The following is a 57535-nucleotide window of genomic DNA, read 5'->3' as shown; positions in this document are numbered from 1 at the left end:
CCATGAAACCCCTGATTGGGCGCTTGGCTCATTATTCACTGGTCCGGGCCTGTTGCTTTCCCACTTTCCACCGTATAGGCTCAGGGCTATCAGCGCGTAGGCATCGCCGTCGAAGGTCATGGATTCCCCGGGGCTCGCGAGTTCGAGAAATTCTATGGCCTCTTTGGTGCCATCGCCCCTGTCTGCCATGTGGAGCCATATAAGTGCCATTGCCGTCGAATAAACATCGTGGTTCCAGGAGCCGTCCATTTTGGGGGCATAAATCACCGCATAGTTCTCTCCGCCCCTGAACTGGAAAACAGTCCTTTCTCTATACCCGCTCCCAATGAAGGTTATATAGTCCTCCGGAAGCTTCGGGTAGAGCTTCATCCCTCCTTTGAAGAAGCCAGACTCGTTTTCTAGGAGAGATTTCCCCGAGCGTATCAGGAAGAGACTTCCTTGGTCGGCGGTTCCCAGGCTGACGTTTATCTCGGCCCTTCTTCCGGTTCCGTTCCATGTTCTGACAGTTTCCCAGCCGTTTGCGGTGTAAATCCTCTCCTCAACCGTGTAGTTGGTAATCCCTCTAAAGCCCAGCCTCAGCGTTGCGTTTCCGAGGTACTGAGTCCTTTCGAGAAGGGAGGAGATGAAATCGAGCGTCTCCTTCGGTGGACTCATGTTCTCCTCCTTCAGAAAGAGCAACGGCAGGACTACGCTTTCGTAGGGTGCCCTCATATCGCGGTAGGGCATCGGAAAGATGAATCTTGTGAAGAAATTGTCCAAGTAAGGATTCGCGAGCCTCTCCGGTGTTAGCCTCTCCTCCAGCCATTTCCACTCCTTTGAGACGTTGTGGCCGAGCCTTGAGAGGGCGGTGACTGCGTAGGCCGTGGCGACGATGCTCGGCGACTCGTTGAGTTTGTGAAGGCCGGTTCGCTCCCAGAAAATGTAAACCTCGCTCCCCCAGTGGTTCCCGCTCTCGTTCTTCAGCAGGAACTGGGCCGCCTTCTCTATCTCTTTGGAACTGGGACTTTCGCCCGCCTCAAGGAGGGCTAAAATAGCCAGTCCGGTTCCGGCTGGTCTGGAGAGCTCCCAGTAGAACCACTCCGAATCCGGCTTCGGATAATCGTCGGTTATTATCGCTGGAAAGGAACCGTCCCCGCTCTGCCTAGACTTTATCCATTCAACCAGTCCCCTGAACTCCGTAGAGTTCTTTGGATAGCCGCTCCGCGCGAGGGCTATGACCTTGAGGCATGCAAGATAAAACGTCTCATTCTCCCTGAAGGCATCCCACCCGGAGACGCTTTCGGTGTTCCATGCACGGTTAAGGGTTCGGAGCTGATATTCGTTTATGTAGTGCTCCGCCCCCCTACCCCTTAATGAACCGGCTCCTGCGGGCGGCAACATGGAACCTATGATGAAAACCAGAAGGAGAATTATTGGGAGCTTCTTTCTCATGTCGCACACCATGTTAAGATGGGGGAAGAGACTTTAACTTTTTGGTTGGGAGTCATTCAAGTGGTTCCCCATCCACGCCACAGGTTCAACCTCTATCGCCGCCACCCCGTACTTCTTTTCCTTCTCCTCGGAATAAAAGCGCCTGTAGACCTTAACGCCCTCCTCGATGCTCTCCACGCCGGGCAGGACGTTCTCAATGCCTTCCTTCTCCAGCATCTCCCTGAAGGAGGAGTAGACCCTCACGTCCTTCACCACGCACATCAGCCTGTTCTCGAAGATTATCGTGTCCCCTGGCCTTATCCCCTGCCGCTTCTCGTCGTACAGACGCCCCTCGATCTTTTTCCTGCCCTCGGCTATCGCCCTGAGGTACTCCTCCTGAAGCCCCATTCTCCACGTTGCCATGAAATCACCTCACAGGAGGGTTCTGACTATGGCGGGGCTTATCTTTATCAGCCTTGCGAGGAGCTTCGGCCTCTTAAAGATTGCCTTCGCGGTCTTCACGTGGTCGTCGAAGTCAGCTTGGCCCTCTATTACCTCCCTTGCCTCCGGACTTCCGAGAACCTCAAAGACTTTTTCTATGTCGTCCTGACTCATGCCGAGGAAGAGCTTCCTAAACCTGAGCCCGAAGCTCACCTGCTTCCTGACGAAGGAGCAGCCCTTCTCGTAGTCCCCAAGCCTTCCATCTAGGAGTGCCCTCCTGAGGACGTGGGCGCAGTACATCCCGTATACTATTCCTCCCGCGGTGGTGGGCTTAATCTGGAGCGCGGCATCGCCGACGAGGGCCACGTTGCCCCTGACCCAGGGCTTCCTCACGCCGAAGCCGACGCTTCCGGCTTTGAACTCGACTACCGAAGTTGGCTTCAGCATCCTTACCTTCAGGAACCTGTGAAAGGCATCGGGGCTCCCGAACGTCCCGACCCTGGCTACATCCTCGCTCACGGGGGCCACCCAGAAGAAAAACTCCGGGTTTATATCCTTGTTCACCCAGACTTCGACGGAGTCCGGGTCGAATTCTCCCACCACCTCCGCCTCGTAGCCGCTCAGAAACTCCGCCTTCGTCCGGACACCTATCGCCTTGGCTACGGTGCTGTTCACGCCGTCGGCTCCGATGTAGAAGTCTGCCTCTACCTCGATCCTCTCGCCGAGCCTCTGGAGGACGGCCTTTCCGTCCCTGAAGGCAAGGAACGTGGTGGCCATGTAGTAATCCACACCCTTTCCAACCGCCCTCTCGGCCAGCCACCTCTCAAGAGCTTTTCTGTCCACGAGATACGCTTGAGGCGATTTTCTCTCTATCTCGAAGCTCTGTATTCGCGAGTAGAAAACCGCTCCGCGGAGCCTGTTCAAAACCGCGCCCTCCGGAAGGCCGAGCCTCTCATAGTTCTCGGCACCTATTATGCCGGTGCAGGCCTTTCCCCCGAAGGCCCCCTTTCTCTCCACAACGGCCACACTGAAGTCCCTCGCGAGCAGGTTTGCGAGGTAGTTGCCAACCGGCCCGCCGCCGATGATAAGAACGTCGTACCTCATTCTCACCCACCGGGGGGAGTGCGTTTTAAAACCTAAAAACCTAACCTTTCCGGTGGTACCATGAAAGTGCTCGTGACGGGATTTGAACCCTTCGGCGGTGAGGAGATAAACCCGTCCTGGGAGGCCGTTTCGGGGCTTCCTGGGGAGGTGGATGGCGCAGCGATAATCAAACGCAGGCTTCCTGTGACCTTCAACGGCGTCAGGAAGGTTCTCCCGAGGATTATCATTGATGAGAAACCTGACCTTGTAATCCTGACCGGTCAGGCCGGCGGGAGGCCGAACGTAACCGTCGAGCGCGTTGCAATAAACGTCATGGACTCAACGATGCCCGACAACGAGGGATTTGCTCCGGAGGACGAGCCGGTCTTTGAGGGTGCTCCGGCGGCATACTTCGCAACACTTCCGATAAAGGCCATCGTGGGGGCTTTGAGGGAGGAGAAAATTCCCGCTGGAATCTCCAACACCGCGGGAACCTACGTCTGCAATACTGCAATGTTCACGGCCCTGCACACGATAGCCGTGGCAGGAATGGAAACCAAGGCCGGCTTCATCCACGTTCCCTTTAGCCACGAGCAGGCCCTGGAGAAACCGCGGCCTTCAATGGCCCTTGAAACGATAAGAAAAGCGATTTTAGTGGCGGTGAAGGCTTCCATTGCGGGTGTGATTAAAGCTCGTTGAAGTCAATCTCATGGACGACGGAGCCGTTGAAGCTCTGGGCTTCCTTGAAACGGGCTATCAGGGAGCTGAAGGATTCCACCAGGGCGCTCCTTATCTGGCTCATCGTCTTTTCCGCCTCCTCCCTTGAGGCGCCCTCGAAGGTTCTTTCAAGGAGGTCCTTGAGGGTCAGCTCCGTCCCGTTGACCTTTATGACCGGTTCTATGCCGTCAATGACGGCCTTCAGTTCGTCGTCGAGGTCGATGGAGCGCACACTGACCTTGTAGACGCCTTCTAGGATGTCATACTCCTTGTCGAAGATAATCCGCATCTTCATCGTCGTCACCTCCTTATTTATTATGTTCATGGACATAAATAATCTTTTGGTAATACTTTAAAAGTGTAGGCTGACCATAACCCTGAGGTGGGATCCATTCTAATCCTGGGAATCGACGTGGTGAGCGAGAACCCCAAGAGGTTCGCCGTCGTGAGCTGGTTCAACGGCAGGCTTGAGAGAAAGGGTGAGTTCACCCTGTATCGCTTGATCCGCTTCATCCAGTCCAAGAGACCGGATATGGTGGCCATGGACAGCGTCACCGAGCTTGGAGACGATCTCAGAAAGTTTCTCCGCGCCCTCCCGAGCGGGACGAAGCTCGTCCAGGTGACCGGCCGTCCGGGTGAACAGAGAAGCCTTCAAAGCCTCGCGAGAGAGCACGGGATACGAACAGGGGATCGCTTCGACCCCTATGAGGAGGCCAAGCTCTCCGCCCTGCTGGCCAGCAAGGGGGTTGGCTACGAGGTTCTGGCATTTGAGGACGAGGTGATAATCAAGGTAACCCGGGGCAGGAGCCACGGCAAGGGCGGCTGGAGCCAGGACAGGTACAGGAAGCGCGTTCACAACCTCGTCCGCGATAAGGTGAGGGAGATAGAGGACAGACTGAGGAGAGCTGAGATACCCTTCGATCTTGAGACCGAGGAGAAGGACTACGGCCTGGCCAAGGGGGAGTTCAAGGTCTACGCCCGAAGGGAAGAACTCGCCGGACTGATAAAGCCCACCCGCGGCGGGGACGTCGAGGTGAGGATTCAGCCGGTTGAGAGGGCCGAACTTGGCTTCGCCCCCCTGAGGGGCGAGGAGGCGATACGCGAGAGGAGGAGCATCATAGTGGGAATAGACCCGGGGATAACCGTGGGCATAGCTGCGATAGACCTGAACGGAAGGATAGTCGCCCTCCACAGCGAGAGGAACATGCCTGTCGGCGAGGTCTTCCGCTTCATAAGCGACGTCGGTCATCCCGTTGTCGTTGCCACCGATGTAAACCCCGCCCCCGGATTCGTCGAAAAAATTGCCCGTTCCTTCAAGGCCAACCTTTTCGTCCCCAGGGAGAGCCTCCGGGTTGAGGAGAAGAACGAACTCCTGCGGAACCTGGGGATAAGCGTCGACGACGACCATCAGCGAGATGCCCTGGCTGCCGCCTACAAGGCTTACCTTCGCCTGAAGCCCAAGCTTGAACATGTGGAAGCAAAGCTCCGTGAGGCTGGGCTCACGAGGAAGGCCGACGAGGTCAAAGCTTTGGTCATTCAGGGCTACAACCTCGGTGAGGCCATGCAGCGCGTTACACTGCGCGAGAGGCCGAAGGAGGAAGAGAGGCCTGAAGAGGGGCCGGGGGTGGACGTGAGGCCGTATATAAGGCGCATCCGTGAGCTGGAGAGGAGGATAGAGTTCCTTGAGAGGGAGAACGCTGAGCTGAGGGAGGTCATAAAGGAGCAGAAGAGGGTAATCGGCCGGCTTGAGAGAAAGCTGGTTGACTACGACGAGGAGATTAGGAGGAAGGTTCTCCGCGAGAGGGAGCTGGAGGCGAAGGTGAAGCGCATCGAAATCCTCGAAAAACAGCTGAAGGAGGCCAAGGCAGTCATTGAAAGGCTGAGCCGCGACCTCGTTCAGGTTAAAAGGATGAACGTGGTGGAGATACGCGGCAGCGCGGTTCCCCTCAAGGTCATGAACGTCCTCAGCTGGCGCGAACTCCAGAGGCTGGAACGTGAAATAGGAATCAAGCGGGGGGACGTTCTCTTCGTCGTAAACCCCGCCGGCGCGGGCAGGAGTATAGCCGAGGAGCTGGTTGGGAAGGGGATACGCGCCCTGATCACCGAGAAGCCCCTTCCGGGGCCTGTGAGGGAAGTCCTCCGGGAGGCCCACCTGCCATTCTTCACGAGCGAGGAGCTGGACGTCAAGAGGGTTGACGAGTTCGCCGTCGTTGAGAGGGAGACCCTTGAAAGGGCAATTGAGGAACTGCTGGCGGGGTGGGAGGAGGAAGACCGCGAGAGGGAGGCAGAGAGGCTCCTCCGCCTCGTGGAGGAGTACCGGATAGAGCGCATGAAGGAGCTGAGGAGAAAGGCCGAGGAGGAATCCAAATCGGAGCATCGAAAGGCTTAAGTAGTTTGAAAATCGCCCAGGGCTGGTGGTGGATATAAACCGGGAAGAACGGGTCGTTCTGGCATCACTGCTCGTGCTTTTCATCGGATTCTTCACGGGGATATATTATCGGCGGCTCGACCACATACTGCGGACTTCGTGGATGATGGCCTACCTTCTCGCCGTTCTGTGGCTTCCCCGGAAGTACAAACGGCCGGATGGAACCCTCGGGGCCCTTCTCAGCCCCTTCTACAGCGGGGGCATCACCGCCATAACATCGGTTTTCCTTGCCGTTCATGCGTCCCTCGTAAACGTCCCGTTCACGAATGTGGACCTCTTCAACGTCGCCTGCCGGAACGTGGACATGATAAGCCACTCTCTGGGGGGACTCGTCCTCTGGCTCTTCCTCGTGAGCATCCTCCGGAGGCTCTTCAGTGGAATGCCGTGGAGAAGGTTGCTCCTCTATTCCTTCGCGCTCCTGCTGGTACTCGGCGTGGGCTGGGAGATAGCCGAGTGGTTCGGGAGCCACTTCACGGAGGGCATACTGAAGGAGACGATGCGGAACAAGGTAAGGGACGTCCTGATGGAACAGCTGGGGGCCCTCTTCGGCCTCTGGATGGTCACGAAGAAGGGCTATCCGTTCAGTCCTTCGGGGGAATGAGTGATAGCGCCTCCTTCAGAGTCCTCAGATAACCCCCGGTTTCCTTGACTCCCCTTTCCGTTATCCTGACGGCGGTTCTCGGCCTGTCCGCGAAGACCTTGTAGATTTCAATGTACTCCGCCTTTTCGAGGGCCTTAAGGTGCGAGTCAAGGTTGCCCGGCGTTACCTCCAGAACCTTCAGGAGGTCCCGGAAGAGCACCCTTCCCCGGGGAAGCAGGTAGAGCATGATTCCTAACCTCACGGGGTTTCCGAGGACGTGGTTCTTCGTCAGCTCCCTCAGCGGTTCCATCGTATCACCGCTCTATTGCCCTGAATGCCGAGTGGAGGTAGAGCAGTACCGTCAGTGAAAAGCCAGTCGCCACCGCGAATCCCGCCCAGCTTGAGGCGCCGGCTTTCATCGTGAACGCCAGGGGCACGGCCATCAGCGGCACGAGGAACGAAGGCATCGACTCCATGTCCCTCGTCACGAGCGCCCACTGGCCTAGGAGGGATACGGCTATGAAGGAGAGAAGTCCCACCGCGAACCTGACGTCCGGGGAGGCGTCAAGGGCTGCCGGGACCGCCCACCATCCAACCACCGACCCAACGCCCCACGGGACTGCGATTTTCCACAGGGGGAAACCCCCGGTGCCCTTCCCTGATGCAGCGTAGAGATCGGCGAGCCTTTTGAAGACAGTCCCCGTCACCCAGAAGCCCGCGAGTATTGCGGCACCCCAGTACAGCGCGGCCAGGGTTCCAGGCAGCTCCACGGCACCGCTCACGACGTAGAAAAGGGACATCGCAAGGAGCCAGTAGACAAAGTTCATGGCCGCGTATATGCTGCCCGCCGCTATGAGCTTGCCCTCCACCCTCTCAAGGACGCTCTTGAGCTCTTTCATGTCCTCCATTCTCACCACCGGTATCCCCTTGGCGCTTCGTCTATTTATAACGTGAAGTTTCTCTGGAGTGCAGAGTTAGCCGCCCGCCCTCGCCAGGCGGAGCTTCTCCATGAAGCGCTCGACTTCCTCCAGGGGGCCTTCCACGAGAACCCGATTGAGGACTATCCCGTTCCTCTCAAGGGTTTCGAGGAGGGTCAGCCTGACGCTGGCCCCGCTCTTCCCCCTTATCTCCTCCAGCTCCTCAAAGGGCACCGCCGTCTCGATAATCAAGGAGGAACCTCCAGAGCGTTCAAAGGAAGATATCAGAGCATCAGTAGGAGGAGCTCCCTTGGCACAAACCATACACCGCCCTTCTTCTTCAAAGGCCCGTTATAGACCACGAGGCCGCAGGTTAATCCCGTCTTCTTCATGGTCTTGACGACCTGACGGACGCTCTTCCTTCCCCAGCCGACCTCGACCACGACTCCCCCCGCGTGCCCCTTCAAGATAAAGTCCGCACCGCCCCTTTGGGCATCATAGTGAAGCCCCAACTTCTTCTCCTTAGCAAGCAGGTGAAGATAAAGTGCTACGGCATCCTCAAGAAGCATGCCGAGCGTTTTTGAATCCCTTTCAAAGAGTCCAAACTCGTAAAGCACCGCGCTCCTGAGCATTGGTGCCAGAAACTTATACTTTGGAGTCTTTCGAGCGACTTTACCCAAAGAACCATAGGCCCTCACTGGAAAGATGACTTCAAGGTCCTCAAGCTTCTCAATCATCTTTTCCACAGTCGCCTTGGCGAGCCCCAAAGTTGAGCTCAGGTCATCGTACGCCAAGCTTTCACCGGAAGCAAGAAGGAGTAACAGGCCAAGGGCCTTTTCCCGTGTCGTCTCAGAGAGACCCTCGCGCACTAAATCAACTTCAACAACCTTTCTCAGTACTTCATAAGCATCTTCGAGTGGATTCCTGGAGGTAAGGTAAATGGGCAGCGAGCCTTGAATGAGGTAATCTTCAACGTCTTTTTCAGTGAACTTTAGCAGTACTCCCCCAAGCTTCTCCTCAATTCCTGAGAAATCACAGTTGAGAAATGCCAGCTTTAAAGCCTTACTGAGTTCTTCGGGGATTTGAATGCCCCGCTTGAGGAGCAGGTACTCGGTGAATGTAAGGGGTGGTACTCTAAGCTTCTTGGCCCTCCTCATCAAGTCGGGGTCAAGCTTGAGGGGGAGCGAAGAGGACCCAGTAACCACAATCATGAGATTACTTGCGGAGTCGTAAAGGTCCTTCACGGTAATCCCGAAGTTCTCATCATAGTGGGCTTCATCAACGAATAGGAAAGTCGGCCGGCTCAGCTCTTCAATCCTTTCACCGAGGAGACGCTCGTAGGCTTGAACAAAGTCATTCAGACTTATTCCCAACGGACGGAGCTTGTCGAGGGAGACGTAAACAAGTCTCTCCCTGGGAATTTGGGGGAGAAGCTTGAAATAGGTCTGAGCAAGCATGGTAGTTTTTCCAACACCACGAAGACCATAAAGAACCAAAAGTTTGTTCTCCCGGGTTTTGAGGAATAACTCGACTTCCTCTTCAAGCTCTATGAGGGGTTTCCTTTCAGGTCTTTTTTCTCCAGTTGGGGTAAACACGTACTTTCTAAGCCTTGCCTCGGCTGTTTCAATAGTCCTTCTCACAATGCTTTCCACAAGTTTTTCCTCCATACCCGCACCCAGTGTAGTTCATCATAGTAGGATAAAAAGCTATCGTTTTATGCTACTTAATTGATATTAAATACAAGAGAACTCGCTGTGGACGGCGAGGCTTGCAAGAGAGGTAGTAGACTCACTGAGCTTTGTCTCCTTAACCCTTGCTACCCAACCCTGAACGTCATCCCCTTCTCCCTCGCCTTCCTCTCGACCTGGAGGCGGAACTGGCAGGCCTTGCATATCTCCCCCGTCGTTGGCTGGCCGCATATCTTACAGCGGTTCAGCTCGCTCGTCCTCTTCGTGTAGGTCTTCGCTATCAGCGGGAAGAGCTTGTCGTAGCTCCTGAGAACCTGGTACTTTGTCCCAGGGTGCCTCTCCTCCATCTCGTTGAGCCAGTCGCGGATTTCCGCTCTGAAGGCCTCGACCGCGTAGGGGCACTCGCTGAAGTCCACCTCTATGCTGTTCAGAACCGCGTAGAGGACTATCTCCTTCTCCGGAATCTCGCGGAGGGGTTTTATCCTCGGGACAAGTTCCGGGTGGATTTCCTCGTAGTACGGCCCGGTTCTGCCCAGGCGTGCTACGTCTCCCCTCAGAACGTTCATTATGAACATCTGGACTTCGTCATCCAAGTTGTGGCCTACAGCCAACTTGTCGGCCCCGACGTCCTTCGCCGCGTAGTTGAGGAGCCAGCGCCTCCAGACGCCGCAGTAGGAGCAGGCACCGACGCGCTCGCCCTTTTCAAAGCTCCCCATTATCTCAACGGTCTCGTCGAGGGTGAACCCGATGTATTCCTTGAATGAATAAACGCGGTGCTCTACCCCAAGCTTCTCCGCGTTTCTCCTGGCTATCTCAACGCTTGGAGGCCTGTAGCCTGCTATGCCCTCGTCAATCGTTACCGCGACCAGCTCGAAGGGGAACTTCTCGCGGAGTTTAGCCAAAAGGTGCATGAGGACGACGCTGTCCTTTCCACCGCTGACTCCAACCGCTATCCTCTCGCCCTTCCCGATGAGGCGGTACCTCTTCACGGTCTCCTTGAACTTCTTCTCGACCATCTCGTTGAAGTGTTTGTGGCAGTAGTACCGTCCGGTGTAGCGCGCGTGGTAGACGGCTGGGCGACCGCACTTGGAACACTTCATGACCTCACCGGGGAAAGGTCGGAACACGATTTAAAAAGGTTGGTTCGGCGGGAGTGGATGCGTGCGGTGTTGCTGCATGCCGTGCACAACAACCTGCAGTGGATGGAAAACCTTCAAAAAAGAAAGGATTTGTCTCGCCGGGCTGGAATCAGCCGACCAGGTTCGCCAGCGCGGGCCACAGGTTGAGAGCCAGCAGGAACAGGCCGACGCCTATCGTGAAGTACCTCACGGGCTTTGCGACGCTCTCCGGAAGGTACGCCTTAACCACGTCGTCCAGCATCCTCCCTCCGTCGAGGGGCACCAGCGGGAAGAGGTTCATCAGCCCGATTCCGAGGTTGAGCACGTATATCCAGTAGAACGTGAAGAACAGAGGGAGTACTACGTTCTCGTGGCCGATCTTTGAGGTTACGTGCTGGGATGGATATATGCCGATGTAGCCCTTCTCCGGGTTGTCCGGGTGCGCGCCGAGCTTCAGCCGGAGGTTCAGCTCCTCCCCGTTGCGCAGGACTGTGAGCGTCACGATTTGGCCGGGTCTTGTGGTGTTCATGAATCTCATGAAGCTCCCTATGTCCATTATCCCTTCCCCGTCCATTGCGATTATAACGTCTCCCTGCTGGAGAACGCCGAAAGCTGGGCCGTCCTCAATAACCCCGGAAACGAGGATTCCCGCGGGCTGGAGAACGGGCGTTATGGCGAGGTTCACTATGAGGAGGGCTATCAGGGCGGTTACGACGTTCGCAAGGGAGCCGGCGCCGTAAACCCTCAACCTTGAGCGGAGCGGGGCCTTCTCAAGCTCCTCCTCGTCCGGCTCGACGAAAGCTCCTGGAATGACCGCGAGGAGAACCAGGCCCACCGATTTCAGCGGCAGGTTCTCGGCCCTGGCAACCACCCCGTGGCTCAGCTCATGGACTATCATGACGACGGCGAGGGCTATGAGGCCGTACCAGAGGGGGATCGTGACGCCGGGAATGACGAGCTGGACCCCCGACTGTTCGCCGCCGGTTTGGATGGTTCTCATTGCGGTCTTGAGAAGTGCGTAGAAGACGTAGGCCATTCCGGCAAATCCGAGGACTATTCCAACATCCGCGTAGACCCTCCAGAAGCGTTTGGCCTTCCCTGCGAGGCTGTCTATAAGCCCAAGCAGCCTCTTCGTTCTCCACATTGCGATGAACAGGTCAACGGTCAGGCCCTCTTCCTTCTCCTCCCTTCTACCGAAGAGGGCGTAGAGGATCACCCAGAATGCGGCGATGCCGGCGATGACTGCGATGAGTGTGCCGTTCATTTGGGTCACCTAATAGGGGCTTTCCGGCGGGGTTTAAAAATGTAGTGCGATTGGAGATAACCCTTATATTCTTGCTGGGATGATAACCTTCGGGAGGTATAATTAATGAAGGATGTGGCCCGTGGGTACGGCCTTGTCATATTTACCCAGGCTTTTCCTCCGGAGAAGGGGGGAAACGCGTCTCGTATGGGCGATTTGTACAAGTATCTAACTGCGTTTGGGGTTAATGTGACGGTTGTATCCGCGATTGAAACGTATCCTTTCGGTAGTTTTCCAAGGAAATTAATGCTGCATGAACGAAACGGGGATGTAATCAGGCTTTTTACTTATCAGCCTCTGGAAAATGCCTCGAATATTGGGAGGGCGCTGTATTACACGGTCTTTCCAATCCTGGCCAGTATATGGCTGGTTTTAAACAGGGAACTCGTGGATGTGGTTCTTGTCACCTCGCCCCCTCCCCAGATGTATCTCGTGGCTTTGATAGCGAAACTTTTGAAAAAAAAGGTTGTAGTTGATGTCAGGGATCTGTTTTTGGATGTTAGTGTTAGCCTCGGCTTCATAAAGCGGGGCGGCGTTGTTGAACGGGTTTTTAGGTTCATGGAGTCCAAGGCTTTGACTTCCGCGGATGCCGTGACAACCGTGACTCCGAGGATACGAAGGCAGCTATCGGAGACTTACGGGATGGAGGCTTCAAAATGTCATGTTGTATCCAACGGCGTTGATCTCAGCGTCTTCAAATGCGGTGCCGCCCGTCGGAATCCGCGGATGGTCTATGCCGGGTACTTCGGACATGCTCAGGACTTCGACACTTTCCTGGAAGGATACGCCATGGTTGATGAGGAGAACAGGATGCCCCTGATCCTTGCCGGCGGTGGCGAAACGCTCCGGGATGTGCTGGCAAAGGCTGAAGAACTCGGGCTGTCCGGATGGGTTGAATACGTTGGGATGCTCCCTAGGGAAGAGGTGGTTGGGCTGCTCTGTTCCTCCAGTATAGGGGTTGCCCCCATAAAGGCCGATGAAAGCTTAAAGTACGCGGTGCCCTCAAAGATATACGAGTACCTCGCGTGCGGCCTTCCGTTCGTTGGCGTTGGCTACGGGGAAATCGAAAGGGTTGCCAGAGAGAGCGGGGCGGGATGTGTTGGAAGAACGCCCCGGGAAGTGGCCCTGTGCATTAAGCGGCTCGCAAATTCCAACGGCCGGAAAATGGCCGTTAGGGGGCTGAAGTACATATCCAAATACAGTCGTGAAAACTCCGCCCGGAGGTTTTTAAAAGTTCTAAATCTGGTGAGGGGTGCTGATGGTGGAGGGACTTAACGGATACGTTCATTCGTTGCTCAACGAGGCGACGCGGCATCTCGTAGTCAATGATAGTATGGCTTACATTGAGGATCCGGTTTTTGACGTAATCAGAAACCGGGTTACTGCGGAGTACCTGAAGGCTGTTATCAGGCTGTATGGGGGCGAAAGGGCGGATTTGATAACCAAACTCGTGAACTTTCTTCTGTCGAGGCAGAATTCGAGCGGGTCATGGAACGAGATACATCCAAATTACAATCAGGAGTCGGCCCTTGTAACGTCCTTCGTGGGAGAAGCGCTCCTGATGGCGCTCCCGTACCTCCGGGAGGAGATGGGGGAGAGGGTGAGGGCATCTCTAAAGAGGGCCAGGGATTTTGTTCTTCTAAATGAGATTGAGGAGGGCTACTTTCGCAAGTCCACGCTTTACACCGCCGATTACCTCAACGTTGATGCTACCTGTGGGGCTTTTCTGGCACAGTATCACGATTCCACCGGGGACAAGGCTGCTCTGGAGGGAGCACTGCGGGCCGCGAAAAGGGTCTGCAGATTCCAGGAGGCAGATGGTTCGTTCCCGTACACGGTGAACTCGGGATCCGAGAAGTACCCCCTCAACGTGCCGTGCATTCATTATCAGGGTGTTACCCTGTACTACCTTTCGAAGATTCACGCGGTGACCCGGGAAAAATGGCTTGAGAAATGCCTCCTTCGGGGCGTTGATTGGCTTTCACGGGTTCAAAAATCCGATGGCAGATTTGACTGGTCAAGAAGCGGGCTTATGTTCGCTTATTATCTTACTGGAGCCTACGCATTTGGCATCGCCGCTTTTATCTATGCCTCGCAGTGGAGCAGGAAGTATATAGAGAACGCAGGGAGGTTGCTTCCTGTTTTGGCTGACAACACCCCCAATATCGTTCTCCGCTGGGAACGAGGGAGGTGGGGGGATTTTCCCAAGGACTTGCTTGTTTCGTTCAGGAGTGCTTGGCTCGGGAAATATCCATTTACCCATAGATTGTTCAGGCTCGGTTACGCTCTCTACCGCCAGGTGGCAAGGAGAAGGTTTTCTGAGGATGTTCGGGACGATGCGGTGTTTAACCTTCTGACCCGGCTCCTGGGAGTGAAAACCTCCACGATAGAGCCCTCCCGGAACTTCCCGGACATGTTCATGACGTCGGAGGTGCTGGACTGTTTGAGCTACACCCTGAGGCTTAGTTATTGACCAGCTCCTCAAGTTTCATCGCTGTTTTGTGAGATACCTGGCAACTTCCTCCCTCAGGTCTTCCCGGGTAAGGCTTATTTCAATGTTCGCCCGGATGAATCCCGCCTTGCTTCCAACGTCGTATCTCTTTCCCGTAATTCTCTTTGCAAACATCTCCCGCCCCTTTAAGAGGGCTCCGAGGGCGTCGGTGAGCTGTATCTCGCCCCCTTTTCCGGGGGATGTTTCTTTGAGGGCGTCGAAGACATCCGGTGTTAGAACGTATCTCCCGATTATTGCGATGTTGCTCGGTGCTTCCTCCGGCGATGGCTTCTCTACAAGGGCCCTTATCCTGTAGAGGCCGTCTTCGACTTCTTCCCCATCCACGATTCCGTATCTGCCCACGAGTTCAAAGGGAACCTCCTCCACGCCAATAACCGCCGCGTCCCTTCTTCCGGCGACTTCCATCAGTTGGCCTATCGCGGGGTTCTGGCTTATTATGATGTCATCACCAAGGAGAACTGCAAATGGCTCCCCGTTCACGTGCTTCTCGGCGTGGAGTATCGCATCCCCCAGCCCAAGGGGCTTTTTCTGACGGACGTAGTAGATGTCGACCATCTCGCCTATCTCTTCAATCTGCTTGAGCTCGTCAACCTTGCCTTTTTCTCTCAGGTAGTATTCCAGCTCAAAGCTCCTGTCGAAGTAATCCTCTATAGCACGCTTTCCCTTTCCCGTAATGATGAGGATATCGTCGATACCGGCCCTGATGGCTTCTTCGACCACGTAATGGATAACCGGACGGTCAACTATTGGAAGCATTTCCTTGGGCATTGATTTTGTTATTGGGAGCATTCTGGTGCCGAGTCCGGCCGCGGGGATAACGGCTTTTCTGACCCTCACCAGCACACCCCCTCGTAGACTTCGGCCGTTTCCTCTGCCTTTCTCACGCGCCTGCCGTCAATGACGATCTTCCCCGAATAATCGATTTCCTCGAACTCCCTCCATTCGGTGACTAGCAGTACAACATCGGTGGCTCTGAGGACGTCCTCGGCGGACTCAGCGTACGCAATTTTTTCTCCAACGTCGGGATAGAATCGCTTAAAATTCTTCATTGCCTGGGGGTCGTAAGCTATGACTTCAGCCCCTTCTTCGAGGAGCTTTTTAATGACGGCGTAGGCTCTCGTTTCCCTCACGTCATCCGTGTCCGGCTTGAATGCCAAACCGAGGACTCCGACGGTTTTCCCCCCAAGCTCCGGAACGTGCTTCATGAGGAGTTCGATGAGTTTAAGCGGCTGCCTCTCGTTCACCTCCACGGCGGCCTTCAGTATTACCGGCTCTTCCCCAATTTCTTCGGCTTTGTTGATGAGTGCCCTCACGTCCTTTGGGAAGCACGAGCCGCCCCAGCCTATTCCCGTCCTGAAGAAGTGCGGGCTGATTCGGTGGTCGAGGCCGACGCCCTCGAAGACCTTCCACGAGTCAATGCCGAGCTTTTTGCAGATGTTCCCAATCTCGTTGGCGAAGCTGATTTTTGTTGCAAGGAACGCGTTTGAAGCGTACTTAATCATTTCAGCGGTCTTGATGTCGGTGAAGAGCTTGGGAGCGTTTATGGGGGCGTAAAGCTCCTCCAGGGCCCGCTTCGTTCGCTCATCCTGAACGCCTATCACTATCCTGTCAGGGTTGAGGAAGTCCCTCAACGCAACGCCCTCGCGGAGGAATTCGGGGTTCATTGCCAAACCAAAGTCTTTGAAGGCTTTTTTGCCCGATTCATCTTCAAGTATCGGCTTGACGACGTTTTCGGTGGTTCCGGGGAGAACGGTGCTCTTGACAACGACAGTGTGATAATCGCTCTTTTCACGGAGAACCTTTCCGATTTCCCTTGATGCCTGCTCGATATAGGTTAGATCAATCGAGCCGTCTTCTCGCGAGGGTGTTCCGACGCAGATGAAAGTGACTTCAGAGTTGAGAATCGCCTCGCGGTAATCGTTAGTTGCGCGGTAGCGTCCTTTAAATTCCTTCATTAGCTCGTCTAAGCCTTCCTCGTAGATTGGTGGTTCCGCGTTGTTTATCATGCTGATTTTTCCCTCGTCAACGTCCACGAAAATAACTTCGTTTCCGAGCTTAACGAACCCCATGCCGGTAACGAGGCCCACATAGCCGGAGCCAATGACCGAAACCTTCATAATCCCACCATGAGGAGAATATTGAGGAGTTAATATAAACTTTGAGTCTTGGTGGGACTACATGAAGCGGCCTAGGGTGGTAATGACCCTCTCAAATCCATTTAAAGTTGATCCGCGAGTCTATAAGGAAGCCCTTACCCTGGTTAACGGCGGATACGATGTTACAATTCTCGCGTGGGACAGGGAGGGAGTTCATCCTTTGAGGGAGACGGTGGATGGTATTAACGTTGAGAGGATACGGGTTAGGGCGAAATATGGTTCCATTATTGGGTTTGTTGTTGCCCTCCCCCTGTTTTACCTGGCCGCGCTTATCCGTCTGCTTAAGATGGATTTCGATGTGATACACACTCACGATTTTGATACGGCCCCGCTGGGGGCGTTGATAAAGCTTCTGCGGGGCAAACCGTGGATTTTTGACATTCATGATATATACTTCACCCGCATCTCCCTCTTGAAGGAGCGACCGTCCCTGGGAATTTTTCAGCGGATTCTGATGAAACTGGAGATTCTGCACGCGAAGTTTGCCGATGTTGTTGTAGTGGTCACGAGGTCCCTTGGTGGGGAGTATGAGGGGTTTAAGGAGTTCTATGTAGAGCGCGGGGTTCCGCCCGATAGGATTAAAATTGTGTGGAACACCCCCCGCGCCTCCATGTTTCTGGACTACCCGCGTTTGGGCCTAAAGAAATCCTCCAAGTTTACAATCGGGTACATTGGATCGATTAGAACAGTTTCAAACTTTGTCCCCCTATTTGAGCTTGCAAAAAAGCGGGGATACAAGCTCCTTTTTGTGGGGAGCGGAAAGTCCAAAGAGGCCGTTGAGAGAATAGCCCGCGAGGAGTTCCCCGAAGTTGATGTCGAATTCACCGGCGGTGTCCCCTATGAGCTGATACCCAACTACTATCGTCTCTGTGACGTTTTGTACTCCTACTTTCCGCCCACTGAGAACGTGAAAAGGACGATCACGGTAAAGGTCTTTGAGAGCGCGTTCTTGGGAGTGCCGGTTATCGTCAATGCCGAGTCCCTGATGGAGGACTTTGTGAGGCTGAATAACTGTGGGGTTGCCATTAAAGAGCCCTCCAAGGGGGAACTTGAAAGGGCGATTGATATCGTTCGGGAGTTCAAATTCAGTCCTAAGAAAATACGCCAAAAGTGGGTTTGGGAGGCGCAGGAGGGACTTATTCTATCAATTTATGGGAGATTGATAAAACGGGCAACTGGATGATTCAGTTCATAAGGCTCCAGTCTATGAATCTCCCAGTGCGTTTTTTAATACGGTCCTCAGTGATGCCCTCATTCGCGAGAAGCTGTAGTTTCTCAGAAACTTTTTCCGGGCCTTTAGCCCGAGGGAAGTTATCAGCTTGGGATTATCCAGAAGGTAAACCAGTGCCTTGGAGAGTTCACTCGCCATGTGTCTTTGATCACTCGGGATTATAATGCCCGCGTTGTTGAGGATTTCCGGGATATCCGACACATTGGTGGATATGATCGCCTTGGACATTGCCATGGCGTCAAACAGTTTTGCCGGAAGCTGTCCCCTGGCGGATTTTGATTCGATTTGGGGAATCACGTAGATATCGGCGGCGGATACAACTTCGGGTATCTTGGAAAACGGAATGTATCCAATAAATTTGACCCTGTTGGCTAGGATTTTCCTTGCCAGTGTTAGGATCCTCTGCGAGTAGACATCCCGGCCAATGCCCGCTATTACCAGCATTGGGTCGTTTCTCTCGGCCAGTTTTCCCTCTCTAAATGACAGTATCAGCTCTTTTACCCCCTTGTGGGGCCGGGGGGTTCCAAAAAACATCACGACTGTCTTGTCGGTGGGCAGTCCGAGTTTCTCTTTAGCTGTCTCGGGGGGATATTTTTTTGGATTAAACTTCTCTTCGTCCCGTGTGTGCCATATAATGGTCCCACCAAACTTTCTCTTGAGAAAGGAATTTGACACGGTTTTGGGAACGTTTATGGTTTCTGCGATTTTATCCAGCACGTATGAGTCGGGGAGGGCCTTAAAATAATTGTGCGGGCCGGGGAATTGATACCACGGGAGGTATCCTTTTTTGATGGAGTCGACTACGAAAGCCAAGTCCCAATCGTCTATATCAATGACCACGGGCACATTGTTCCGGCTTTTCACTATTTCCCATATTCCGAAGCTCGTGAGCAGGGGTTTTGAAACGTAGATTACATCGCTGGACATGTTCTCCGCCAGGTATTTCACGTATGAAAAGAGTGTTCTTGTCTTTATCGGTACCAGGGTTATGTTATCGTTGGTATCCCTCAGGGGAGGCCATATATCCCCTCCCAAAACCGGGCCGACTATCTCAACCTCGTTTTCGGGGCTGAGCAGCTGTCCGAGTAGATACGCCCTCCCCAATGCGTTTGATGACATATTCGGGGTGAGTATTGAGATTTTCATGAGTGTCACCCGATTTTTAGAGATACTTCACCCTGCGATAATCCGAACGTAGCCTCCTCATTGCCTCATGGAGTCCCCAGTAAATGTTCACTGGGGGAGCCGGGTTTATTCTCAGCAGGTACTTTAGAAAGCTGCCGTCTGAAACCGTTACGACAAAAATAATTAGGAGAAATTTATCGAAAAGACGCCCATATCTAAAGATTGTTACAATCATATTCCTCCAGAATTTCTTTGAAATATTTAATCTAATGCTTTTGGATTTATTAGTTGTTGCACCTCTCTTGTGGTAAACAACGGCATCCGGTACGTAAAGGCCCGGCCAGCCAAATTTATTTGCTCTCCAGGAGTATTCCGCATCCTCATAATTGGTTCCAAATGTCTCATCAAAAAGCCCGATTTGGAGTATCATCTCTGTATTGTACAGCGCGGCTGCCGCTATTGCACCCATCACCGGTTCTTCCTTATCAAATTGACCCTCATCCAAGGTACCCTTTCCCCTGTCCACTATTCTTACTCCTCCAAGGACATGACCGGCGGAATCTATTATCCGCGGATTGTGGTATTTCACAACTTTCGGGCTGACTATGCCGATGTTGGTGTGGTGCTCGGCACGCTCTGTGAGGATGTTGAGGAAATCTCTGGCTACTACGGTGTCATTGTTCAGCAGCATTATATACTTGGGTTCCAGGATTGAGGCGGCAAATTTCATGCCTACGTTGTTGCCCCCAGTAAAGCCGTAGTTGTCTCTGTTTTTTATAATGATCAATCGTCTGTCCGGGTCATATTTGTCATAGAGGGGCCTGTTAAATTTCCCCTGGAGTGCCTCCTCCTCACTGAGCTCAAAAATTTTGATTGGTTTGTTCTCCGGGTTGTAGTCAAAGAATTTTGATTTGACTTTTAGTTTCCCCCGGGCGTATTCTTTGATTTTTTGTATTGATTCATCGTGGGATGCGTTGTCAACAACGATGACGTCGTAGTTGGGATAATCTATTCTGTACACTGATTCTAGGCATTCCACTGTGTCCCGCCAGCCGTTCCAGTTGAGGATGATGATAGAGACACGTGGAAACATTGGATCCCCTAAATTTTAAAGCCCTAAGACGCTCTTAAATCTTTAGGGTGTGCATAGGCGGTGATGCTAGGTGAGAATCTTACAAGTGGTTCATAGCTTTCCGAGTATTAGGCGTGCGGGAGTAGAACTCTATACGTACTACCTTTCCAAAGAGTTGGCAGAGAAGCATGAAGTCCATATTCTTTATCCGATATTTGAAAAAAAATCTAAAAAAGAGCTATGGGTCCGAGATAAGTATGAAGATGGGTTATACATTCATGAAATTGTTTTTCCTACTCGATTTATAGATAAACTTAAACGTCTCATTAACTCCATGTTTATTGAAAATACTTATTTAAACTCCAGAATAGATCCTCTTTTCGAGAATTTACTTGATGAAATAAATCCTGACATAGTTCATTTTCAGCATGTAATTGGATTGTCTGCTTCTTTAATCAAGATTTCAAAACAAAAAAATGTGCCGACTGTCCTAACTCTCCATGATTACTGGTTCATGTGCCCCACCACTAACCTTCTTAGATGGGACTATTCTCTGTGTAATGGACCCTATCCCAAGAGATGTCAGCTATGCTGGTCTAAAAAGCATTCTGAAGCTCTCGCGGAATCACTTGCAAAGTTCTATATTCCTATTCCAAAGTCTCTAACGTTGAGACCCCTCGAAGTGACTTTAAGGGCGTTAAATTCTCCAACAAAATTTGAACAAAGGGAGTGCTATCTGAAGTCCCTACTGTTGATGGCCGATAAAATAGTCACCCCATCACAATTCCTGATGAGCATATTTACCAAATATGGAGTTCTATCAGATAAAATAATTTACTCTGAGAACGGATATAACTTAGAAATCTTCAAAGGATTTAGAAAAAAGAAAAAGGACACAGACAAGATGATCTTTGGATTCGCTGGGAGTGTTACTCCTATAAAAGGTGTTCACATATTGATTGAAGCTTTTTTGAAAGTGCCTGAGGAGAAGGCCGAGCTGAGAATCTATGGGGGGTATAATTCGAACTCACCTTATGTTCGGGAGCTCTTCAAAAAAATACAGGGAAAGTCTAATATTCATTTTTTGGGTAAATATGAAGATCCTAAAGTGCCTTTTTCTGAGATAGACGTTTTAGTGTTTCCCTCAATTACATATGAGAACTGTCCATTAGTATTAGCTGAAGCGCGTGCAACTAGAACTCCAGTAATTGCATCGAACTTAGGTGCCATTCCAGAGTTCGTTGAAAATAATAGAGTGGGATTCCTTTTCAAGCCTAACGATCCAAGTGATCTGCATGAAAAGATTATGTACCTCATAGAGAACCCCAATCTGATAACAAAATTTAAGAAAAATATAAAACTCCCAAAGAGCATTAGTGAGCAGGCTAATGAGATTGAAAGGATATATATGTCTTTAGTTACATAACGGTTCATTCGGTGGAATCCATGTCAAAGCCCCTTGTGAGTATAATAACCCCCACATACAACCATGAGAAATATATTAGCGAGTGCATTGAGAGTGTTCTCTCTCAAACTTACCCTCACTGGGAGATGATAATAATTGATGATGGGTCAACGGATAGAACTCCCGAGATTGTTCGTAGATATGTGGAGTCTGATGACAGAATACATTATCTCAGACAGAAAAATAAGGGGATATGGAGCCTAAGAAAGACATATAATAGAGCCTTAAAGTTTGCTGATGGTGAGTTAATTGCTATTCTTGAGGGAGATGACTTTTGGCCGGATCATAAATTAGAGCTCCAGATTGGAGCTTTTAAAGATCCTGATGTAGTTTTAAGCTGGGGCAAGGCAGGAATCGTTAATGAAGACGGAAGCTTACGGGCTGTTTGGGATATCTCCGAGGATTTAATCACAAGTGACCATAATCATATTTTCCAGCAACTCATATTTAGGGATTTTATTCCCGCAGTTACTGTGATGATCAGAAAGGAAGCTTTGCTAAGTATTGGTGGATTTAAGCAGCCATTAAATCTCCCGTATGTGGATTATCCTACATGGCTTGAACTTGCTACTATTGGAAAATTCCGCCCAGTTAATCATATTTTAGGATATTGGAGAAGACATGAAAGTCAAGCAACTGTGAAATATTTTGAAACAATGACTGTCAAGGCGAGGGTTTATGCTCTGTACTTTTTTAGGAGCCTGCCTACAAATATTAAACAAGCAATAAAGATATCCGAGATGGATATCTTCAAACATGGACTATCCGTTGATTATTTAAATTTGGGGAAGTTTGAACTTAATTTAAACAAATTTGAGAATGCAAAGGATTGCTTTATGATAGCCCGGGATTTTGCATCATTCAGAATTGAATTGGTGGCTACATTATTTCTCATATATGCACAACTCCGTAAATATTATTATAGAATATTCAGCTCTCACTAACGTTACACGATGGACTTATGCAATACTTTGGCATATATCCCTAGCTTGATTTTCCTTAATATAGGCATATCCTCTACACTTACTATTCTATTTGTCCTTTTACCGAGAATTATAGAGTAGAGTTGGATATTAGATAAATCCACAGGCTTCCATCTTTTTGGTTTTCTTGCTTTTAAAAAGACTCCCGGAGCTTCTGGATCATTTTTTAGTTCTATTATTTCAAAATCTGCAAATATTCGCTTCATATCATCTATTTCGTATCTCCAGAAGTCATATGGATAAGCATGATACGGAAATCCATATGATCTTGTTGTTATATATATCACCCCATTGGGTTTCACAGCTCTTTTAATATTGTTAATTACTAATCTCCAATCCTTAACGTGTTCGAGAACTTCTGTGGAGATAACAGCATCAAATGAGTTCTCTCCAAAGTAGTTAACTATTTCCTCAGCCGGAAGGATTAAATCTACATATCTTCCTGGTTGTATATCTATCCCAATATATTCTCTTGGGGAATAACATCGCTGTATAAGCGGTCTAACACTTCCATTTTCATATCTACTTCCTACTTCGAGTATCTTTTTTCCTTCGAATTCATGAGACTGCATAGTTTCTATGATAAACTCTACGACGCTCATATGACACATTTCTAAAGCCCCCCGAATACATTTAGCCTGGGCTTATATATTTTTCTTTCTCCTGTTAGGTTTGTGTTAACCGAAATATTAATATCCCCAAACCACAATGCTTATCCCGTGAGGGTTCAGTAATGTTCAAAAATGTGATCCTAATAACAATTGATAGTCTTCGGGCTGATCATTTAAGTCCATACAATTATCCTATCGAGACCCCTAATATAGATAAACTAGCATCACAAGGAATACTCTTTAAAAATGCATATGCAAATAGTCCGGGCACTCCAAGCTCTTTCCAAGCTATCTTAACTTCAACTTATCCGACTATGTATGGTGGATATGGATATATGTCAAAATTCCGACCGTATTTACCTAATATTCTAAAATCTGCTCTTGGTGATTCTATCTATACAATTGGAATAGTCTCAAATCCCTATTTAAGTCATTACTATGGATATAATAGAGGATTTGACTTTTTCTATGATGGATTAAATGAGTCCTCCGACAATTTAATTCAAAAGGGTGTACGGTTTTTGAAGCATCTGTTACAACCTTCTCCTTATCCTGTAGGTTCTACTTTGAACAAAATTGCTAAAAAACAGATACATCACGCTAAAAATACAAATAGACGAATTTTCATGTGGATTCATTATATGGATGTCCACTTCCCATACTTCTACAAAGACAAATTGAAGAATCTTCTGCTCAGAAAGAAAATTCACCTGGCTAATTCTTATATTCTTAAGGTGGTATATGGGGAGATGAATAGTATTCCAAAAGATATATTGGACCAATTGATTATCCTTTATGATGAAGGTATCCTAAGAGTAGATAAATATATTGGAGACCTAATATCCTTCTTAGAGAAAGAAAAACTATTAGAGGACACACTGGTAATACTGACTGCAGATCATGGTGACGAGTTTATGGAACATGGTGGATTAGGACATACACCTAAATTGTATAATGAGCTTCTTCACATTCCATTAATTTTAAGCAATCCTTCTTTAACTAATAGACAGATTACAAAGCGAGTTGACCAGTTGGATATTTCTCCTACCATTTGTGAAGTTTTGGGATGTGCTAAAAATAAAAAATGGTTGGGACAATCTCTTTTGGGTATTTCTGAAGATAAACTTGTTATTAGCGAGGTGGCAAATACATCAATATCTGATAAAGTAGATCTGAATGAATGGAGAATCTCTATTATTGATGATAAATGGAAAGCTCATTATTATGCGAGAACAAGGGAGATAGAACTGTATGATTTAGAGAAGGATCCTCAGGAGAAAATAAATGTAGCTAAAAGATTCAAAAAAACCTCTCTGAGTTTTAGAGAGGTTTTTCAAGAGCACATGACTATGGTTAGAGGAACTTGGTCCCACATCTCACTTAAAAAAGCCATCAAAAATCTCAAACTCAAAGGCAAAATCTAAACGAACCTCCTTAGCACTCTTTTTATTATCCTTAGATCAATTCCTAGCCTTTTCTCTATCGCCAGCAACAGCTCCACGTCCTCCTTATCAATGCTCCTGCTTATGAGAACCAGCAGGAAGTAAACGATTAGGAACAGTACCAGAATCAAAACCGCGTACCAGATGCTCGGAACCTCCAGCTTAAGGCCGCGAATTATTCCTAGCAGGAGAAAGCTTATAATTAAGGGCTTAATGTAGTTCGGGCTAAAGGGATGGATTCTTGTTCTCTGGTACAGTCTTACTGAACTTAAGATATTACCAATGACATAAGAAACAGCCGTTGCCGTTGCAGCTCCTTCAATACCATACTTTGGAATCAGCAGAATGTTAAGCAGGACGTTTAAGCTTGTCGTGACTAGGTTACTTACCAAGATAACCCTGCTATCCCCAAGCACTACTAGGTTCAGTCCGTTCAGCCCGAGGAACGTATGGAACATAAAGCCAAGCGCCAAAATCTGCAGTGGTAACGTTGCCTCCAAATACTTGCTTCCAAAGATGAACCTAATAACGGCCTCAGGGAAAAGAAACATCACGCTGAATATTGGTAAGGTGAGCATAAAAATCCATTTTGTGAGAATTTGATAAACCCGCTTCATTTCCTCCAGTTTTCCCTTAGCGTAGAGGCTGCTTGCCATCGGCGAGTACAGAAACGCGGCCGAGTTCAGAAACAGCGGGATTAACCTTGCCAGAGGAGTGGCCGCGTTGTATATCCCAACGATCTCTGAGCCTTTGTAATAGCCTAGCATCAGCGTGTCTGTCCAGTTCATGATAAACGAGAGTATTCCAGTAAACATAAGAGGAATGGAAAACGCTATGAGATGCTTTCCCAGGCTTGGGTCAATTGAAATCTTAAGGTTGAAAAGTCCGAGTCTCTTAACTTCAAAAACGAGAAGCGCAAAGATTGAAAACTGGGCCAGCACGTACATCTGAAATATCCCTGAAAACGGGAGATTTAGGACTATGAGCGCAACGACAGCTGAGACCCAGATTATGGGATAGATTATATTTCTGAAATAGACTCTCTCTCTAACCCTCCCAAATCCTTGCGTCACTGATAATATTATGCCAGTCAGAACTGTAAACGGAAGTGCGAGGCTTATCACTTTTAGGGCATCCTTTAGAAGCAGGTAAGAGGACTCGGTTCTCGTCAAGGCATCCGCTATTTCAGGCCTTGAGAGTATTATTGCAGCGACCGTTAGAACGCTACTTATGGCAACTAGCGATAAAGCTGTTGATATGAGGGTGTCTACCCTATCCGGCTCCTTTTCCCTGTAAAAGGCCACCTCTCTAGGCAGGGAGCTAGTAATTCCTAGCGTGGCTATGGTTGAGCCAATGCCTATTACAGTTAGGGCAAGATTAAACACCCCGTATTCGAGAACCGTGTAGTGTCTTGCTATCAGCGTCCTGCTGATGAAACCGAGTAGCATCGATATAATTGTCCCAGCAAAGATTATCCCTGTCCCCCTGGCTATTCTGTGGAGTGCTTGATTTACTTCATCCATCTCGATCCCCGATTTGATGGTTTTTGACCCTATAAACTTATTTGGAACTGAGGGTTTAAGTTTTTACATTTTTCTTTCTCCAAGCCTCGCCGTTCACCGCGGGGATGCAGTAAACAGCCAGCTGGCCTTTAAGCAGAAAGCGGCACTCTTCTAAAGCCTAAAAACCAAAACCGAGCTATCTCAAGGAGGACGTGAAGAGGAAGCCTTTAATCCTCCTCAGGAACGACCAATACAAGCAGGGGAGGAGGTCAGTTCCTCAACATCCGGGGAGGCATCTTCAACCGAGCAGTTATATCTTCTGCTAAACTTATAACTACCGCCATATTTATAAGTGCTGGCGTACAACGTTGAGGCGGTGTTGGCGATGTTCGAGGACATCGATAACTTTGATGAGGCCTTTGAAAAGCTCCTCGAAGAGCTTGAATTCGACCTCTCGAATCCATTTGAGGAAGTCGAAAAGGTTCTGTGCATCGAGCCCCACCCGGACGACTGCGTCATAGGCCTTGGCGGAACGATAAAGAAGCTGACCGATGATGGAATAGAGGTCCTCTACGTCTGCATGACCGACGGCTCAATGGGAACCCTTGACGACGACCTGAGCTCCCACGAGCTTGCTCTCATCCGGAGGCGCGAGGAGGAAGAGAGCGCGGGGATGCTCGGCGTCAAAAGGATAATCTGGCTCGGTTACAGGGACACTGAGCTCCCCTACACGAGGGAGGTCAGAAAAGACCTGGTAAAGGTAATCCGCGCTGAAAAGCCCGACGCGGTTCTCGCTCCCGACCCCTGGCTCCCCTACGAGGCGCATCCAGACCACAGAAGGGCGGGCTTTCTGGCCCTCGACGCCGTGGCCTTCTCCCAGCTCCCCAACTTCGGGAGCACGGACGCGGCGGCCGGCCTGAAACCCCACCAGGTCGAGGTCTTCGGCTTCTACTACACGGCGAGGCCAAACTATTTCGTTGATATCACTGACGTCATGGAGCTGAAGCTGAGGGCGATACGGGCCCACAGAAGCCAGTTCACCGATGACGTCTGGGAGAAATGGGAGCCCTTCCTGAGAACGGTGGCGCTCTACTACGGTAAAAAGGCGGGGGTGAAGTACGCCGAGGGGCTGCGCTTCATGCCCGGCATGTTCCTGCACATAACGCCCTTCGCGGAGCTGATTTAGCCCAGCTCCATCTTTACCATTATCTCAAGTTCTCCCAGGAACTTTTCCAGGGGCATCGTGTCCAGGCCGAACTGCCTGATGCATTCGTACCTCTTGGGGTCGTCCGTGACGAGCAGACTGCCCGTGCAGATTGCCGTTGCGGCGGTGAGAATGTCCTCAAGGTCGAGCATCTTTCCCTTCTGAAGGAGCTGGGCCTCTATCTGGGCGGCTTTGACGAGTATCTCATCGCTCAGGGGGACTATCGTGTAGATGTCCCGCAGTACCTCCAGCTCCCTCTCGACGTTTTTCTTAAGGTACGCCCGAACCGAGAGGTAGCGGTAGAGCGTGATTACTGAGAGGGATACCGTGAACTTGGCCAGCGTTATCTCCAGCTGTCTCTTCCTGCCCGCGGTATGCATCCTGAGGAGCGTCCGGCTGTCGAAGGTTATCTCCGATGGGAGCGGCATGCTTCAACTCCCCTTCTTCTTTTCGAGCAGGTTGATGAGCATCTCGGCCTCTTCGTCGTCCATTATGACGTTGTCAACCTTCTTGTCGAGCTCGACGAGGTGCCAGGTCTCTATGAGCTTCTGGAGCACCTCATCGTAGGAGCGGGCCTCAAGCTTGTCCTTGAGGAGCTTTATCTTCTTCCAGGTGCTCTCATCAACTGCTATCGTTTTCATCTCCCAACCCCTCCGTGACGATTCTCCTATACGTCTCCACGCTCTTTCTGCGCGGGATTCTCTCCTTGGTTATCAGGTCGACCTCGTAGAGGCCGAAGCGTATCTTGAACCCCATCGCCCACTCGTAGTTGTCAGTCAGCGCCCAGTGGAAGTAGCCCCGGACGTCGGCGCCGTTCTCAATCGCCCTGAACAGCTCCCTCACGTGGCTGACTATGTACCGCGGCCTCAGTATGTCCTTGGAGTCCGCCACCCCGTTCTCGGTTATGTAGACCGGCTTCCCGTACTCCGCGGCTATCATCGTCGAGTCGTATATACCTTTCGGATAGACCTCCCAGCCGAAGTCGCTGGTTGGATTGTTGTCGGGCGAGACCCCCATCGGGTTTCCGGAATAGCCATAGCCCTCCGCTCCGACAAAGCTTACCATGGGCAGCTCCTTGAACTTCGGCTCGACCCACTTAACAACCTCCCTGGTGTAGTAGTTGTTCCCTATCCAGTCGTTTCTGGCCAGGTGGTTGATTTTAACCCCCTCCCAGTTCAGTTCCAGGTCCACCCTCCCCTCGTTCAGGGCATCGAGGAAGAGCCTGTTGTGGAAGTAGTCGTAGTTTTCAGCCGCTTTGACGTCCCGCTCGTCCCTCGGGTTCAGGGGATAGGCGGGGATTATGTTGAGGATTATCCCCACCGGCGCCTTCGAGAACTCCTTTATCGCATCGTATGCCCTTGCATGTGCCACCATCTGGTGAATTATAACCTTCTTCGCCGCGTTGGGGTTTAGTATCCCGGGCGGCCAGCCGACGTAGGGGGCGAGGTAGCCGAGCTCAACGGTAACCATCGGTTCGTCGAAGGTGGCCCAGAAATCCACCAAATCGGAGAACTTCCACGCAACGTACGCCGAGAACTTAACGAACTCGACTATGCTCTCCTCGTCAGCCCAGCCCCTGGCCCTCGCTCCCTCGAAGTCCCTCCTCACCTCGATGGGGTTGTGGAGCCACACGGGCAGGGTCTGATGGTTGAGCGTCACGAAGGTCGAGAAGCCGAGCTTTTTGAGGTTCTTCAGCACGGCCCGATAGTGGGCGACCTCTGAACGGTTGGCCAGTCCGTCGAGTTCCTCTAGGGCTTCCTTCTTGAGTTTAACGCGCTTTATCAGGCCGTAGGAGTCCCTCTCAACCTCGGCATCGACGCCGAAGGTCGGGCACGGGAAGATTCTGCTCCACTCTATCGTGAGCTGGTAGGCGTTCAAACCCATGTCCTTGGCGAGCCTGTGGTCGATTTCGTAAAGTTCATAATTGTTTATGCCGTCCTCGGGCAGATCGCCGCTGACGAGGTCGTTCTTGATGTTGAAGGGGTCGCGAACCCACTGCCACCAGTCGCTCCTTGCGTCTATGTTCCGCCTGAGCGGATCGCCCATCTCGAACTGAAAGGCCGACTGAACGACGCCCCAGTAAAATTCTTCCATCGGTTCCACCTGGGCATTTATAGATTTTGGTGTTTTTATAATTTTCCTACTCGCGCTGCCGTGACGCTGTGGTGCGGCAGCTGCGCTCACCGTTCCTGTTCTTCCGGACGTTTATGTGCATTGTATACCCATCCTGTTCACCAAAAAGCTTATATAGATTTCCCCCATGTTATAAAATTGACATTGTTTATAATGAGGTGGGAAACTATGAAAAAGTACCTCACCCTTGCCCTGGTGGCTCTTCTGCTTGGGAGCTTAGCCGGTTTTGCAAGCGCCGCCGAGGAGAAGGGTCCAGCCAACTTTGGCAACTATTACAACGCCAAGGCCAACGAGCTCCTTAAGGCCCTCGCAACTACCTCCGATGAGAACAAACAGGTCGAGTACCTGAAGGAGCTGACGAAGATATGGCTCCAGGACGTTCCTGCCGTTCCCGTTTACACGGGTACGGTCTTCTACGAGGCCAACACCAAGTACTGGAAGGACTGGCCCAACGAAAAGAACCCCTACGGTGTCCCGATATTCTGGGCGGGCTTTGGAACGTGGGGAACCGCACTCGCGCTCCTGGGCGTCAAGCCGACGGGCGTTCAGGACAACGGCGGCGGTGACTTCCCGAGGCACGAGACGATATACACCGCCAACAGCGCTCCCCCGACCAGCGCCAACCCCTTCCAGGGTGGCAACATAATCGGCATCGATGGCCTCGTTTTTGAGCCCCTCTTCATGCTGAACTTCATGACGACGGAGCTGAAGCCCTGGCTCGCCGAGAGCGGCACCTGGGTGAACGGCAACACCTTCGAGGTCAAGCTCAGGGACGGCCTTAAGTGGCAGGACGATCAGCCTCTGACGGCCGAGGATGTGAAGTTCTCCTTCGAGTACTACGAGAAGCTCGGCCTCAAAGACTGGGGTTCCATCGGTCTCAAGGAGGTGAAAGTCGTTGATGACAGAACGGTTGACTTTGTTTTTGAGGGTAAACCCAACGTCTGGGCCTGGAGGAGCAACCTCTACTCCGTTCTCATCATCCCGAAGCACGTCTTCGAGAGCCTTGACCCCGAGAAGGTCAAGACCATGACATTCACCGGCGATGACAAGAAGTACCTCGTCGGTTCCGGAGCTTACAGGCTCAAGGAGGTCGTCCAGCAGCAGAAGTCCATCCTTGAGAGGAACGACGACTGGTGGGGGGCGAAGTACTTCCAGAAGCCCGCCGCCAAGTACATCATCCAGCTCTACGTTTCGAGCAACGACCAGGCCGCCAACATGTTCCTCAAGGGCGACCTCGACGTCGCCACCTACTACATGGACATCGCCGAGCTCAAGAAGCAGAACCCGAACATCGTCAGCTGGCTCGACACCGAGCCCTACTTCCCGCCCGTCGTTCCGGTGGTTCTCTACTTCAACACCCAGCGCGAGCCCCTCAACAACCCCGAGGTCAGGAAGGCGATAGCCATGGCCATCAACCCGCAGCAGATCGTCCAGCAGGGCCCGATAAGCGCCGTCCCGGACCAGACCCCGCTCGGACCCATCATGCAGGGCTGGAAGGAGAAGATAGGCGCCAAGGACCTCATCAACGAGTACGGCTGGAAGTACGGGGACATAGCCGACGCGATAAAGATACTCGACAAGCTGGGCATCAAGGACACCGACGGCGACGGCATCAGGGAGTACAACGGAAAGCCCCTTGAGCTTCACTTCGTAACCTGCTCCGGCTGTTCTGACTGGATACAGGCGGGCGAGATTATAGCCAACCAGCTCAAGCCCCTCGGAATCAAGGTCGTCATAGACAAGGGCGACTGGACCAACTTCTTCATGCAGAAGCTCAACGGCGGCGACTTCGACCTCGCGCTCCACTGGGCCGGAACCTTCAAGCCCGACCCGTACAGCGTCTACTACAGCCTGATGTACAACGAGAACCCGCCGGCCACGCCGACCCCGACGACAACCACGACGACCAGTTCACCGAGCCCGACCACCACTACCACGCCCTCGACCACCTCACCGACGACCAGCAGCCCGAGCACTACCTCATCGAGCTCGCCCACCACAACCACATCCGGCGGAGGTAGCACCTGCGGTCCGGCCGCCTTGGTGCTGCTGGCGGCTGTGCCCCTCCTTCTGAGGAGGAGGCGCTGACGCTTTTTCTTCCTTTTGACAGTTTATAACGGGAGGGAAAGCAATGGGGTTCAGGAAGTATCTCGCCAGGAAAACCCTCGTTTACGCGATAACTTTCCTGTTCGCGGTTACGCTCAACTGGCTCCTGCCCAGGCTCATGCCCGGCAACCCTATAGAGGCCATGATAGAATCAAACCTCAACCTTGCCCCCGGCGAGAAGGAGATACTGATTAAATTCTACGAGGAGCTTTACGGGCTCAACGAGCCCCTCTGGAGGCAGTTCGTGAACTTCTGGGTCAGGCTCTTCCACGGGGACCTGGGCTACAGCCTCCTCTACAAGGCCCCCGTATGGGATTTAATCAAGCACGCCCTTCCCTATGATATCGCCATCCTCCTCCCTGCCATAGCGCTCAGCTGGCTGGTCGGAAACTGGCTGGGCGCGATAGCGGGTAAGAATAAGAAGTACGACCGCTACATGATGCCCGTTTTCTACTTCCTCGCGAGCATGCCCTACTTCTGGTTCGCCATGCTCCTCGTCTACTTCGTCGGGGTCAGGGCCGGATGGCTCCCCTACCAGGGCGCCTACGACCCTTCCCTGCTCCCCAGCTTCTCGTGGGAGTTCATAAAGAGCTTCATCTCCCACTGGATACTCCCCTTCCTGAGCCTGTTCATAGTCATGATAGGGAGCTGGGCCATAGGAATGCGCAACATGATAATCTACGAGCTTGAGGCCGACTACGTCCGCTACCTTGAGGCACTCGGCGCGAGCGAGAGACTGATGACCAGCCACGCCTACAGGAACGCCATACTGCCTCAGGTCACCGGTCTCGCTTTACAGCTCGGCCTGATGGTTGCCGGAGCCATAGCGACGGAAATAGTCTTCAACTACCCGGGGATAGGCATACTCCTAATGAACGCGGCGCTGAGCCAGGACTACTTCCTGCTCCAGGGCGCGTTCCTCATGGTCGTAATCTCGGTTCTCGCGGCGAACTTCATCATAGACATAGTCTACGCCTTCATCGACCCGCGCGTCAGAACGAGCTACACGGAGGGTTGAAGATGGCCAGGGAGAGCAGGCTCTACAAGTTAAAACTCGCAATGAGGAACAACAAGTTCCGCTTCGGCTTCGGGGTACTCCTGTTCTTCGTGGCGTTCGCCATAGTCGGGCCCATGTTCACCGTGTTCTCCAGCGATGGCCTCTACTACGAGACCATACCCGGAACGAACATCACGGTGGCGACGTACTCCGCCAAAACGCTCCCGCCGATGACCCACGAGAACCTTACGACATACACTGGCAACCAGGTTGAGGTCCTCCACATCCTCGGAACCGACAAGCTCGGAAAGGACCTCTACGCCCTCCTCGTCTACGGTCTGAGAACGAGCCTCTGGGTGGCGGTGCTGGCTGCGGTGATTGGAACCGCACTCGGAATTACCATAGGCTTCATCGCGGGCTACAAGGGCGGGCTGACCGACGAGCTGCTCATGATGTTCGTCAACATAATGCTGGTCATCCCGTCGATAGTGCTCCTGATACTGGTCGCGGCCTACCTCGAAGCCAGAAGCCCCGAGGTTCAGGCGCTCATCATAGGCCTAACCGGCTGGCCGTGGGTGGCCAGGGCAGTTCGCTCCCAGACCCTCTCGCTGAAGAACCGCGAGTTTGTGAACCTGGCGCGGATAGTCGGCCTCAGCGACCTCAGGATAATCTTCGAGGAGATAATGCCCAACATGATTTCCTACATCTTCATGGTCGGAATCCTGCAGTTCAGCGGCGCGATACTCGCCTCGGCGACGCTCGACTTCATAGGCCTCGGCCCAACGACGGCGGTATCGCTGGGAACGATACTCCAGAAGGCGATAGCCCACAACGCCCTCCAGTTCGGCTGGTGGTGGTGGTTCATCCCGCCCGGGCTGATAATCACCCTCATCATCACAGCGTTGTTCTTCATCAACCTGGGCATGGAAGAGGTGTTCAATCCGAGGCTGAGGAGGGAATGACATGCTCACCGTTGAGAACCTAAGAATTTACTACGCAACTCCCGTCGGCCACGTAAAGGCCGTTGACGGGGTTTCCTTTGAGGTCAAGGAGGGGGAAGTCTTCGGCATAGCCGGCGAGAGCGGCTGCGGAAAATCAACCCTCGTGCACTCCCTCATACTCAGGAAGCCGCCGATGGTTCACATGGGCGGAAAGGCGATCTTCAAAGGCAGGGATTTGATGAGGCTGAGCGAGGAAGAGGCCAGAAAAATACGCTACAGCGAACTCTCAATAATCCCCCAGTACGCGATGAACGCCCTCAACCCGACCAAGAAGATAAAGGACATAGTCTGGGACTTGGCCAGGGAGCACGGCCACTCGGACAGGGAGGAGGTCGAGAAGCTCCTCCGCGAGAGGCTGGCTATGGTGAAGCTCAGCCCCAAGGTTGCGGACATGTATCCAGTCGAGCTGAGCGGCGGAATGCGCCAGCGCGCCACCATGGTTGTCTCAACGCTCCTCAACCCCGACCTGCTCATCGCCGACGAGGTAACCTCGGCCCTCGACGTCACGACTCAGAGAGTAGTCATCGAGCTGCTCCACCACTTCATGGAGGAGGGCATAGTCAGGTCGATAATCTTCGTCACCCACGACCTGGCCATACTCGACAAGATAGCGGACAGGATAATGATCATGTACGCTGGCAAGGTCGTCGAAATCGGCCCCACGGATGAACTCATCAACGAGCCGAGCCACCCGTACACCCAGCTCCTCCTCAACTCCCTGCCGAGGATGGGGGTGCAGTACAGGAAGCAGAAGCTCAAGGGAATTCCCGGCTACCCGATAAGCCTCCTCAAACCGCCGAAGGGGTGCCGCTTCTACACCCGCTGTCCCTACGCCCTCGACAGGTGCCCGCACGTTGAGCCCAGCCTTGTGAAGATCGGTGAGAGCCACTACGCGGCATGCCATCTACTCGGGGGTGAGGAGCAATGAGCCTTCTCGAAGTCGAACACCTGACCAAGGTATTCACATCGGGCCTGATCGGCGGCTTTGAAATCCGGGCGGTTGACGGCGTCAGCTTCACCATCGGAAAGGGCGAGATAGTTTCCCTCGTCGGCGAGAGCGGGAGCGGAAAAACCACCGTCGGAAAGCTCATACTCCGGCTGATAAAGCCCACCTCCGGGAGGATACTCTTCGAGGGTCGTGACGTAACCGGGCTGAGCAAGAAGCAGCTGAGGAGGGAGTACTACAGGGACGTCCAGGCCGTTTTCCAGGATCCCTTCGCGAGCTTCAACCCGCTCCACCCGATAGACCGGGCCTTCGACCTCGTCTTCGACTCCTACCTCACGGACGTCAGCAGGGGCGAGCGCGACGACATGATCGACAAGGCGCTCATCCAGGTCGGCCTCAACCCCGACGAGGTGCGCGGCAAGTTCCCGCACCAGCTCAGCGGCGGACAGCTTCAGAGAATCCTCATTGCGAGGGCATTGCTGCTGAAGCCGAAGCTCCTAATAGCGGACGAGGCGGTTTCGATGCTCGACGCGTCGACCAGAATCGACATCCTCAACCTCCTCGGCGACTTCAGGGACAGGCACGACACCTCGGTTCTCTTCGTTACCCATGACCTGGCGCTCGGCTACTACATCAGCGACTCGACGATAATCATGTACCGCGGAACCATCGTCGAGATGGGCGACACGGAGAAGGTGTTTCACAATCCGCTCCACCCGTACACCAGGATGCTCCTGGAGAGCGTTCCCGATTTGAACGTCAAGTGGGAGTTCAGGGGAATCGAGCCCGAGAAGGAGGAGCGCGGCATCTACGAGATAGCCGGATGCCGCTACGCACCGAGGTGTCCGAAGGCCAAGGACGTCTGCTTCAAGGTTCGCCCCGAGCTCCGCGAGGTCGAGAAGAACCACTGGGTTGCCTGTCATCTCCACGGGGGTGAGTGAGATGCACTCGACGATTAGGGAGATTAGAAAGACCCCAGAGGGAATAAAGAAGGCTCAAAAGGCCTTTGAGGATTTCATAGCCAATCACGACTTCCGGTTACCGAGGGAGATAGTTTACACTGGCTGTGGCAGTTCACACTTCCTGTCGCAGCCGCTGGCCATGGCAACCACCCGCCTCGGGGGCAGGGGGTTCAGCGCCCCCTGCTCCGAACTTTTGTATTCGAGGGAGTGGTACCCAATAGGAAATCCCGAACTTCTCGTGGCCATCTCCCGCTCCGGCGAGACCACGGAGGCCATAAAGGCCCTCGATGCCCTGAACGTTCCCAGGTTCGCCCTTACGGCGTACGAAAGCACACTCTCAAGGGAAGCCGACCACGCCCTAATCGTTCCTGCCCACGAGGAGAGCGTCGTAATGACCCACTCCTTCACGGCCTTCTACTTCGCCTTCCTGCAGCTTCTCCTCCGTTCGTACGGGCGGGAAACCTACGACGCGGAACTCGTCTCGGAACTAACGAAAGAAGTCCTGCGGAGCGAGGACTACATCAGGGAAATCGTCAGCGGCTTCGACTTCAGGAACGTCATCTTCCTCGGCTCGGGAATCCTCCATCCGGTGGCACTTGAGGCGATGCTGAAGATGAAGGAGATGGCCCTCTTCTGGAGCGAGGCATACCAGACCTTCGAGGTCAGACACGGCTTCAAGTCCATAGCCGACGACGGAACGCTCGTCGTTCTCCTCGTGGACGAGCCCTTCGAGTGGCACGAAAAGCTCACGGAGGAGTTCCAAGACCAGGGTGCGAAGGTTCTCACCGTTGGAAGGCGCGATACGGGAGCCGATTACTTTATCGAGGTTCCGGGGCTGAGCCCGCCGGCCAACGTGGTTCTCTACCTGCCGGTTATCCAGCTCCTGGCCTACTACAAGGCCGTTGGGCGCGGACTCAACCCCGACAGGCCGAGGTTTCTGAGCAAGGTGGTGAAGTGGTGATGGTCATGAAGGTTGAGCACGACGGCAGGGTTTACGTTATCGACGGCGAGAGGGTTGTAATCTACGGCGGAACACTCCAGTTCTTCCGCATTCCGAGGAGGCACTGGCGCGACAGGCTGGAAAAAATGAGGAGGCACGGCCTCAACACGGTTGACACCTACGTCGCCTGGAACTGGCACGAGCCTGAAAATGGTGAGTTCGACTTCACTGGCGAGACGCACCCCCAGAGGGACCTGGTGGGCTTCCTTGAGCTGGTTCAGGAGATGGGGATGCACGCCATCGTCAGGCCCGGCCCCTACATCTGCGGTGAGTGGAGGAACGGCGGAATTCCGGAATGGCTAATCAACGGGCACCCGGAGATACTCGCCAGGGGGCCGGACGGCGCCCTGCCGCGGGACATCTACTACCCGCCGATTACATACCTCCACCCGACCTACCTGGAGGCCGTCTCCCGTTGGTACGAAGGGGTTCTTCCGATAATCCGGGACTACCTCCACACCAACGGGGGGCCGATAGTAAGCGTCTCCATAGACGACGAGCCGTCCTACTGGGAAACGATATTCCAGCCGTTCCTCACCGACTACAACGACGTCGTCGTTAAACCCGGCGGCCTCTGGGAGGAGTGGCTCAGGGAAAACTACACCCTCGACGAACTGGGCGAGCGCTACGGAAGGCCAATCGGGGACTACTCCGAGGTCTACGCGCCGGCGAGCGAAAACGAGCCTTTGCCGAAGCTCCTCGACTGGCACCGCTTCAAGATATGGATGACCAACCGCTACGTTGAGACCCTCTACGACCACCTCAAGCGCTACATCGACGTCCCGATAAGCATACTCGACCCCTACCTCCTCCTCGCGGCCTGGAAACACTTCTACCGCTACGTGAGTGAGAAGAACCTCGATATCCACCTCTGGACAGAGTTCTGGTACTCCTTCTACCGCTCCTTTGACTTCAAGGAGGACAGGCTCGGGCACATTTATTACAAAACCGGAATCTACCGCTTCTATCAGAGAAAACTCGGAACGCCGCCTCTGAGCATAGAGACTCAAGCCTCGCTGGCCCACACGATAGAGCCGGACGAGGCGGAGCTGCTCTACGCCCTCCTTCCGGCCCTCGGAATCCACAACATCAACTACTACCTCTACGCCGGCGGGGAGAATCCAGAAGGCTACGAGTCGCACAACGGAATAACCTGGGACGTTTACTCGCCGGTCGGTCTTGATGGAAGCGAGAGGCCGCACGTCGAGCCTATTAGGTGGCTCGGCGAATTTTTGAGTGGCAACCCAGGTTTCGTGGAAAGCCCGCTCAGGCCGAGGCTCGCCTTCGGAACCTACGAGCCCTACGAGCCCCTCTCGCTCTGGGGACTGAGGGATGGCCTTAAGGAGAGCGTCAACCTCAACGAGTACCTCTTCGGAGAGCGCGGGCTTTTGACGCTCCTGGCGATGAGCAACGCCCCCTTCGACGTCCTCGACCTTGAGGAGGCAAGCGTCGGAGAGATGTTGGCGTACGGCCAGCTCTGGGTCTACAGCCTCGACTTCATGTCCAGAGACGTTCAGGACAAGCTCGTGGAGTTCGTTGAGCGGGGCGGCAACCTCGTAATCCTCCCGATGCTCCCCTACCTGGACGAGAACATGAAGCCGTACTCCACCCTGGCAGACTACCTTGGCGTTGAGGTTGAGCCGGCGGAGGCGAGGGACAACGTCAGGCTCATCCCCTTCGTCAGCGTCTCCTCGGACGGGATTGACAGAATGATAACGAGAAATGTGGTCAGAGAAGTGCGGGGCGGAACGCCGGTAGTATTCGCCAGCGGCAAGCCTGTGGGGGCGCTCGTTCGGAAGGGAAGGGGAAGCGCGGTAGTTCTCGGCTTCAGGCTCCAGTACTTCGGCAGCCACCACGACCTCCACAGAAAGTTCGTTGATAAACTGCTGTCCCTCCAGGGGATTGAACGGGACTTCGAGGTCACGGACAGGGACATGATAGCGATTCCGCGCGGCAACTACCTTGTCCTCGCCAATCCGCGCGGCCACAGGGTATTCGGGAAGGTTCGGTACGGGGGGACTGAGGTTCCAAAGCTCATGGACGGGATAGAGATGAGGAAGCGCGGCGTTCTCTTCCTGCCCTTTGAGGTCAGGTACGGCGACGTCGAGGTCGTTTACTCCACCGCGACCGTCCTCTGCAGGGATGGCGACGTGCTCCACCTCCGCAACCATCTCTCGAACCTCAGTGAGGTGGCGCTGAGGAACGTTGAAGACGTCAGGGTCGTCGGCGGTAAAATCGTGGACGAGTCCCTCTCGGACGGGGTTCTTACCATTGTGATCGAACACGAGCCCGGGGACTTTGAGCTGGAGTTCTGACTCCACTGCCTCCTTCACTTATTTTTGGGCAACCGTTTTAAGCCCTCATGAGAACCCCGGAACGCGATGATGAGTGATGGGCGAACCGATCGATGAGGACGGAAAGGTGATCGCTGAGCAAACCCTTTTAAGGCCCATCCTCAACCTTTTCCCGGGATGATGATTTCAGCCTTGTCTGAGGCTCGTGATGATGGAGTGACGGACTGACCGTGATGCTCCGTTCTGCTTTTTTCGATTAGCCTAACAAAATTGGAAAACCTAATAAAGTTTGGTTCCGAGGGCGGTATGGAAAGGTTTAAATATTTTGTGCATATGCACAAAATTGTGGTGATACCGTGGAGGAGATTTACAGGCCCATATGGGTCAGCATCGTTGGCAACGTCCTCCTATCCGTTTTCAAACTAATCGTGGGTTTTCTGTATTCAAGCATAGCCCTCATATCCGATGGCGTTCATTCCCTGAGCGATGTCATCACGAGCGTCGTAGGCTACGCTGGAATAAAAATCTCCTCGAAGCCGCCCGATAAAAGCCACCCCTTCGGCCACTCACGATTCGAGCCCCTGGTGGCGTTCCTGATAGGTGAGGCCCTTCTCGTCGTCGCGTACGAGATTGGAAGGGACTCCGTTGGGAGGCTCGTTCGTGGGGAGGTCGTTGAGGTAAATGGGATAATGCTCGGCGTAACGATACTTTCAATCCTCGCGAAGGAATTGATGTTCCGCTACTCCGTCCACGTCGGCAGGAAGCTGAACAGCCAGATACTCGTTGCTGATGCATACCACCACAGGAGCGATGCTCTGAGCAGCGTAGCTGTCCTAATCGGCCTCGGTGCCCAGAAACTCGGCTTTCAGTACGGTGACGCGCTCGCGGGTCTAGTCGTCGCGGTCTTCCTCGTGAAGGTTTCGCTTGAGATAATCCTTGAGAACATTGGGTATCTGACGGGACAGGCCCCGCCCTTCGAGATATGTGAGGAGATAAAGAAACGCGCGCTGGGCGTTCCCAACGTTCTCGGCGTTCACGACCTCCGCGCTCACTACGTCGGAAACAGACTCCACGTCGAGCTACATATAGAGGTTCCCCCCGAACTGACGCTGAAAGAAGCCCACGACATCAGCGAGGAGGTGAAGAAGCGCATAGAGGAAATCCCCGATGTGGAGGTTGCCTTCGTTCACGTGGACATAAAGGGGCTGTTTCATAGATAATAACAAGTGAAACTTTTAAGTATTTTTGGCACGAATTCTTTTTGGGTGCGAGAGCGGTGAAGCTTTATCGAAGTGGTGAAGTCGCAAAGAAACTTGGAGTTTCTAAGATGACAGTCCTCCGCTGGATTAAATCAGGCAAACTCAAAGCCCACAGAATCGGCAAAGAATACCGAGTTCCAGAAAGTGAAATTAAGAGAATTCTTGAGGGCAAAATCCCCGATAAAGTCGTCATTTACGCAAGAGTTTCAAGCAGAGACCAGAAGGAAGACTTAGAAAGACAAATCGAATACCTCAAGAATTACTCCTCATCCAGAGGTTATCAAGTGGCTAAAATCATTACGGACATTTCTTCCGGATTGAACGAGAACAGGAAGGGATTAAAACAGCTCTTCAAACTCGTCGAAAGCGGAGAAGTTACTAAAGTCATCATAACTTACCGGGACAGGCTCACCCGCTTCGGCTTCAAATACCTCGAACAATACTTTAACTCTCACGGCGTTGAGATTGAAGTAATCTTCGACGATGAGGAGAAAACACCAGAAAAAGAACTTGTTGAGGACTTATTAGCCATCGTAACATCCTTCGCTGGAAAGCTTTACGGGGCTCGTTCTCATAAGAAAAAACGCCTCGTCGAGGCGGTAAAGAATGCCCTCAGAGACAATTAAACTCACGGCAAAATTCAAACTCAAGAAAACGCCAGAAGGATTAGATGTCCTCTTCAAAACTTACCGGGAAATCGTGAACTTTCTCATCACTTACGCTTTCGAAAACAACGTTACCAGCTTTTACCGGCTGAAAAAGGAAACTTACAAGAGCCTCCGGAAAGAGTATCCAGAACTACCGAGTCACTACCTTTACACGGGTTGTCAAATGGCGACTGCAATCTTCAAAAGCTTTAGAAAGCGGAGAAAGAAGGGAAAGGCCAAGGGAAAGCCGGCATTCAAAAAAGAAGTCATAATGCTCGACGACCACCTGTTCAAACTCGACTTGGAGAAGGGAACAGTAAAACTCTCCACTCCCAGGGGACGAATCCAGTTAGAGTTTTACCCGGCCAAATACCACGAGAAGTTCAAGGGCTGGAAGGTTGGCCAAGCGTGGTTAGTGAGAACGCCGAAAGGGACATTTCTAAACGTCGTCTTCTCTAAAGACGTTGAGGTTAAAGAGCCGAAAGCCTTTGTCGGCGTGGACTTGAACGAGAACAACGTTACCCTTTCCCTTCCAAACGGGGAATTCGTTCAAATCACCACCCACGAGCGGGAGATTAGGACTGGTTATTTCGTGAAAAGGAGAAAAATCCAACAGAAAATTAGGGCTGGAAGAAAGAGAAAAGAACTCCTTGAAAAATACGGGCGGAGGGAGAAGAACAGGCTTAACGACTTGTATCATAAGCTCGCCAACAAAATCGTCGAGTTGGCGGAAAAATATGGTGGGATTGCTTTAGAGGATTTAACGAAAATCAGAGAGTCAATCAGGTATTCCGCCGAGATAAATGGAAGACTCCACAGGTGGAGTTTTCGGAAGCTTCAAAGCATTATCGAATACAAGGCGAAATTAAAGGGTGTTAGGGTTGTTTTCGTGAATCCTGCTCATACTTCCTCCCTGTGCCCGGTGTGTGGGGGTAAGTTAAGCCCGAATGGGGGCAGGATTGTGAAGTGTTTGAATTGTGGGTTTGAGGCTGATAGAGACGTTATCGGCTCTTGGAATGTTCGTTTGAGAGCCTTGAAGATGTGGGGAGTCACCGTTCCCCCCGAAAGCCTTCTAATGAGCGGAGGAGGAAGGTTATCCGCTACTTTTGGAACTTGCGAACCAATCGTAGCGGATAACCAGAACGGTTACGGAATAACTTCCCTCAAATCCCTCAAAAACTCTTCCAAGTGCTCTCTCCTCACGTGGGGCATCATGACGATTCTGATGTAGCCCCTGTGGGCGCTTATGCCCCAGCCGCGCCTCTTCAGCTCCTCCTCCACTTCCTCAAGGTTCTCGGTTCCGAAGGACACTATGTTGAGAACCGGCTCCCTGATCAGATAAACGCCCGGTATTTTCTTGAGCTCCCCGGCAAACCACCGGCTCAGCTCCATGGCTTTTCTCACTACCTCCATGTAACCCTCGAAGCCGAGGTGCTTGATCATCGCCCACACCGCTAAAGCGCTCGCGCCTGGACGGGTCCCTGTTATCGTGGCCTGCCACACCTTTCCACCGGCAAGATACGGCGCCGGAACGCTTATCGCCTCCAGAAATCTCTTCTCCCTGAAGATTATTCCCCCCGCTGGAATCGGAACCATGCCCATCTTGTGAGGGTCTATCGTTACGCTCTTCACGCCCTTGAGCCTGAAGTCGAAGTCCGGAATCTCGTAGCCTAAAGCTTTTGCGAAGGGTATCACGAAGCCCCCGAAGGCGGCATCCACGTGGAGGGGAAGGCCGTAGTCCAGGGCCAGGTCGCTCAGGGCAGGGATGTCGTCAACGACTCCCAAACCGGTGGTTCCGGCTATTCCGACTATCCCAATCGTGTCCTCGGTAATCTTCTCCTCGACGTCCCTAACGTTGACCGAGTAGTCTTTATTCAGCTCCGCCCAGACGAGCTTAACGCCGAGCATCTCGCTCGCCTTCAGGAAAGAGAAGTGAGCGCTCTCGGGCAGAATGAGCTCCGGTTTCTCAACGCCCGCTAGGTTCCGGAAGGCCCTGACCGCTAAGATGTTCGCCTCGGTTCCGCCGGAAACTATGTGCCCGTAGCCCCTCTCAAGGCCGAGGAGGTTCGAGAGCATTTCTATGGCCTCTTCCTCGATCCTCTGGCTCCCGACGTGCAATCCAGGGTCGCCCAGGTTTCTGTCAATGTAGCGGCGGACGACTTTGAGGGCGAAGGGATGCGGGTACGTGCACATCGAACCGAGTATCCTCCCCGAATCGAAGGTAAGGTCGGGCGACGTTTTTTCCTCAAGCTCCTCCAGAACCTCTTCCTCGCTCGCGCCTCTCCTCGGGAACATCCTCTCACCAGCCTGGCACTAGTCGTCCGGTATGAATTTAAGCTTTTGCCCTTTTGATGTAGGTCTTAAAGAACAGCGGTGTCGTCAGTGCAGTCAGCATCGAGACCACTATGACGCTGGCGAACAGGACCTGGTCTATCAGCCCGGTGGTGAGGCCGAAGGTGAGTATGGCCAGCTCCAGGCTTCCCCTTCCGCCCATTCCAATGCCCACTAGGATTGACTCCCTCCAGCCGAGGCCGAAGAGCCTGCTCCCCAGGCCGCAGCCGATGAGCTTCCCTAGGACGGCAGCGAGGTAGAGGGCCGCTATGAGGGCCAGGCTTATGCTCGCCGTTGGCGGATTGAACATCAGGCCGACGTAGATGAAGAACAGCGGTATGAAGAACTCGGTGAGCACCACCTGGAGGTCTTCGATCAGCTCGTTCAGCTTTATCCTCGTGACCACGAGCGGGTCCTTTCTCTCGCGGAGCCTGCTTATCGTAAGCCCCGCCAGATATGCGCCGATTATCTGGTTCAGGCCGGCCTTCTCCGCTATTATCGCCAGCGCAAAGGTGAGGATGAGTGTGAAGGTGAAGAAGACGTTCAGGTTCCGGACGATCGAGTAGAACCACTTCGCCCTCTTGAAGACGTACTCCGAGATGAGGAGCGTCGCTCCGATGAAGGCGAATATCTTGACGGTCAGGATTCCGAAGGATAGGGCATCCAGGCTCCCGCCGGCCATCGCGGTTATGATGCCTATCAGGTAGACTGCCATTATGTCGTCGGCGAACGCCGCACCCATGAGGATCGACGAGACCTCCCTCTTAACGCGCTCCTTAACGAGGATTCCGCTCGTGACCTCTATCGCGGTGTTTCCGAGGGTTATTCCCACGAAGATGGCGGCGGTGGTTCCCTTGCCGAAGTACTCGACTGTTAGGAACCCCAGGATGAACGAGGCGGCAACCCCCAGGCTGGCCACGACGATGGCCTTCTTGGTGTTCTGCGCTATCGCCGAGAAGTTGCTGGTGAGCCCCATGTAGAGCATCATCATTATGAGCCCGAACCTCGCAAGGACGCCCAGCTCCTCGCTCGGCTCTATGATGCCCAGGATGAAGGGGCCGAGGAGTATTCCCGTCAGCACGTGGGCTATTATCGGGTGTATCTCGGCCTTCTCGAAGAGCCACTCGATGCTCTTCGCAACCACGAGGAGAATTGCCAGGGCCAGCAGGAAGTCCACGTCATCCCCTCCTCATGAGTAGAGCACCTATCACCCAGAGCGCCATGAGGATTATCGCCAGTACTATGGCTATTCCCGCGGCGCTTCTGCTCGTTCCGAAGACTATCGGTATCGGTCCTATCATTATGACCCCGCCGCCCTCCACCTCGCCCCCGCCGCCGAGGGCCGAGATGGCCGTTCCAATAAAGACTAGCAAGAATCCGAGCATTATCATTCCCATGCCCGTCATTATGAGCAGGCTTCCCTTGTCCATACGTTGGAGACTTTCCCCTCATCTTTTAAAACTTAACCCAAAGGATTTAAACCCGGGGGAGGGATTCTCTAATATGCTCGTGCTCGTTGACCTCGACGATACCTTGTGCAACACGTGGGAGGCCGGGAAGTACACGATAATCCGCCTTATTCCCTTTCTGCTGAAACGGAGGAAGTTTAAGGCTTTCTTCTACATACTCACCGCCAGGTACCGTGAGCTGGAGCAGTCGCGGGAAATCCACATGATGGACCTGGACAAAATCGTGGAGAACCTCCTGGAGAAGGTCTACGCCAGGGTTCCTCCGGAGGAGCTTGAGGAGATGCAGGAACTCATAGACAGGGTGTTCTTCTCCAACCTCCGGCTCTTCCCGGATGCGGTGCCTTTCCTTGAGGCGCTGAAACGCATGGGTGCCAAGGTGGTCCTGGTGACGGACTCCTCGACTCGGTGGCAGAGGAAGAAGCTCGAATACCTTGGCATAAAGGACTACTTCGACGCCCTCATAATAAGCGGCGAGACCGGGCACAGCAAGCTCGATCCCCACAACTTCCGCCTGGCCAGGCGGCTCTTTCCGCACGAGGACGAGGTTTACATGGTCGGGGACAGGGACGATACAGACATGAGGGGCGGGAAGGAGGTAGGTGCGACCACGATACTCGTTGGCAGGGGATACTTCAAGGGGAGGCGCCCCAGGCACGCGGACTACGTGGTGAGGAACCTTATGGAGGCGCTGGAGGTGATAAGGAATGAGCATGAAAAGCGAGCTGAAGCGTAAGTCCCTCCACCTCACCGGGCTGCTGGTTCCGGCCTTTTATCTCCTCTTCGGGCGGGATCTCACGCTCACGTTCGTTGGCCTGGCGTTCTTCATCTTCGTTGTGCTGGAGCCCTTCAGGATAATCGAGGAGCTGAGGGACAACATAAAGAGGAGGCTCAAGATATACGTGGACAACGACGTCATGGAGCGCGTGGAGGTTCTTGAGAAGCAGATCGACGAGATAACCCGGAGCCACGAGCGCTATCGCGTGGCGGCGCACATATACTTTGCAGCGGCGGCCTTCATAGTGGTATACTTTTTCCCGGGGGAGATAGCCATCGGCGCCATCACCGTCGCCACGGTTGGGGATGCCCTCGCTGCTATAATCGGGAAATCCCTGGGCAGGCACCGCTTCAGCAACGGAAAGAGCCTTGAGGGGAGTCTCGCCTACTTCCTCTCCGGCGTGCTGATTCTGTGCCCCCTGGTCGGCCCCTTCTTGGCTGTTATCGGTTCGTTAATCGGGGCCCTTGTTGAGCTCTACGGTCTGCCCCCTGGTGGAAACCCCGCCAATCAGCTGGACGATAACTTCTCCAACCAGCTTGCGATAGCGATAGCACTGTACCTTGCGGGCTTTATTTCCCTCTGAGGAAAAAATGCAAGAATACAGAAAAAGATGGTCACTCAATCGTGACCACGGCAAACTCCGAGAACGTGTCCGCGTCTCCCCATTCATCGCCCGGCGCGTTGTCCTTAACGGCATCCTGGAGCGGCAGTACGTCAACGGCCGAGTCCCCGCCGCCCTGTCCGGTCACGTAGGCAACGATTCTCAGCTTCTCGGGCTCTCCCCCGATGGCCGTCCACGGAATCGCTATCTCCAGGGTCTGGAGTCCGTTCTCGGCGCCGCCGGTGTAGGCGTAGAACCCTACCCACTTGAGGTCTTCGTACTTCCAGGCGGTGCCGTTCCAGAGTGCGAGCTGGGCGCTGGTTATGTTGCCGGTTCCCTTGTCGCCGAAGAACTCCCCGTTCCAGAAGAAGTAGAGCTGGGCGTCAACTCCGCCGGTAAAGCTCACCTTCCTGCCCCAGGCATCGGTTCCGGTCGTGTATCCACCGTCCCGGTAGTCCAGTGCTATGCCGTAGGAGACCCTCCATGATGCCTTGTTCTCGGTGGTGAGGGCTATGTACAGGAACCGGTCGTCGTAGTCAACGTAGAGTGCCTTAAGGTTGGCGCCGTTCTGACCGAAGCCTGTATCGTCAGCGGCAAGCGGCTCCACGCCCCAGTCGTTGAGGTTGCCGTCTATGTCCTTGGTGAGGTTCTTGGCGAGTTCCTCCATGTATTTCTCGCGCGCGTATTCGCCCTCCTGGGCCTTTCTGAGGATCTCCTCCATCTCTCCGACGATTTTCTTGAGGCCGGTGTATGCGCGGTATATCTTAAGGGCACCCGCAAACTCTGCATCCCTGTTCATTAGTTCCCTTCCACCGTTGTACATCTTTAGTAAATCCGCGACTTTATTCTGGAGCTCGCTGAGTCTCTTCGTAACGTCTTCGGGTAGCGACATGTTGCCGAGTTCTGCCGCTATCTCCGTGTATCTGCTGTAATCTTCCTCAAAGTGATACGGACCGTAGTACTTTCCAATGGAGATTATTGTTGAGTGCAGTTTCTCTATCCTTTCCCGTTCCCTCACCTCCTTCATTGAGAGAACGTCTGCACTTTCCACTATGGAGTTGAACTTGATGGTAATGTACACGTCCGGGACGTTGTCGATCAGTTCATCGGCCGTGTTCTCGGTGCTTATGGTATCAACGATGTCGCTTATACCGTCATTGTGCATTGGGTCGCCGAAGTTCCAGACGCCCTCCCCGTAGCTGAATCCCGTGGCAACCTGGAATCTAAATGTCCGGGCGTCCCCGAAGACTTCCAGCGGAATCCCGACTTCAACTGTATTCTTGGATAGATCAACCCCTATTATGGAGTCTTCCACGGGTACGATTTCTCCGTTCGCGTTAACGAAGTACAGGAGCGATTTGAGGCCGCTCCCTCCGGGTGCAACGGCATGGGTTTGTCCCGTGTGCTGGTCACTGCACAGGTTTATCACCATCTGGAGGTTCCAGCTGATAACGGTCTTCGTGTCCATCTGGCCAGCGAACCAGTCCGCTCCATCATCTTTGTAGTCTATCGGAACCGCTATGAACGTCGCTCCGTTGTCCCCGATTTTTATGTTGCTCATGTTCCTGAACTTGAACAGGAAGTAAATGTACCTGTCGTCTTTGGTAACGCCAACTTCAGTTAGGTCTGCGTGTGAGGACCTCTTGCCCGGCAGATATTGATCCTTGTCGGTTCTTTGATCTCCCGAGGCATCATTCCAGATGAAGACTCCATCCTGGACTGTGTACGAGTTGGGTGCGAGACTTACCTCGGGCCAGTCGGTGGGGTCTCCGTCGACGTCGATGTCCCCAACCCACATCACGTTGACTCCCATCTCAAAGGCATTGTTGTCCTCGTTGGCTTCTTTTATGAGGTTGTCCTCGTCCACGGTTGCCTTTAGAATGTACCGTCCGGTTTCGTTTGGCTTCCATACGAATGTCAGTTCTCGCTCCTCTCCGGCGCTGAGGCTAATCGTCCAATTGGAGAGGGGTGTATCGTTGAGATACACCTTGACCTCGACACCGGATGCCGGAAGGGAACCGAGGTTTTTCACTGTGACGTTGTATATGGCCGTTCTGTTGAGACCGACGACACTGGGGCCGGTTACGCTGATGGTAAGCTCGGGCACCGGAATGAACATCTCAAACCCGGACATCTCGGTGATGACGTCGGTGTCGCCCCATTCGTCTGCGTTGTCCGCGGCGGCGCCTTCCTGCGGGAGTACGTCAACGGCGGAGCCGCTTTCACCGGTTACCCATGCGGCGACCGCGAATTTGCGGGGCATTCCTCCGATGGCTGACCACGGTATCGCGACTTCGAGGGTTTTAAGGCCCGTTGAACTGTCCCCGGTGTAGCCGTACTTCCCGCCCATATCGGTCAGGTCCGGCCAGTTCCAGCCTCCGTTGTATGAATTGAGCTGCGCGGTGGTTATTGATGCTTTGCCGTCGTTCCACCAGAAGTAAACTTCGTAGTCCAGCGCGTATCCATTGGAGAACTCTATGCTCCGTCTCCATGCGTCCCCTCCTGCCGTGTAGCCGTTTCCAGTCCCGGGGTCGATGTCGATTCCGAAACCGTACGCCATTCCTCCGTTCTTAGTGTTGTTGGTCTCGATGGCAAGGTAGAGGTACTGGTCATCCCAGGAGACGTAGAACCTGCTGAGGTTGCCCATGTCAGTGCCTGTACCGGTTGTATCCTCTGCCGCCAGTTCGTTCTCGCTCCAGTCGCTCAGGTTTCCGTCTATTGTCTTGGGGGCGACGTAAACAACCGCCATGCTGGTAAATGTGTCCGTGTCGCCCCACTCGTTTCCAATGTTGGCGTAGTCTATGGCCTGATCAGCTGGTAGGCTGTCCACTGCAGAGCCGCCGCTCCCGGTAATCCATGCCATTACGGCTATCCTGTCGGGTTTCCCTCCGAGGGCGCTCCAGGGAATCTTTATCTCAATCGTTTGGAGGCCAGTGGTGGTATCCCCTGTGTAGGCAAAGCTCCCGCCAACGCTGGAGATGCCGTTGTTATCCCAGCCGCTGCCGGCCCAGGTGTTGAAGTTGCCGGCTCCCATTCCGCTGGCCTTGCTCCACCAGAAGTAAATCTCGTAGTCGGGGGCAAAGCCACCTGAGAATTCGACGCTTCTTCCCCAAGAGTCTCCGCCAGAGGTATAGCCGCTACCGGTTCCGGGGTCGATATCGATTCCTATTCCATAGGCAACGTCCCAGCTTTGGGTGTTGTTTGTTTTTATCGCGATATACAGATACTGTTCGTCCCAGGAAACGTACAGTCTGTCGAGGTTGGCTCCATCCAGTCCGCTATTCTGTCCGGTCGCTATCAGGTCTGAGGCCTTCCAGTCGTTTAAACTCCCGTCTATAATCTTGGTCCCATACATGGCACTGGCGAACTTTCCGAGGGGCACTAAACTGAACAAAAAAACAGCCATCAGTATAAGGGATACCGTTTTTTTCACACTAAACACCCCCGGTGATGTACATTCCCCATGGGTGTACTGTAATCACCGATAGTGAATACTTGGAGAAAAAGGTTTATATGCTTTTCTTTCCATATCACCGTTAGTGATAACAGAGGTGGTTGCCATGGTGAACTTCATATTCGGGATCCATAACCATCAGCCGCTTGGTAACTTTGGTTGGGTTCTGGAGGATGCCTACGAGCGCTCCTACAGGCCGTTCATGGAGATACTTGAGGACTACCCGAACATGAAGGTCGCGGTTCACATAAGCGGTCCCCTCCTTGAGTGGCTGGAGGAAAACCGGCCGGAGTACGTTAACCTCCTCCGCTCCCTCGTCAGGAGGGGACAGCTTGAGATAGTCGTCGCCGGCTTTTACGAACCTGTTCTGGCGGCGATTCCGAAGGAGGACAGGATAGAGCAGATAAAGCTCCTCAAAAACTTCGCCAGAAAGCTCGGCTACGATGCCCGGGGCGTCTGGCTGACCGAACGCGTGTGGCAGCCGGAGCTCGTAAAGAGTCTCCGCCAGGCGGGTATAGAGTACGTCATCGTTGACGATTACCACTTCATGAGCGCCGGCCTGAACAAGGAGGACCTCTTCTGGCCGTACTACACTGAGGACGGTGGGGAGGTTATAGCCGTCTTCCCGATAGACGAGAAGCTGCGCTACCTCATACCCTTCCGTCCGGTTGAGAAAACGATAGAGTACCTCCATTCCCTCGACGACGGTGATGAGAGCAAGGTCGCCGTTTTCCACGACGACGGCGAGAAGTTTGGCGTCTGGCCTGGAACCTACGAATGGGTATACAAAAAAGGCTGGCTCAGGGAGTTCTTCGACAGGATTTCAAGCGATGAGGGAATAAACCTCACCCTTTACTCGGAGTACCTTTCGAGGTTCAAGCCAAGGGGCATAGTGTACCTTCCGATAGCTTCATACTTCGAGATGAGCGAATGGTCCCTGCCCGCGGAGCAGGCGAAGCTCTTCGTCGAGTTCGTGGAGACGCTGAAGCAGCACGGGAAGTTTGAGAGGTACCGCGTTTTCGTCCGCGGCGGCATCTGGAAGAACTTCTTCCTCAAGTACCCGGAGAGCAACTACATGCACAAGAGGATGCTAATGGTGAGCAAGCTGGTGAGGGAAAACCCCGAGGCCAGGCACTTCCTCCTCAAGGCCCAGTGCAACGACGCCTACTGGCACGGTGTCTTCGGCGGCGTCTACCTCCCCCACCTCAGAAGGGCGGTCTGGGAGAACCTCATACGTGCGAACGGCTACGTGAAGATTGGAACCTTCGTTAGGGACATAGACTTCGACGGACGGGACGAGGTCTTTCTGGAGAACGAAAGCTTCTACGCGGTGTTTAAACCTTCCTACGGCGGGGCGCTTTTCGAACTCAGCTCAAAGAACAGGGCGGTCAACTACAACGACGTTCTCGCGAGGCGGTGGGAGCACTACCACGAGGTTCCTGAGGCGGCCACTCCTGAGGAGGGCGGAGATGAGGGCGTTGCGAGCATACACGAACTGGGTAAACAGATTCCCGAGGAGATAAGGCGCGAACTGGCCTACGATGGCCATCTGAGGGCCATCCTCCAGGACCATTTCCTCGACCCCGAGACTGCCCTGGACGAGTACCGCCTTGCGAGGTACCTGGAGCTCGGCGACTTCGTGAAGGGGGCCTATGACTACAGCATCTTCGATGGGGGCGTCACCCTGTGGCGCGATGGAAGGGTTTCCGGAAGGCCGACCAGGGTTGAGAAGTCTTTCCTGCTGGAGGAGGGCGGATTCAGGGTCGATTACACTGTGAAGAGTGATGCCAGGGCACTGTTCGGCGTTGAACTGAACCTGGCCGTCCACAGCGTCATGGAAGAGCCGGGGGAGTTCGAGGCTGAAAGCTTTGAGGTGAACGACCCCTACGGCATCGGAAAGGTGGAGATAGAGCTTGACAGGAAGGCAAAGGTCTGGAAGTACCCGATAAAGACCCTCAGCCAGAGCGAGGCCGGCTGGGACTTCATCCAGCAGGGTGTCAGCTATACCCTGCTGTTCCCCCTGGACGGGGAGCTGAGGTTCAGGATTAGGTTTAGGGAGCTTTAGGTTCCCCCAATTTTTTTGATTGGGAGGTCTGGGATGTTAAATTCGCCTCCCGAACAATTTCAACACGTTTTTTCCTATCGGATAGCGTTTTGAATCCAAGATACACAAGAAGGAGTACCCATCCGAGCGCCGAATATCTTCGCAGGGGTGCAAAGGGGTCCACGAACCTCCCCCGAAGCACCCCACTGTGAGTTATGGGCACCAAGGTTAGACCGGTTCTGTCGTTCCTCACCGGAAGTATTTCATCGTTGTCTATTTTTATATGCCAATGAGGATAGTACGCCTCGGAGATTTCCAGCACTGCGGGGGTATCCGCACTTACATACAGCGTGTATTCCCCATCCGCCCTATCCAGAACGGAGTACGTGATGTTTCTATCTTTTTTCGCGAGGTTTAGTATTAAATCCAGTTCATAGCTGGAGTTCCAGTACAGGGCATGGAAGAGGAGGTTTCCCCCGACTAGGTACACCCTCCCCTTACCCACGCTGATCCATCCCAGCAGCGTGCGGTTCCCCGAGCCTATAATGGTGCTCACGTTATCGAAGAGGGGACCGTACCACGGCATGCCTTGGTAGGTAAAGGGAGAGAATAACGAGATGTTGTATTCCTCTGAGTTAAGTCTTGAGCCGTTTATTATTTCCATGGTGGCGTTAATTCCGAAGAGCTCTCCGCTCCCTTCAGGTATCCACACAAGGGTGCCTCCGTCCCGTACAAATCTCCACAGCACCTCTTTCTCCTGTTCCGTGGGCTGGCCCGCGTAAATCACGCCGATGGCCGTTGGTGGGAACATTTTTACATTGACTGCATTTTTAACGTACGCGTAGTCCCTCGGCATCTCGTAGAACTTTCCCGCAAGCACAATCCGTACCGGCCTTGCGAAGCTCACGTTTGAGGAATAAACAACGCAGTTTCCAATCTCCGTCGTTCTGTGATAGCCTGCGGGTGCGAAATTGGTGCAGCTTATGAAGAATCTTATGGAGTATGCCCTGAGGTAAGGGGTGACGTTCTTCCCAGTCTCGGACAGGTACCACAGTCTCCACTCTCCATCCCCGGCGGGGTTGCCCTCATGGTACCGCCCATTCATCGTGAGCTTTGAACATAATGCCGGCAGATAGCTGTAGTAGGATGTTCCAGTTGGGGGATAGACCACGAACCTCCACTCATTGCCGGGGAATCCCCCAAGGAAGTCTCCCAGCTCTTTGATGTTTTCGGGGTATTCATGTATTCCGTTGAATGAGATAATGGCGGGTGTGAGCAGGATGAGGATCAGGCTGAGACCGGTGAAAGCTTTTCGGTTGAGATTGAGGTCTGATAAAGATTCCGCCGCCATGAGGGGAACGATCATGCAGACCATGTCCATCCATCTGTACGGGGGTATCATGGAAAGGATTGGAAGTGAGTGTATCCATGGGGTGGGGGAGTAGTATCCCATTGCCAGGTACGTGTAAACTGAAACCAGGAGTATTTTCACGGGGTCAACTCGCCGTCTGAGTACTCCGACCGCTAGGACTATTCCGGTTGCTATCAGAATGGAACAACCCACCGGCTCCTTGAATAAACTGGGGGAAATGCTGTATCCCGCGAACAACCATTTATTTTGGTAGATGTTCCAGAAGTGGGTCCAGTTCCTCTCGAACATGAATGGGAGGTACCAAAAGGCGGTGAGTGTTACGACCGCACCCCCCACCTTGAAAAAATTTCCCAGCGCGTTGATGTTATTTACCTTCTTACGGAGGAGTATCAGTGACGTGATGGTAAGCGGAACGAGTATTGAGTGATGGGTGAGTGAAACCACCGATATTGCCACTGCCGAGGCCAAGATGTACCTTTCCCTGTGTTCACTCATCCAAAAGATGGCCAGGAAAAACAGGGGCATGAGGTTTATTGAGTTCGCCCTCGGGAAGTTTCCCTCAATATAAGCTACACCCAGGCGCCACGGAAACAGGAGAAACAGAATCGGGGCGATGTACCTTTCCTTTCTCGTTGTTTCCAGGTAAAGATACATCGAAAACGCCCCAATGAATGATGTTATGGCAAGCGTTGCGGCGTACCCCCGCACATCGCTCCCGAGGAGCCTTCCGAGAAACGCTGCGGCAATATAAGAGGCCGGGGGATAAAACCTGAGGAATGGAAAACCCGCGTACCAGTCTTCAATCCAGGGTTCCCATCCGCTTTCCATGAGTTTATGAATCTTAAACAGGTGTCCAAGCCCGTCGCCCTGAAGGTCAGGGGGACTTGGAGCCAGGAATAGGGGCAGGAACTCAAGTACTGAAATTACGAGGAGGATCGCCACGTATATCCTTCTCATTTCGCTCCCCTTAGAATGCTTATCAGCTCAGCTATCCCCGGAACTGTTGCCGAGAAAACCCCATTCGTCCCGTCCCAGCCGATCCAGAGCCCCTCCCCTGCGCGGGAGAGTTTTATCTCTCCCCCTGGAACCCAGATAAACGCGTCTCCGTCGATTCTCATCCCCGGGACGATCCCCACCACGAGCGCTTTTCCAAGGTACTCGGTTAGGGACAGCATCCTCGTTAGGATTTCGGTGAATGCCTGCGCCTCGAACCAGATTACAACCTCTCCAGTGGTGTGGTCGTGAACCACCCTGCATCGATGTCCGTGGAGATTGAATTCTGCGGAATACCTTTCGGTGCTCTCAATCTCCACCCCTCCCCTTCCGAACTCCTTCGCGAACTTGCTGGGATGGGATGCCCCGATGATTTTTATTCCCGCCATTTCAACCGGCGGGTATTTATACCAAATCCCCTAAAACTCTTATGATGAAGCCCTCGCTGAAATTCCAGTCCGTGCTGTACCTGTACGCCCTCATGGTTATTGGATTGTCGTTGATAGTCCCCGCACAGTACATACTTGAGGCCATTCTCCTGTTCCTGTTCCTCATGGTATCATCGGGAGTTTTTTTCTACACCCTTCTCCTGGTTTCAACACGTCGTGAATATCCCTACAGTCCGAGGGAGGTTCCCAGGGGTTTCTTCGAGCCCGTTGTGTACGTGCTGATACCCGCCCACAATGAGGAGAGCGTCATTGAAAAAACTGCGGTAACGGTTCTTAACCAGGATTACTTCAACTTGAGGATTTTCCTGATAAACGACAACTCCACCGATGGAACGCTGGAGGTCATGAGGAAAATTGAGTCGTCCAACCCCGACAGGGTCGTGGTTATAAACGTTCCCCCACACAGGGGACGGAGCAAACCCCACGCCCTCAACTACACCCTGGAGGTTATAGAGAAGGCCTTTAACCGACCAGATTACATTTTCATCCTTGACGCGGACTACCTGATAGCCCCCAACACGATCAGACGGCTCGTTGGGATAATGGAGGGGGCCCCGAACTACATAATAGGGGTACAGGCCAACGTCAGACCTAGGAACTGGAATCGAAACTTTGTAACTCGCTTCATAACCCTAGAACGGCTCGTGGGTTTTAACGTTGCCATCGAGGGTGACCTCAAGCTCAGCGAGAATGGAAAGTACGGGGGAACCGTTGCCCTGCTCAGGTTCTCCCACCTCCTCCGCCTGGGCAAGTTTCGCGGGGATTCTGTGACGGAGGATACCGACCTCTGGGCAAGGGCTCTCATAGAGGGCTACCGCTTCTGGTACTGCCATTCGGTTGTCGGTTGGGAAGAGGCCGTTGAGACACTCAGGGACTACATCAAACAGCGCTCTCGCTGGGCTCAAGGCCACCTCCAGGTGATGCTTGATTACTACTGGCCCGTCCTGAGGAGCTGTTCCGGCATAACCGAAGCCTTCATAGAGCACTTCTACATGATGAGCTACCTCGTGCCTGTGTTCTGGTTTCTGTCCGTTCTCATCAACGGCTATCTCCTCTTATCCGGGGGAGTCCCCCTTCTGATTGCCAGACCGCGGCTCTTTCTGGCGGTTTCAGTGATAGCCTTTCTGGCCTTCTGGTTCTCCGTAGCCTACTCCAACTGGGTTGAGAGGAGCAGAACCGGCTTTGGGGTTCAGTGGTGGTTCGTTCTGGCGTATCCCCTCTACTTCATGATTTTCGTGGTTGCGGGTGTCGTTTACACCCTCCGGGGACTCATAAGGCTGCTCGTTGGAAAGTTCCACTGGGAGAAAACGAGGCGCTTCACTTGAACGGATCCTTGAGTGCGAGCCTGTCGAGTTCCCCGTTTATCGTCTCGTGGTATAGAACGGACGCCGCCTTGAGGTTCTCCACAGCCCCCTGAAGGGAGTGCTCAAAGACCCCCTTAAGGATTAGGGCGAGCGCTACGGGCGCATAGCCGCCCTTTAACAGATCAGCAACGATAAAAATGAGCCCTGTTAGAATGTGCAGAACAGCGTATCCCCCTAGGGGAGGGGAGTACCTGCTGAAGAAGCGCCAGTATACGGAAAAGCGGGTTTTTCTTATCTCATCGTGTAGCTCGGAGTACATCATGCCCGACGTGGTGAAAAACGCCGCCGCCGTCAGGTACGTTATGGCCGGGGCAGGCAGTCCTCTCAATGCGTACACGAACATCATGGAAAACGAAATCAGTGCTCCGGCCCAAAGAAATGCAATATACGCCCTCATAAATCTGAGAAACCTTCTTCTGAGCTTTGGAAACGTCACAACGACCCTCATCTGTTCACCTTGAACTCTATCGGTTCCTCCCTGCGCCAGAACCTGCAGAAGGAGCAGACCTCGCCGCTCGATGGCATTCCGCATATCCTGCACTCCCTCAGCTCCGTTTCCTGGAGCTCGGCTTCGAAGAGCTTCTTTTTGCGAAGGTAGCCTTTGACGAAGTTGATTTTAGTTCCCGGCCTCTTCTCCTCCATCTCGTTGAGTATCCCCTTGTACTCGATGGTTGGCGCCCCGATCGCGTGGGGGCATTCCTCGATGTGATACTCTATGCCGTTCGCCAGGGCGTAGGCGACGACCTCCCTCTCGGTCAGCTCGTAGAGCGGCTTTATCTTCTTCACGAGCTTTCCGTTGAACTGTGCCGGAGTTACCGGCCCCTGTTTGGCGAGGTACTGTGTGTTCCAGTTCATCAGGTTGGCAAAGATGAAGCTCGCCTCGTCGTCGAGGTTGTGCCCTGTGGCGACGGCATCGAAGCCGTTGTCGTAGGCGAACTTGTTGAAGATGTAGCGCTTGGTCAGCCCGCAGTAGGAGCAGGTCGGTCTTCTCGTCCTCACCTCCCCGATGCTCCTTCCGAGTAGCTCTTTGACGCGGACGATGTGTAGCGGAACTCCCAAAGCTTCGCACTGCCTCTTGGCGTACTCCTCGCTCTTCTCGGAGTACTCGCCGATGCCCAGGTTGATGTGGAGGCATTCGATGTCGTAGCCGAGCTTCTTGAGGACGTGGGCGGTGACGGCCGAGTCCTTCCCCCCGCTCACGACGACCAGAATCCTCTCGCCGGGCCTTATGAGCTTGTAGCGCTCTATGGTCCGCTTTACCTTTCTCTCGAAGTACTCGGTGAAGTGCTCCGGGCAGAGGTAGGTTCTCGGATAGTGGAGCTTGATGAAGGCCGGCCTCTCGCAGAACTTGCATCTCATCGGCATATTTTTCTTCACCCTGTCACAGTTCGAGTGTCCGTCCCTCCTCCTCAACTTGGGGGGATTTTAGCAGGAGGACTCTCCCATCGTCGTGGATTCTGATGACCCTTATAAATGATTCCTCCAGTATGGCCACATACCGCCTGTCCGCCAAGTCGAGGTTGACGAAGTAGAACGTCTTGCGGATTTGGTTTCCAAGGAAGGCATAGCCCAGGTTGGCCAGGGTGAGGATAAACCTCGGGTTGTTGCTGTGGAGCGGAATCATCTTCTCGGGGTTCATGAGGATAGAGACCGTCTTGGGATTCTTCTGATAGTACTCCCTGACGTTGGCCGAGAGACGGTTGAGGAATATTCCCGGATCCTTGTGGGGGTCGACTTCAAAAACCACTTCCCCCCAGCCGGAGTTTCCGCCCACTTTGATTCTCCGTATATTCTCTGGTATCCGGATGCCCGACAGCCGTAGCCATCTGAGAACGGGCATGATGGAGTCGAGAACGTCAACGATTAGTATTCTTTCCCATCCGTACGTCTCTCCGATAGTGTGGAAAATCAGAGGATAGGAGGATAACGACGTGTGTTCTACGAGGACATTCTCCCCCCATTCAACACGGTTGAGATATTCAGCAAGCCTCATTCCCCGCAGCCCCCGGACATTTTTTGAGCTTTAAATCATCCCCCACAACCTCTATCACGTAGTCCGAGTCCTCCTCCAGACCCTTTGTGAGGTACGCGGATGCCATATCAACGTTCAGGAACATGAAGCTCATTTTACCCCTGATGTCGAGGTACTTTCTGGTTATCGTTTCGAAGTACCTCTCCACCTTCGATGGATCCTCAAGGAACGTGAAGGTGAACTTCTCTATTCAAGTACCACCGTGTGATTTCTACTTCCCTTCGGGACCTTTCGCGCGATTCTGGCGTAGAGTGCCAGATGATACTCGAAGTCTTCCACAACGTCAATCTTCCCCAGAACGTTGCCAACGTCCACCAG

General features: G+C 53.2%; 53 protein-coding genes (1 of these 53 cut by a window edge). 24 read left to right on the top strand and 29 right to left on the bottom strand.

The genetic code is table 11. From position 1 onward, the window contains the following. The 3 genes in view from E3E51_RS08725 to E3E51_RS08715 are tightly spaced (at most 33 nt apart) and all read right to left on the bottom strand, a layout consistent with a single transcriptional unit that may run on beyond the window. Nucleotides 1-1431 carry the 5' portion of a prenyltransferase/squalene oxidase repeat-containing protein gene (locus tag E3E51_RS08725; protein ID WP_206204534.1) on the bottom strand. It extends 75 nt beyond the left edge of the window, so 1431 of the gene's 1506 nt are visible here — the first part of the coding sequence; the start codon lies at nucleotides 1429-1431; the stop codon falls past the left edge of the window. Nucleotides 1432-1464: 33 nt separating this feature from the next. Further along, entirely contained in the window at nucleotides 1465-1833 is a 369-nt protein-coding gene (locus E3E51_RS08720; protein ID WP_167912741.1) for an ASCH domain-containing protein, read from the bottom strand. A gap of 9 nt (nucleotides 1834-1842) precedes the next feature. Beyond that, the gene (locus E3E51_RS08715; RefSeq protein WP_167912740.1) at nucleotides 1843-2955 is read right to left on the bottom strand and encodes an NAD(P)/FAD-dependent oxidoreductase; all 1113 of its coding nucleotides are present in this window, start codon (nucleotides 2953-2955) and stop codon (nucleotides 1843-1845) included. Between the two features lie 60 nt (nucleotides 2956-3015). Here E3E51_RS08715 and pcp point away from each other — a divergent pair, with 60 nt between their 5' ends. Further along, nucleotides 3016-3633 (top strand): pyroglutamyl-peptidase I, encoded by a 618-nt coding sequence (gene pcp / locus E3E51_RS08710; RefSeq protein ID WP_167912739.1) that lies wholly within the window; start codon nucleotides 3016-3018, stop codon nucleotides 3631-3633. On the opposite strand, the gene E3E51_RS08705 is transcribed toward pcp, so the two are convergent. Next, on the bottom strand, nucleotides 3620-3976 hold the full coding sequence (locus E3E51_RS08705) for a hypothetical protein (RefSeq protein ID WP_240924300.1): 357 nt from the start codon (nucleotides 3974-3976) through the stop codon (nucleotides 3620-3622). The two genes, pcp and E3E51_RS08705, sit on opposite strands and share 14 nt — an antisense overlap. 57 nt (nucleotides 3977-4033) lie before the next feature. Between E3E51_RS08705 and E3E51_RS08700 the strand changes: the two genes are divergently transcribed. Together E3E51_RS08700 and E3E51_RS08695 are read left to right on the top strand one after the other, a co-directional pair. Beyond that, on the top strand, nucleotides 4034-6040 hold the full coding sequence (locus tag E3E51_RS08700; RefSeq protein ID WP_167912738.1) for a DUF460 domain-containing protein: 2007 nt from the start codon (nucleotides 4034-4036) through the stop codon (nucleotides 6038-6040). 25 nt (nucleotides 6041-6065) lie between these two features. After that, nucleotides 6066-6680: a hypothetical protein gene (locus E3E51_RS08695; RefSeq protein ID WP_167912737.1), complete on the top strand. Its 615-nt coding sequence runs from the start codon at nucleotides 6066-6068 to the stop codon at nucleotides 6678-6680. Here the strand turns inward: E3E51_RS08695 and E3E51_RS08690 are convergent. The 6 genes from E3E51_RS08690 to E3E51_RS08665 all read right to left on the bottom strand — a co-directional run bounded on the left by E3E51_RS08690 (nucleotide 6661) and on the right by E3E51_RS08665 (nucleotide 11646). After that, a complete protein-coding gene (locus E3E51_RS08690; RefSeq protein ID WP_167912736.1) occupies nucleotides 6661-6969 on the bottom strand; it encodes a transcriptional regulator in 309 nt (102 codons plus the stop codon). The two genes, E3E51_RS08695 and E3E51_RS08690, sit on opposite strands and share 20 nt — an antisense overlap. Nucleotides 6970-6973: 4 nt before the next feature. After that, complete coding sequence (locus E3E51_RS08685) at nucleotides 6974-7567, bottom strand: hypothetical protein (protein WP_167912735.1); 594 nt, start codon at nucleotides 7565-7567, stop codon at nucleotides 6974-6976. Nucleotides 7568-7633: 66 nt separating this feature from the next. Further along, the gene (locus E3E51_RS08680) at nucleotides 7634-7828 is read right to left on the bottom strand and encodes a TIGR04140 family protein (protein ID WP_240924299.1); all 195 of its coding nucleotides are present in this window, start codon (nucleotides 7826-7828) and stop codon (nucleotides 7634-7636) included. 32 nt (nucleotides 7829-7860) lie between these two features. Beyond that, on the bottom strand, nucleotides 7861-9243 hold the full coding sequence (locus E3E51_RS08675) for an AAA family ATPase (protein WP_167912733.1): 1383 nt from the start codon (nucleotides 9241-9243) through the stop codon (nucleotides 7861-7863). 149 nt (nucleotides 9244-9392) lie between these two features. Further along, on the bottom strand, nucleotides 9393-10364 hold the full coding sequence (locus tag E3E51_RS08670) for a TIGR00269 family protein (RefSeq protein WP_167912732.1): 972 nt from the start codon (nucleotides 10362-10364) through the stop codon (nucleotides 9393-9395). Between the two features lie 148 nt (nucleotides 10365-10512). Further along, nucleotides 10513-11646 (bottom strand): site-2 protease family protein, encoded by a 1134-nt coding sequence (locus E3E51_RS08665; RefSeq protein ID WP_167912905.1) that lies wholly within the window; start codon nucleotides 11644-11646, stop codon nucleotides 10513-10515. A gap of 105 nt (nucleotides 11647-11751) precedes the next feature. Between E3E51_RS08665 and E3E51_RS08660 the strand changes: the two genes are divergently transcribed. Continuing rightward, the gene (locus E3E51_RS08660) at nucleotides 11752-12960 is read left to right on the top strand and encodes a glycosyltransferase family 4 protein (protein ID WP_167912731.1); all 1209 of its coding nucleotides are present in this window, start codon (nucleotides 11752-11754) and stop codon (nucleotides 12958-12960) included. Next, entirely contained in the window at nucleotides 12944-14158 is a 1215-nt protein-coding gene (locus E3E51_RS08655) for a prenyltransferase/squalene oxidase repeat-containing protein (RefSeq protein WP_167912730.1), read from the top strand. The genes E3E51_RS08660 and E3E51_RS08655 overlap by 17 nt, the downstream gene beginning before the upstream one ends. A gap of 15 nt (nucleotides 14159-14173) precedes the next feature. Here E3E51_RS08655 and galU read toward each other — a convergent pair whose 3' ends face one another. Both galU and E3E51_RS08645 read right to left on the bottom strand, forming a co-directional pair. Next, nucleotides 14174-15034: a UTP--glucose-1-phosphate uridylyltransferase GalU gene (gene galU, locus E3E51_RS08650; RefSeq protein WP_167912729.1), complete on the bottom strand. Its 861-nt coding sequence runs from the start codon at nucleotides 15032-15034 to the stop codon at nucleotides 14174-14176. After that, entirely contained in the window at nucleotides 15031-16314 is a 1284-nt protein-coding gene (locus E3E51_RS08645) for a UDP-glucose/GDP-mannose dehydrogenase family protein (RefSeq protein WP_167912728.1), read from the bottom strand. Before E3E51_RS08645 ends, galU begins: the two co-directional genes overlap by 4 nt. Nucleotides 16315-16375: 61 nt before the next feature. Here E3E51_RS08645 and E3E51_RS08640 point away from each other — a divergent pair, with 61 nt between their 5' ends. Next, nucleotides 16376-17536 carry a glycosyltransferase family 4 protein gene (locus E3E51_RS08640; protein ID WP_167912727.1) on the top strand — a complete coding sequence of 387 codons (1161 nt, stop codon included), beginning with the start codon at nucleotides 16376-16378 and terminating at the stop codon, nucleotides 17534-17536. Between the two features lie 21 nt (nucleotides 17537-17557). On the opposite strand, the gene E3E51_RS08635 is transcribed toward E3E51_RS08640, so the two are convergent. Next, a complete protein-coding gene (locus E3E51_RS08635) occupies nucleotides 17558-18730 on the bottom strand; it encodes a glycosyltransferase (protein WP_167912726.1) in 1173 nt (390 codons plus the stop codon). 16 nt (nucleotides 18731-18746) lie between these two features. Beyond that, nucleotides 18747-19802 carry a glycosyltransferase family 2 protein gene (locus E3E51_RS08630; protein ID WP_167912725.1) on the bottom strand — a complete coding sequence of 352 codons (1056 nt, stop codon included), beginning with the start codon at nucleotides 19800-19802 and terminating at the stop codon, nucleotides 18747-18749. Between the two features lie 70 nt (nucleotides 19803-19872). On the opposite strand from E3E51_RS08630, the gene E3E51_RS08625 reads away from it, so the two are divergent. Together E3E51_RS08625 and E3E51_RS08620 are read left to right on the top strand one after the other, a co-directional pair. Further along, entirely contained in the window at nucleotides 19873-21207 is a 1335-nt protein-coding gene (locus E3E51_RS08625) for a glycosyltransferase family 4 protein (RefSeq protein WP_167912724.1), read from the top strand. A gap of 20 nt (nucleotides 21208-21227) precedes the next feature. Continuing rightward, on the top strand, nucleotides 21228-22190 hold the full coding sequence (locus E3E51_RS08620) for a glycosyltransferase (RefSeq protein WP_240924308.1): 963 nt from the start codon (nucleotides 21228-21230) through the stop codon (nucleotides 22188-22190). Nucleotides 22191-22192: 2 nt separating this feature from the next. Here E3E51_RS08620 and E3E51_RS08615 read toward each other — a convergent pair whose 3' ends face one another. Continuing rightward, a complete protein-coding gene (locus E3E51_RS08615) occupies nucleotides 22193-22831 on the bottom strand; it encodes a class I SAM-dependent methyltransferase (RefSeq protein ID WP_206204533.1) in 639 nt (212 codons plus the stop codon). Between the two features lie 131 nt (nucleotides 22832-22962). Here E3E51_RS08615 and E3E51_RS08610 point away from each other — a divergent pair, with 131 nt between their 5' ends. Further along, nucleotides 22963-24264 (top strand): sulfatase, encoded by a 1302-nt coding sequence (locus E3E51_RS08610; protein ID WP_167912721.1) that lies wholly within the window; start codon nucleotides 22963-22965, stop codon nucleotides 24262-24264. Here the strand turns inward: E3E51_RS08610 and E3E51_RS08605 are convergent. Beyond that, the gene (locus tag E3E51_RS08605) at nucleotides 24261-25805 is read right to left on the bottom strand and encodes a flippase (RefSeq protein ID WP_167912720.1); all 1545 of its coding nucleotides are present in this window, start codon (nucleotides 25803-25805) and stop codon (nucleotides 24261-24263) included. The genes E3E51_RS08610 and E3E51_RS08605 overlap by 4 nt on opposite strands. 364 nt (nucleotides 25806-26169) lie before the next feature. Here E3E51_RS08605 and E3E51_RS08600 point away from each other — a divergent pair, with 364 nt between their 5' ends. Then, the gene (locus tag E3E51_RS08600; RefSeq protein ID WP_167912904.1) at nucleotides 26170-26970 is read left to right on the top strand and encodes a PIG-L deacetylase family protein; all 801 of its coding nucleotides are present in this window, start codon (nucleotides 26170-26172) and stop codon (nucleotides 26968-26970) included. On the opposite strand, the gene E3E51_RS08595 is transcribed toward E3E51_RS08600, so the two are convergent. The 3 genes from E3E51_RS08595 to bgaS are packed head-to-tail and all read right to left on the bottom strand — an operon-like array spanning nucleotide 26967 to nucleotide 29082. Continuing rightward, nucleotides 26967-27416, bottom strand: coding sequence for a type II toxin-antitoxin system VapC family toxin (locus E3E51_RS08595; protein WP_167912719.1), 450 nt, complete (start codon nucleotides 27414-27416; stop codon nucleotides 26967-26969). The genes E3E51_RS08600 and E3E51_RS08595 overlap by 4 nt on opposite strands. Nucleotides 27417-27419: 3 nt before the next feature. After that, a complete protein-coding gene (locus E3E51_RS08590; protein ID WP_058939642.1) occupies nucleotides 27420-27629 on the bottom strand; it encodes a hypothetical protein in 210 nt (69 codons plus the stop codon). Beyond that, nucleotides 27610-29082 carry a beta-galactosidase BgaS gene (gene bgaS, locus E3E51_RS08585; RefSeq protein WP_167912903.1) on the bottom strand — a complete coding sequence of 491 codons (1473 nt, stop codon included), beginning with the start codon at nucleotides 29080-29082 and terminating at the stop codon, nucleotides 27610-27612. The genes E3E51_RS08590 and bgaS overlap by 20 nt, the downstream gene beginning before the upstream one ends. 207 nt (nucleotides 29083-29289) lie before the next feature. Between bgaS and E3E51_RS08580 the strand changes: the two genes are divergently transcribed. The 10 genes from E3E51_RS08580 (at nucleotide 29290) to E3E51_RS08535 (ending at nucleotide 41564) form a co-directional block, all read left to right on the top strand. Beyond that, a complete protein-coding gene (locus E3E51_RS08580) occupies nucleotides 29290-31209 on the top strand; it encodes an ABC transporter substrate-binding protein (protein WP_240924298.1) in 1920 nt (639 codons plus the stop codon). A gap of 43 nt (nucleotides 31210-31252) precedes the next feature. Beyond that, nucleotides 31253-32245, top strand: coding sequence for an ABC transporter permease (locus tag E3E51_RS08575; protein WP_167912718.1), 993 nt, complete (start codon nucleotides 31253-31255; stop codon nucleotides 32243-32245). 2 nt (nucleotides 32246-32247) lie between these two features. Continuing rightward, nucleotides 32248-33186: an ABC transporter permease gene (locus E3E51_RS08570; RefSeq protein ID WP_167912717.1), complete on the top strand. Its 939-nt coding sequence runs from the start codon at nucleotides 32248-32250 to the stop codon at nucleotides 33184-33186. A gap of 1 nt (nucleotide 33187) precedes the next feature. Next, on the top strand, nucleotides 33188-34153 hold the full coding sequence (locus E3E51_RS08565) for an ABC transporter ATP-binding protein (RefSeq protein WP_167912716.1): 966 nt from the start codon (nucleotides 33188-33190) through the stop codon (nucleotides 34151-34153). Then, nucleotides 34150-35112, top strand: a complete 963-nt coding sequence (locus E3E51_RS08560) for an ABC transporter ATP-binding protein (protein WP_167912715.1) — start codon at nucleotides 34150-34152, stop codon at nucleotides 35110-35112. Before E3E51_RS08565 ends, E3E51_RS08560 begins: the two co-directional genes overlap by 4 nt. Nucleotide 35113: 1 nt before the next feature. Continuing rightward, nucleotides 35114-36094, top strand: coding sequence for a glucosamine-6-phosphate deaminase (gene glmD / locus E3E51_RS08555; RefSeq protein ID WP_167912714.1), 981 nt, complete (start codon nucleotides 35114-35116; stop codon nucleotides 36092-36094). A 5-nt stretch (nucleotides 36095-36099) separates the two neighbouring features. Further along, the gene (gene glmA / locus E3E51_RS08550) at nucleotides 36100-38448 is read left to right on the top strand and encodes an exo-beta-D-glucosaminidase (protein WP_167912901.1); all 2349 of its coding nucleotides are present in this window, start codon (nucleotides 36100-36102) and stop codon (nucleotides 38446-38448) included. A 335-nt stretch (nucleotides 38449-38783) separates the two neighbouring features. Continuing rightward, nucleotides 38784-39647 carry a cation diffusion facilitator family transporter gene (locus tag E3E51_RS08545; RefSeq protein ID WP_167912713.1) on the top strand — a complete coding sequence of 288 codons (864 nt, stop codon included), beginning with the start codon at nucleotides 38784-38786 and terminating at the stop codon, nucleotides 39645-39647. 56 nt (nucleotides 39648-39703) lie between these two features. Further along, complete coding sequence (locus tag E3E51_RS08540) at nucleotides 39704-40312, top strand: IS607 family transposase (protein ID WP_167912900.1); 609 nt, start codon at nucleotides 39704-39706, stop codon at nucleotides 40310-40312. Further along, the gene (locus tag E3E51_RS08535; protein ID WP_240924297.1) at nucleotides 40293-41564 is read left to right on the top strand and encodes a transposase; all 1272 of its coding nucleotides are present in this window, start codon (nucleotides 40293-40295) and stop codon (nucleotides 41562-41564) included. The genes E3E51_RS08540 and E3E51_RS08535 overlap by 20 nt, the downstream gene beginning before the upstream one ends. Here the strand turns inward: E3E51_RS08535 and mfnA are convergent. Genes mfnA through E3E51_RS08520 form a run of 3 tightly spaced genes read right to left on the bottom strand, consistent with a single transcriptional unit; the run spans nucleotide 41480 to nucleotide 44094 of the window. Next, entirely contained in the window at nucleotides 41480-42628 is a 1149-nt protein-coding gene (gene mfnA, locus E3E51_RS08530; protein WP_167912712.1) for a tyrosine decarboxylase MfnA, read from the bottom strand. The genes E3E51_RS08535 and mfnA overlap by 85 nt on opposite strands. A 37-nt stretch (nucleotides 42629-42665) precedes the next feature. Further along, nucleotides 42666-43841 carry a cation:proton antiporter gene (locus E3E51_RS08525; RefSeq protein ID WP_167912711.1) on the bottom strand — a complete coding sequence of 392 codons (1176 nt, stop codon included), beginning with the start codon at nucleotides 43839-43841 and terminating at the stop codon, nucleotides 42666-42668. Nucleotide 43842: 1 nt separating this feature from the next. After that, complete coding sequence (locus E3E51_RS08520; RefSeq protein ID WP_167912710.1) at nucleotides 43843-44094, bottom strand: DUF131 domain-containing protein; 252 nt, start codon at nucleotides 44092-44094, stop codon at nucleotides 43843-43845. A 73-nt stretch (nucleotides 44095-44167) separates the two neighbouring features. On the opposite strand from E3E51_RS08520, the gene E3E51_RS08515 reads away from it, so the two are divergent. Both E3E51_RS08515 and E3E51_RS08510 read left to right on the top strand, forming a co-directional pair. After that, nucleotides 44168-44866: an HAD family hydrolase gene (locus E3E51_RS08515; protein WP_167912709.1), complete on the top strand. Its 699-nt coding sequence runs from the start codon at nucleotides 44168-44170 to the stop codon at nucleotides 44864-44866. Beyond that, entirely contained in the window at nucleotides 44838-45491 is a 654-nt protein-coding gene (locus E3E51_RS08510; protein ID WP_167912708.1) for a diacylglycerol/polyprenol kinase family protein, read from the top strand. The genes E3E51_RS08515 and E3E51_RS08510 overlap by 29 nt, the downstream gene beginning before the upstream one ends. A 31-nt stretch (nucleotides 45492-45522) precedes the next feature. On the opposite strand, the gene E3E51_RS08505 is transcribed toward E3E51_RS08510, so the two are convergent. Further along, nucleotides 45523-48942, bottom strand: a complete 3420-nt coding sequence (locus E3E51_RS08505) for a CARDB domain-containing protein (protein ID WP_167912707.1) — start codon at nucleotides 48940-48942, stop codon at nucleotides 45523-45525. Nucleotides 48943-49069: 127 nt separating this feature from the next. Here E3E51_RS08505 and E3E51_RS08500 point away from each other — a divergent pair, with 127 nt between their 5' ends. Further along, the gene (locus tag E3E51_RS08500; protein WP_167912899.1) at nucleotides 49070-51028 is read left to right on the top strand and encodes an alpha-amylase/4-alpha-glucanotransferase domain-containing protein; all 1959 of its coding nucleotides are present in this window, start codon (nucleotides 49070-49072) and stop codon (nucleotides 51026-51028) included. Here the strand turns inward: E3E51_RS08500 and E3E51_RS08495 are convergent. Further along, entirely contained in the window at nucleotides 51015-53336 is a 2322-nt protein-coding gene (locus E3E51_RS08495; RefSeq protein WP_167912706.1) for a 6-pyruvoyl-tetrahydropterin synthase-related protein, read from the bottom strand. The two genes, E3E51_RS08500 and E3E51_RS08495, sit on opposite strands and share 14 nt — an antisense overlap. Further along, complete coding sequence (locus E3E51_RS08490; protein WP_167912705.1) at nucleotides 53333-53761, bottom strand: hypothetical protein; 429 nt, start codon at nucleotides 53759-53761, stop codon at nucleotides 53333-53335. Before E3E51_RS08490 ends, E3E51_RS08495 begins: the two co-directional genes overlap by 4 nt. Nucleotides 53762-53805: 44 nt before the next feature. Here E3E51_RS08490 and E3E51_RS08485 point away from each other — a divergent pair, with 44 nt between their 5' ends. Continuing rightward, on the top strand, nucleotides 53806-55146 hold the full coding sequence (locus E3E51_RS08485; protein ID WP_167912704.1) for a glycosyltransferase family 2 protein: 1341 nt from the start codon (nucleotides 53806-53808) through the stop codon (nucleotides 55144-55146). Here the strand turns inward: E3E51_RS08485 and E3E51_RS08480 are convergent. From E3E51_RS08480 to E3E51_RS08465, 4 genes are read right to left on the bottom strand one after another with little or no spacing between them, the layout of a single operon-like run. Then, a complete protein-coding gene (locus E3E51_RS08480) occupies nucleotides 55139-55633 on the bottom strand; it encodes a hypothetical protein (RefSeq protein WP_167912703.1) in 495 nt (164 codons plus the stop codon). The two genes, E3E51_RS08485 and E3E51_RS08480, sit on opposite strands and share 8 nt — an antisense overlap. Continuing rightward, a complete protein-coding gene (locus E3E51_RS08475; protein ID WP_167912898.1) occupies nucleotides 55630-56544 on the bottom strand; it encodes a TIGR00269 family protein in 915 nt (304 codons plus the stop codon). The genes E3E51_RS08480 and E3E51_RS08475 overlap by 4 nt, the downstream gene beginning before the upstream one ends. Before the next feature lie 22 nt (nucleotides 56545-56566). Beyond that, the gene (locus E3E51_RS08470; RefSeq protein WP_167912702.1) at nucleotides 56567-57178 is read right to left on the bottom strand and encodes a DUF257 family protein; all 612 of its coding nucleotides are present in this window, start codon (nucleotides 57176-57178) and stop codon (nucleotides 56567-56569) included. Continuing rightward, nucleotides 57165-57365, bottom strand: a complete 201-nt coding sequence (locus E3E51_RS08465; RefSeq protein ID WP_167912701.1) for a hypothetical protein — start codon at nucleotides 57363-57365, stop codon at nucleotides 57165-57167. The genes E3E51_RS08470 and E3E51_RS08465 overlap by 14 nt, the downstream gene beginning before the upstream one ends. Between the last annotated feature and the right edge of the window lie 170 nt (nucleotides 57366-57535).

The sequence above is a fragment of the Thermococcus sp. 21S7 genome (assembly GCF_012027615.1).
Classification (GTDB): domain Archaea; phylum Methanobacteriota_B; class Thermococci; order Thermococcales; family Thermococcaceae; genus Thermococcus.
The sequence above is the reverse complement of the archived record's forward strand: the minus strand, read 5'-3'. Positions and strand labels throughout refer to the sequence as shown.

Coding starts and splice junctions, on each gene's coding strand:
- E3E51_RS08720 (WP_167912741.1), bottom strand. CDS start 1,833: ATGGCAACGTGGAGAATGGGGCTTCAGGAGGAGTACCTCAGGGCGATA.
- E3E51_RS08715 (WP_167912740.1), bottom strand. CDS start 2,955: ATGAGGTACGACGTTCTTATCATCGGCGGCGGGCCGGTTGGCAACTAC.
- pcp (WP_167912739.1), top strand. CDS start 3,016: ATGAAAGTGCTCGTGACGGGATTTGAACCCTTCGGCGGTGAGGAGATA.
- E3E51_RS08705 (WP_240924300.1), bottom strand. CDS start 3,976: ATGAACATAATAAATAAGGAGGTGACGACGATGAAGATGCGGATTATC.
- E3E51_RS08690 (WP_167912736.1), bottom strand. CDS start 6,969: ATGGAACCGCTGAGGGAGCTGACGAAGAACCACGTCCTCGGAAACCCC.
- E3E51_RS08685 (WP_167912735.1), bottom strand. CDS start 7,567: ATGGAGGACATGAAAGAGCTCAAGAGCGTCCTTGAGAGGGTGGAGGGC.
- E3E51_RS08675 (WP_167912733.1), bottom strand. CDS start 9,243: ATGGAGGAAAAACTTGTGGAAAGCATTGTGAGAAGGACTATTGAAACA.
- E3E51_RS08670 (WP_167912732.1), bottom strand. CDS start 10,364: ATGAAGTGTTCCAAGTGCGGTCGCCCAGCCGTCTACCACGCGCGCTAC.
- E3E51_RS08665 (WP_167912905.1), bottom strand. CDS start 11,646: ATGAACGGCACACTCATCGCAGTCATCGCCGGCATCGCCGCATTCTGG.
- E3E51_RS08660 (WP_167912731.1), top strand. CDS start 11,752: ATGAAGGATGTGGCCCGTGGGTACGGCCTTGTCATATTTACCCAGGCT.
- E3E51_RS08655 (WP_167912730.1), top strand. CDS start 12,944: ATGGTGGAGGGACTTAACGGATACGTTCATTCGTTGCTCAACGAGGCG.
- E3E51_RS08645 (WP_167912728.1), bottom strand. CDS start 16,314: ATGAAGGTTTCGGTCATTGGCTCCGGCTATGTGGGCCTCGTTACCGGC.
- E3E51_RS08640 (WP_167912727.1), top strand. CDS start 16,376: ATGAAGCGGCCTAGGGTGGTAATGACCCTCTCAAATCCATTTAAAGTT.
- E3E51_RS08635 (WP_167912726.1), bottom strand. CDS start 18,730: ATGAAAATCTCAATACTCACCCCGAATATGTCATCAAACGCATTGGGG.
- E3E51_RS08630 (WP_167912725.1), bottom strand. CDS start 19,802: ATGTTTCCACGTGTCTCTATCATCATCCTCAACTGGAACGGCTGGCGG.
- E3E51_RS08620 (WP_240924308.1), top strand. CDS start 21,228: ATGTCAAAGCCCCTTGTGAGTATAATAACCCCCACATACAACCATGAG.
- E3E51_RS08615 (WP_206204533.1), bottom strand. CDS start 22,831: ATGAGCGTCGTAGAGTTTATCATAGAAACTATGCAGTCTCATGAATTC.
- E3E51_RS08610 (WP_167912721.1), top strand. CDS start 22,963: ATGTTCAAAAATGTGATCCTAATAACAATTGATAGTCTTCGGGCTGAT.
- E3E51_RS08605 (WP_167912720.1), bottom strand. CDS start 25,805: ATGGATGAAGTAAATCAAGCACTCCACAGAATAGCCAGGGGGACAGGG.
- E3E51_RS08600 (WP_167912904.1), top strand. CDS start 26,170: ATGTTCGAGGACATCGATAACTTTGATGAGGCCTTTGAAAAGCTCCTC.
- E3E51_RS08595 (WP_167912719.1), bottom strand. CDS start 27,416: ATGCCGCTCCCATCGGAGATAACCTTCGACAGCCGGACGCTCCTCAGG.
- E3E51_RS08590 (WP_058939642.1), bottom strand. CDS start 27,629: ATGAAAACGATAGCAGTTGATGAGAGCACCTGGAAGAAGATAAAGCTC.
- bgaS (WP_167912903.1), bottom strand. CDS start 29,082: ATGGAAGAATTTTACTGGGGCGTCGTTCAGTCGGCCTTTCAGTTCGAG.
- E3E51_RS08580 (WP_240924298.1), top strand. CDS start 29,290: ATGAAAAAGTACCTCACCCTTGCCCTGGTGGCTCTTCTGCTTGGGAGC.
- E3E51_RS08575 (WP_167912718.1), top strand. CDS start 31,253: ATGGGGTTCAGGAAGTATCTCGCCAGGAAAACCCTCGTTTACGCGATA.
- E3E51_RS08570 (WP_167912717.1), top strand. CDS start 32,248: ATGGCCAGGGAGAGCAGGCTCTACAAGTTAAAACTCGCAATGAGGAAC.
- E3E51_RS08565 (WP_167912716.1), top strand. CDS start 33,188: ATGCTCACCGTTGAGAACCTAAGAATTTACTACGCAACTCCCGTCGGC.
- E3E51_RS08560 (WP_167912715.1), top strand. CDS start 34,150: ATGAGCCTTCTCGAAGTCGAACACCTGACCAAGGTATTCACATCGGGC.
- glmD (WP_167912714.1), top strand. CDS start 35,114: ATGCACTCGACGATTAGGGAGATTAGAAAGACCCCAGAGGGAATAAAG.
- glmA (WP_167912901.1), top strand. CDS start 36,100: ATGAAGGTTGAGCACGACGGCAGGGTTTACGTTATCGACGGCGAGAGG.
- E3E51_RS08535 (WP_240924297.1), top strand. CDS start 40,293: ATGCCCTCAGAGACAATTAAACTCACGGCAAAATTCAAACTCAAGAAA.
- mfnA (WP_167912712.1), bottom strand. CDS start 42,628: ATGTTCCCGAGGAGAGGCGCGAGCGAGGAAGAGGTTCTGGAGGAGCTT.
- E3E51_RS08520 (WP_167912710.1), bottom strand. CDS start 44,094: ATGGACAAGGGAAGCCTGCTCATAATGACGGGCATGGGAATGATAATG.
- E3E51_RS08515 (WP_167912709.1), top strand. CDS start 44,168: ATGCTCGTGCTCGTTGACCTCGACGATACCTTGTGCAACACGTGGGAG.
- E3E51_RS08510 (WP_167912708.1), top strand. CDS start 44,838: ATGAGCATGAAAAGCGAGCTGAAGCGTAAGTCCCTCCACCTCACCGGG.
- E3E51_RS08500 (WP_167912899.1), top strand. CDS start 49,070: ATGGTGAACTTCATATTCGGGATCCATAACCATCAGCCGCTTGGTAAC.
- E3E51_RS08495 (WP_167912706.1), bottom strand. CDS start 53,336: ATGAGAAGGATATACGTGGCGATCCTCCTCGTAATTTCAGTACTTGAG.
- E3E51_RS08490 (WP_167912705.1), bottom strand. CDS start 53,761: ATGGCGGGAATAAAAATCATCGGGGCATCCCATCCCAGCAAGTTCGCG.
- E3E51_RS08485 (WP_167912704.1), top strand. CDS start 53,806: ATGAAGCCCTCGCTGAAATTCCAGTCCGTGCTGTACCTGTACGCCCTC.
- E3E51_RS08480 (WP_167912703.1), bottom strand. CDS start 55,633: ATGAGGGTCGTTGTGACGTTTCCAAAGCTCAGAAGAAGGTTTCTCAGA.
- E3E51_RS08475 (WP_167912898.1), bottom strand. CDS start 56,544: ATGAGATGCAAGTTCTGCGAGAGGCCGGCCTTCATCAAGCTCCACTAT.
- E3E51_RS08470 (WP_167912702.1), bottom strand. CDS start 57,178: ATGAGGCTTGCTGAATATCTCAACCGTGTTGAATGGGGGGAGAATGTC.